The organism is Pseudoalteromonas sp. SR44-5, assembly GCF_014163675.1.
In the GTDB taxonomy this organism is placed as follows: Bacteria; Pseudomonadota; Gammaproteobacteria; order Enterobacterales; family Alteromonadaceae; genus Pseudoalteromonas; species Pseudoalteromonas rhizosphaerae.
In genome coordinates, this window is record NZ_JACJDT010000023.1 from 1 (window position 1) to 57,671 (window position 57,671).

Genomic DNA, 57,671 nt, shown 5'->3' on the forward strand with positions numbered 1-57,671 from the left:
CGAGCTAAATAAAGCGCTAACTGCGTTATAATTTTTTCAAGTAGAACAACTACATGTCAAAATTTACGCCTTGTTATCACTGTATTTATCTGTCGCTATAAATGGTCAGTAACTTAACACGATTGATATAAAAGGAATTACTAATGAAAAATACTCTAAAAACTCACCTGTTTCGTACTAACCACCTACAAATAGGTGAAGGTAATATTAGCGGTTATATCGGCTGCTTTTTAGCTATGCTGTCTTGTTTAGGCGTGCTCGCCTTTCATTTTCCAGAATATTTAACCACACCGGAATTGAGAAAGAGCTACAGTGTCGAATTTTTACGTCAACTGATGTTTGGTGCGCTTATCGTGGCCGGTAGTTTGGGGTTACTTAACTTTGTACGTAACAAAAATAAACGTTTAGGTGCAACTGCGTGGTTTTTTATTGTGCTGGCCATTGCGTTTGGCGGCCCTAATGTTGAGGTGAATGATTTTGCTGATAACACCCCCTATATAGGCCTAGACTGGTTTATATTAGATTTATTGGGCTCAACCTTAATATTTATTCTCATTGAAAAGCTGTTACCGCACCGCAAAGAACAAAAGATATTACGCAGTGAATGGCGCGGTGATCTAAACCACTTTTTTGTTAACCATTTGATTATTGGGTTTGTGTTATTAGTGACTAATCACTTTGTGCACTATGGTTTTGGTTGGGCAGTGTCAAGCACTGTGCAGGGCTACATCAGTCAATTACCTTTTATATTGCAAGTGCTGTTAATTATTTTAGTCGCTGATTTGATGCAGTACTTTGTACACCGCGCTTATCATGAAGTGCCTTATTTATGGCGTTTTCATGGTATTCATCACAGTGCAAAAGAAATGGACTGGCTTGCAGGCTCTCGCCAGCACATTTTAGAGATTTTAGTGACGCGCAGTTTAGTACTTACGCCTATTTTCGTGCTGGGTTTTTCGCAGCAAGTGATCAGCTTATATGTGATAATCGTGGGTTTTCAGGCGGTATTTAACCATGCCAATGTACGGGTGAAATTTGGTTGGTTGAAATATTTATTGGTTACGCCACAGTTTCATCATTGGCATCACTCTTCAGATAAAGCGGCCATTGACCGTAATTATGCTGCGCACTTTTCATTCTTAGATTATGTTTTTGGCACGGCCGTAAAAGGCCAACAAGAATGGCCAGAAGCTTATGGCGTAGTCGGGGACTATGTACCAACTGGGATGTTAAAACAGCAGCTGTTTCCGTTTAAAAAGCAAAAATAGTCGCGATATGGGAATCCTTTCAATTTAGTGTTTTCGATAGTGATCATATTTTATCGAGTATTGGTATGGACAGATAATAACCAAAAATATATTGCTAAAAAAGGTACTAGTAGTAATAATTGATAACTGAAGGAATATGTATTAGTAGCGACTTTTTTGAAACTAATTAAACACAAGGATTCTATTTTGCAATTTAAATCATTTTTAGTGAGCTTATCTATTTTAGCCGCAAGTGGATGCGGTGGCTCTTCTGGAGACAGTCAAGATACAAAGCCACCTGCTATTTCAGAGCAAACGTTTACGCTCAAAATAACAGCCAATGGTGTTGCCGCAGGACTTGAAGTGTCATGGATGGATAACAAAGCGAAGCTTACTGCAGACAAGGCTATTGAACTGAGCGCAACGTCAAAAACATTTGTGAAACCAACCTTATTAGCTATACCAGAAAGTATCACATGCGACACACAGCTGAGCAATACAACAACGTTGAATTATAGCCTTGCTGTTAAATGCGTATCTTCTCAGGCGAGTTTTGCACAAACAACTCTTTATTCATATCCTGTAACTATTCGTTATGGCGAGCAAAGTATTCAGTTAAAAGACTCTCCAGTCTCGGTTCCACCACTTACAATGATTGAGCCTGAAATTACAGCGCTTGGCGGGCCACAGATTTGTGAAGTTGATGACTCCTCTAATCTTAAGTTTAAAGTAGCTTGCCGTCCTTATACTGTGGTGTATGAAAAACGTAAATTGTATTTGGTGTTTAGTGAACAAGAACAGCAATTATTGTTTGATAACCCCTACAAAGAGCGGTTAATTGAATCTGAATATTTATGGTTTGATGAGCAAGTTTGGTTTATTACTGAAGGCGCCTCTACGCAATACAAATTACACTCAGCCTCTTTTAATAATGGCCAATTAGGTAATTATAAAGTCCATGATATTAACGCTTCAAGTTTAGCTATTTCAGGCGGTAAACTATTTGCATTAACGTCTTTTCCTGATGGTGTTTATAGTTGGCAAAGTGGTAAATGGAAAGCTGTATCTAACCTAATCAACAATGGGGTTTTGAAAAGTGAATTTATTGCGAATAATCAAGACCTTTATCTAGCGCTTGAAGATAATAATGAGGTTTCATCAAAATCGTATATACAGATCATAAATGCTCAGATCCGAGGGAGAACTGTATTGAGTAAGCAGATCAGTACATTTAGTCATACACCATTTTTTGAATATGATGACATCACTTTTGGTCTAGGTTTTGGTACTGATGAGCAGTTGCTTATAAATGTAATGGACGTCATACCAAGTGCGCGCGATGACGCTGTGTTTTCATTGAATAATGTACGCAATGCTACTATTTGGCAAAATGGTAATAACCAGTTCTTATTTACAAACCAAGACAGTGGTATTGAACAGTTTAAATTCACACGAGAACAAGTAGAGACAAGTACTGCATTCGATTTAACCGCGTTAAGACAAACAACTCCTGATTGGATTGGCGGCGACTTAGATACTTTACTAGCGGGTGATTTTGTAGAGACAGCATCGATAAAATATGCCGTGCTTAAATATTTACGTAAGGCTGATACAGAGCAGTCTGAATTGCAGTTGCAATCACGGCTAAATACCACTCAACCGATCAGAGTTTATAATGAAACATGGCGCACAATTGCGAGTTATGCACGAAGTAATACTAAAAAAATAACTCCTATTGTGAGTGAACAAGGCTATATATTGGTTTATGTAGGTGATGCGTCATCTAATCAATCAACGGGGCAGCTGTGGGCCCTATCAGCGGATAAAGAGTATTTGCTCAAAGATGATGTGTCATGGGAAAGTTATTCAATGAAAGACTTTCATTTTGAGACTATTTCTGAAAAACACCTTGTGGTGTATAGCGAATTTGCCAACGAAGTCATTACAATAACGCTTGATTAACGCTATTTTATTAACCAACTGAGCTTTGGGTGAATTAGTTTGACCAAAGCTCAGTAAAGTTACTGATAGTATAAAAGCATACCAGACACGAAAGCCATATAAGTAGACCAAGGCTTATTTATATTCAGTTTTATTTTATAGCTATGTAGCAAAGCAAGGCGGTAAAGCACGACTCAGAGGTAGAGTCGCGCATAAAAGTTATAGTTTTTCTATTAGTGCTTTAAGAGTTGGTCGTTGGCTCATATCTTCATTCATACATTGTTGAGCAAGTGTTGTTAACTGTGTTGCATCGCTCGTAACTTCAGAACACACGCTCAGTAAATCATCAATTAAGCAGCCAATCGCTCTGACTTCAATACGCTGCATTTGTTGGCGCTGATAGTCGGTCAGAGAGTCTAAGTTAGTTGCTGCGCCAAAGTCACCAAACAATACTGTGTATTCATCGTTTATCATGGTGTTGTGCGCATATACATCGCCATGACTTACGTTATTGATATGTAAGTGGGCAAGGGTGCTGACCATTTGCTTAGCTATGTGTTTAATGGCGTGAGCAGTAAACTGTGTATGCTCAAAAAAGGTATCGCGGGTGCAAGTATCAAGTGACGGCGGTAAGCCGAGGTTTTGATAGTCCTTGCTGATAAGCTCCATAACCAGACCAAGTTGCTCTGGGTTATCGATATAGGCGAGAACGTTTATTAGGTTTTTATGTTCGCCCGCTTGCAAGCAACAGTTTACTTCATCAAGTGGATAGCCATCACTGGTGATCGCGCCTTTAAACAGTTTTAACGCCACATTATTGTGCTGCCACTGTGCTAAGTGAATAATCCCAGACGCACCTTCACCAATTTTTTCAACAAGTGAAAACTCGTTTAGTTGTACGGCTGCTAATTGAACTTGTTGTAAACTTTGTGCTTTATTAAAGTCATTGCCTGCAAAAGCCAGCCAACTGAGTTTTGGTAATTCAAACAGCCAGTCATTAACATCAGTTAAGTTATTCGCAGATAAACGCACGAGTTCAAGCGCTTGGCACTGCTGCATGCTGTGTGGCAAAGTCGTTAGTCGATTACCAGCAAGGGCAAGTTTACGCAGTTGCGTAAGTTCACCAAAAGAGTCTGGCAATTGTTCAATATGGTTGTCAGTTAAAATTAACCATTGTGTCGAAAGCGGCAAACTATGCTCGGCAAATTCACTGATTTTATTGCCTTTAAATGCAATCATAATAAGGGAAGGGCATTTTGCCAATACAGCAGGAATATGCTGGAACTGATTGAATGATAAAAACACCCGCTTTAATTTAGTTAAACTAGCAAATTCGTCGGGCAAATCAGATAAATTATTATTTGATAAATCGAGTACTTCGAGGGTATCTGCAAGGGTAAAAATTTCGTCTGGGAATGTGGTTAGCTCTTCAACTAGTTGTAAACGTTTAGTGCCAGCTAATTTACCACTACGAAGCTGTTCAACGGTATTCAAAATACAAATCCATTTATTTAGGGGTTTAACAATAAGAAAATAAAAAGGCCAATCAAGTTGGCCTTAGTCATAATTTTAGTCAATAAAATTAAAATTGTGCGTTGTGGTACACGTTTTGTACGTCGTCACAATCTTCAAGCATCGCTAAAAAGCGTTCCATTACTTCTACGTCTTCGCCTGCAATGGGTGCTTCAACTTGCGGCACAAAAGAGATCAAATCTTCATCAAACTCAGTAACGCCCATTTCTTCAAGTGCGGTACGGGTGTTGTTGTACTCAGTATGCGGAGCAAAAACAGTGACTTTGCCGGCTTCAACTTCTACGTCAGTAACATCAACGTCAGCCATCATTAGTGCTTCAAGCACGGCTTCGTCATCATCGCCATCAAATACAAAAATAGCTAAATGATCAAATAAGTGAGATACCGAGTTTTGTGCACCAATTTTAGCGTTTGCTTTAGTAAAACATACACGTACATCAGCAAAGGTACGTTTGTTGTTGTCAGTTAAGCAATCAACAATGATCATGCAGTTACCAGGGCCATAGCCTTCGTAACGAGTTGCTGAGTAGTCTTCACCGCCGCCGCCTTTGGCTTTATCAATTGCGCGGTCAATTACGTGTGCTGGTACTTGATCTTTTTTAGCGCGTTCAATTAAACGACGTAGCGATAGGTTGCCATCGGGATCAATACCACCATTTTTTGCGCAAATATAAATTTCTTTACCGTACTTTGAGTAAACTTTAGTTTTAGCACCCGCAGTCTTAGCCATTGAATCTTTTTTGTTTTGGTAAGCTCTTCCCATCTGCGTTTCGCCTTAAATATGTTTTTAAAAGTATAAATTTTGTAGTGCCGTATTCTATACCCAACTCGCTTGGAAATACAGAATTCAGTGGGAATTAAAGTTGCTTTGAGTGAGCAAGCAGCACAAAAAATATAACCCGCAGTTGCGGGTTATATTTTCAATCGAAATGTATCGGGTTATTACCAAATACGTACGCGTTGATCTTCTGGTAAATACAAGGCATCACCCGGTTGTACATTGAATGCTTTGTACCATGCATCGTGGTTACGTGGTGCTTGTGCTCTAAAGCGACCGGGTGCATGTGTGCCACCACGAAGCTGGTTTAACATGCTTTGCTCAGTGCGTTTTTCTTTCCATACTTGTGCCCAGGCTAGGAAGAACCGTTGATCGCCCGTAAGGCCGTCAATAATAGGCGCTTCTTTACCGTTTAGGCTGAGTTTGTAAGCGTGATAAGCCATTGCTAACCCACCCACGTCACCGATGTTTTCACCTAAGCTATTACGACCATTAACGAAGTTACCAGGGATTGGCTCGTATTGACTGTATTGTGCAGCAAGTTGGTCGGCTTTGGCATCAAATGCAGCACGATCGGCATCTGTCCACCAGTTACGTTGTACGCCGTTAGCATCTGACTTAGAGCCTTGATCGTCAAAACCATGGCCCATTTCATGACCAATCACGGCACCAATGCCACCATAGTTTACTGCCGGATCGGCATTAGGATCGAAAAATGGTGGTTGTAGAATTGCTGCAGGGAATACAATTTCGTTAAACGAACTGTTGTAGTAAGCGTTAACACGTTGTGGTGTCATGCCCCAGCGGTTACGGTCGGTTTTTTGCAATTCTTTTGCAGCGCTTTCAGCTCGGAAAAACTCGCGGGTATTTTTGATGTTGCCCATCAAATCATTGCTACTTATGCTTAAACCATCAAATGATTGCCATACATCGGGATAGCCAATTTTAGGCACAAACGCAGCGAGTTTAGCGCGGGCATTTACTTTCGTTTCTGCTCCCATCCAGTCTAGGTTGTCAATACGTTCGCCCAGAGCTGTTCGCAGGTTTTCTACCAATGCTGACATTTGTTGTTTTGATGATTCAGGGAAGTAGCGTGCTACATACACTTTACCAATGGCAAAACCTAATGAATCAGTGCTCGACATTTGGCTGATAGCGCGTTTCCAGCGTGGGCGAGGCTCTTGCTGGCCATTTAGCTCTTTTCCGTAAAATGCGAAGTTAGTATTGAATACATCTTCAGACAGTAGCTCTGCATTAGAGCTTAGTGCGTGATAGGTTAAGTAATCTTTCCATACAGTAACATCTTCTTGATTGATCAATGCAATCATGGCTTTGATCGGCTCTGGTTGCGATACATTTAACTGTGGTACTTGGTATCCTGTTTGTTCAAAATACAGATCCCAATTAAAATCAGGATAGCTAGAGCTCAGCTCGCTGCGTTCGATTTGATTTAGGGTAAGGTCGCGGTTACGACGTTTTTCTCGTGGCCACTGGCCTTGTGCTATTTTGGTTTCAAGGGCTAAAATTGCCTCAGCACGTTCAGTTGTATTGTCAACACCTGCAAATTTAAGCATGTCGGCAATATGGGCTACATAAGCAGTACGAGTTTTAACAAAACGTTCTGAATCTTCAAGGTAGTAAGAACGATCTGGTAAACCTAAGCCGCCAGCACCTAATGACATTTCATATTTATTTGGGTCTAAGCGGTTAAACCACATGCCACCACCAATAGGCGAGTTAACGCCCGTTAACCACGATTGGCCAAACAATTTGGTTAGATCATCGGTTGATGAAACGTTACTAATTTCCGTTAGTAGTGGTTTAATTGGCGACACACCAAGCTTATTAAGGGTATCGGTATCCATATACGCGTTATAGAAATCGGCAACTAACTTTTCTTCAGTATTTAAATCTTTTCGGGCTGCGATCTCTTCAATAATTGCCTTAACACGCTCTTCGCTGCGCTCTGCCAATCCTGCAAATGCACCGTAGCGAGTTTTATCGGCAGGCATAACGTAGTTGTCATACCATGTGCCACTGGCGTACATGAAAAAGTCATCACCTGGTTTTATGGCTTCATTGCGGGCTGTTAAATCTACCCCAAAGCTACCTAATTCAGCTTTTGCTGTCTGGGTTTCGGCACTAGGCTGCTGTTGCGCTTGTGTTGTTTTAGGCTCTGAACAGCCGGTCAGAAATGTGGCAGCAAGTGTTGCTGCAATAAGTGTTTTCTTCATTGGATTTCCCTGAATGTAATTTAATTATTTTTATCTCACGTTTTTCTAACTCGGATTGTTATTGATAACCTAAAAACAGACAAACTTTTGAGGTGAATTACTTCTCAGTTAGGTGAAACAACAAGCAACGCGACATACAGTGTGTATCCCGCGCCGAAGATGAGTCTCCATGTTTATGCTGTTTTTTGTTGAAGTTCCCACATGCGCGCGTATTCACCATTGAGGGTAAGTAACTCATCATGTTTGCCTTGCTCGATCAGCTGACCCTCTTTGAGCACAATAATCGTGTCTGCATCTGTTATTGTTGATAAGCGATGGGCAATAACTAAACTGGTATGATTAGAGGCCAGTGCAGACATGGCTTTTAATATTGCTTGCTCGGAATGAGAGTCTAGCGCTGATGTTGCTTCGTCAAAAATGATAATAGGGGAGCGTTTTAAAATGGTTCGGGCTATGGCAATGCGTTGTTTTTCACCGCCTGAAACTTTTAAACCTCGTTCACCAACGAGGGTTTGATCACCTTTATCTAAACTATCAATAAAGCTGCGTAAATGCGCCATATTAATAGCGTTATCAATGTCTTGTGCTGTAGCATCTGGACGGCCATAAGCAATGTTGTCGCGAATGCTGGTATTAAATAACACAGTATCTTGTGGCACAATGGCAATCGCTTGTCGCAAGCTGTTGAGTGTGACGCTAGTAAGTTGTTGACCATCAATATGTATTTCACCGCTGTCAATATCATAAAAGCGATACAGTAAACGGGCTAGGGTGCTTTTTCCTGCACCGCTGGCGCCCACCACCGCGATTTTACTACCTGCTTTTATAGAAAAACTAAGCTGCTTAATGATAGGCCTTGATGGGTGGTAGCCAAAGTTAACGTTTTTAAATTCTATATCAGCGTGTTGTATATTGAGCTGTTGTGCATTTGCTTTATCTGAAATGAGTGGTTTACGGGTTAATAGTCCGAGCATATTTTCAAGGTCGGTTAAGGCGCGGCGAATTTCTCGATAAACAAAGCCTAAAAAATTGAGCGGTAAAAATAATTGGATCATATAGGCGTTGATCATTACCAACTCACCAATAGAGAGTGTGCCTTTAACCACTTCAATACTAGCAAGCCACATTAAAGCGGTGATCGCTGCTGCTATGATCAAGGCTTGACCTGAATTAAGGGCAAGCAACGATAAGCGGTTTTTAAGCCGGGCTTGCTCCCAACTAGCTAAAAAGCCATCATAAGTTTGTGCTTCATGCTTTTCATTATTAAAATATTTAACGGTTTCATAATTAAGTAAGCTGTCAATAGCACGGCTATTACTATTATTGTCGGCTTGGTTTGCTTCGCGAATAAAGCGGTTGCGCCACTGTGTTACAACAACCGTGAAGGTAATATATAAAGCCACTGCAAGCAGGGTAACTACGGCAAACCACGGCGAAAATAAAGTTGCAAAAATAATCGCAACTACGGCTATTTCAAATAAAGTTGGCACAATATTGAACATTAAAAAGCGCATTAAGAAGCTTAAGCCACTGGTGCCACGCTCTATATCACGGCTAATGCCGCCAGTTTGCCTATCAAGATGAAACGACAACTCAAGGCTGTGTAGGTGATTAAATACTTTTAGGCCAATATGGCGCATAGCATGTTCAGTTACACGACCAAACAACGCATCACGTACTTCACCAAAAAACACACTCGCAAAACGTAGTCCGCCATACAGTAACAGTAAAGCTATGGGTACGATGACTATATTTTGTAAACTTGGATCAACACTGTCGATTATTTCTTTCAGCGCCCATGGCATCAATAAAGTGGCACCCTTTGCGGCGATCAATGCCAGTGTTGCAAGTGTTACACGGCCTTTAAAAGCAACTAAGTAAGGCCACAAGGTGACAATGCTTTGCTTTAAATTCATCGCATCATGATGTTTTATTGCTTCTTGTTTACCCATTCCGCGCATATTTTCTCTAACTCTATTAAGTCTGCATTAAACTTTTTCTAGTAGCCTAGAGTATAAACTTTAACAGTTTGTATCTAGGGCTATACTACTAACAGCACATAGTACAGTTTAGGCAGCTTAAGACAATGTTTTAGAGTGGTTAATTAAACTCAGTTTTTAACAAAGAAGGGAAAGCAGATGAAAACTATCGGATACGCAGCAAATCAAGCTAATACGCCATTAGAGCCATTTCATTTTGAAAGACGCGATTTGCGCGATGAAGATGTTGCGATTGAAATCTTATATTGCGGGGTGTGCCATTCAGATCTACATACCGTAAATAATGATTGGGGTGGTACTAGTTACCCAATTATACCAGGACATGAGATTGTCGGTCGTGTCGATGAGGTTGGCAGCAAAGTGACTAAATACAAAGTTGGCGATAATGTAGCAGTTGGTTGTATGGTTGATAGCTGCCTTGAGTGTGACCAATGCCACAAAGGCGAAGAGCAATTTTGTCGCGAAGGTATGGTCGGAACTTATTCAGGAAAAGATCGTATCACTGGTGAATCAACCAAAGGTGGTTACGCCAAACACATTGTAGTGCGCGAAGAGTTTGTTTTAAACGTTCCAGAATCACTTGATCTTGCTAAGTGTGCGCCAATTTTATGCGCGGGTATTACCACGTATTCGCCGCTACGTACTTTTAATGTCGGGCCTGGTAGCCGAGTTGGCGTTATTGGCTTAGGTGGGTTAGGCCATATGGCAATTAAAATCGCAGCGGCAATGGGTGCCCATGTGACAGCTATTAGTCGATCAGATGATAAAAAACAGCAAGCGTTGGAATATGGCGCTGAAGGTTTACTGGTATCTAAAGACGAACAAGCCATGAAAGCATACGCTAATCAGTTTGATGTGATCATTAATACTATTCCAGTTAAGCATGACTTTACCCCTTATATGCCCCTATTAGATATTGATGGTACTCAAGTATTAGTCGGACAAGTGGGTGAGATGGCTGAATCAAACTCGGTGCCATTATTATTGGGGCGTCGCCGCGTGGCTGGCTCTTTGATTGGTGGTATTGCACAAACTCAAGAAATTCTTAATTTCTGTGCGCTGCATAATATTTTACCGGAAGTAGAGATGATCAATATGGCAGATATTAATCAGGCTTTTGAACGCTTAAAAGAAGGTGATTTGTCTCATCGTTATGTCATTGACATGTCCTCACTTGAAGTCGCTTAATTATCGACTGTGATTTTTGGCCGTAAGTAGTTTTACTTGCGGTTTTTTTTGTTCAATTGCAAATTAGCTATTGAAATAGGGCAATTACTCCCCATTTATAATACCAGCTTACTATTTAGATAATAAAATGATCCGTTTTCGCTTAGTCCTTACTGTATTACTGCTGTTTACTGCACTTTTTAGTGTGCAGGCTAATGCTGTGAGCAACGCTGAGACTAATGTGAGCCAGCCTACCGCTTTTTTTCAGTCGGCGATGTTATCTGATTTGAGTGTTTTAGAGGTTAAGGTATTTGATACTTCAGTATCAGATAGCACCCCTTTTACCAAGAAGATACCAATTGCGGCGGCTGATCAACAAACAGAAGGCGCGGGGTTTGAGTCTTTACAGCCACGCTTTTCAGCGAGTAATTCATCGTTATTTCTGTATCAAAGCCAAGTTGAGCCAAGTTATGTGGCAATATTTGAGTTTTTTGTACCTAGCCTTGCGCGCCAACTTTACTTACAACCCCTTGAACCGCCAATAACATTACCTTGGTTTGTAGCCTACGAAGGTAAAAAATCACGGATTAGTGGTTGGAAAGACGCCAACTTACAATACCGTGCAGTACTTACTTACTTCAGTTAACTCTTCCTACTAATTTTTTCGATGTTTTAGTCATTCAACTAAAGCAAATAAATTACTGCGCCTATGAGGCGAGAAACCGATGCTTGCATTGGTTTAAAGGAAGCAATATGTTAAAAAATTCATCAAAAAAACCGCAGCTACAGCGTTTTAAAATAAGCTATATGGCGATGTTTTTGGCGCTGGTATTATTAGCTATCAGTGCCTTACCAAATTTATATCCAGCAAAATCGTGGCTGCATCTGAGTACAACGCAGAGCCAGCCACATTCACAGCAGTTACTAGCGAATACTCCTTCGCAAAAATCTGTTATTGATTTTTTAAATCAACATGGGTTTCTGGTTGAGCAATCAATTCAAGTGGCGCAAAACAGCCTTTCATTAAATGTGTTACTACAAGAGCCAACCAAAAGTGCCGCAGCGCAACAAGCGTTAAAAAGTGAATTTACGCAGTTGAATGCAAAAATAGTCACGCATCAAACAAGTCCCGATTGGTTACAAAGCTTAGGATTAGCACCTATAAAATTAGGTCTTGATCTTAATGGTGGTGTGTTATTTGTATTAGATGTTGATTTAGTGAAAGCGCAACAAGAGCAACTTGATAGTGCGTATGAACAAACTAAAACAATTATTCGTGATGAAAAAGCCAGAGGTGTTCGTGTACAAAAAAATGCCCATGGTTTTGAATTACACGCGTTGCCTGCTGCTAAAAGTGACTTAGCCGCAGTACAGGCGAATGTTCTAAAGCGTTTTGAGCGTTTAATGGCAACTGCGCATTCACAGGGTAATCTAACAACGGTTGCATTTAGTTTTAGTGAACAAGGTAGTAATGCGTTTGATAAAGAAGTAATGAGTCAAACCTTAACCACTTTAAGAGGCCGTATTGAAGAATTAGGCATTACTGAAGCAGTTACCCAGCGCCAAGGTAAACAACGTATTCGTATTGAGTTACCCGGTGTACAAGATCCAAGTGAAGCAAAACGTATTATAGGTGCAACAGCGTCGCTTGATTTTTATCAGCTTAAAGAAATCGGCGGAAAAACCTTTAACCTGCAAAATGGTGGCTCGATCAATTTAGACCCAATTGCTATTTTTTCGGGACAACACATCAATAATGCCCATGCAGGGCGCGATGAATGGGGCAAGCCGCTAGTGCAACTTAGCCTTGATAGCCAAGGTGGCGAGGCGATGTCAGCATTTTCAAAACGTAATATCGGTAAACCAATGGCAACGGTGTATTCTGAATATTATAAAAATGTCAAAGGTGAAGTAGTTAAAAAAAGTGAAGTGATTAATGTTGCCAATATAGCTCAACATTTGAGTAGCCAATTTAGTATTACTAATATGCAAAGTCCACAAGCGGCGCAGGATTTAGCATTGCTATTACGTGCAGGTTCATTAACTGCGCCGGTGACAATCGTACAAGAACAAACCATTGGGCCAAGCTTGGGCGCAGATAACATACATAATGGGCTCGCGGCCTTAATGTTGGGAATGGGTATTACATTAGCCTTTATGGCGCTGTGGTATCGCCGTTTAGGGCTGGTGGCAAATATTGCCTTATTATTGAATTTAACAGCTTTAGCAGGATTAATGTCACTGCTGCCTGGCGTGGTGCTAACTTTACCGGGCATCGCCGGGCTGGTACTGACAATCGGTATGGCTGTTGATACTAATGTTATTATTTTTGAGCGGATCAAAGAAGAGCGCCGTAAAGGCCGAGCACCATATCAAGCGATAGAGCAGGGCTACCAACAAGCATTTGCGACAATTTTTGATGCTAATATTACCACTATGATCACGGCAATTATTTTATATGGTATTGGCTATGGGCCAATCAAAGGCTTTGCAATTACGCTGGCGTTAGGGCTAATAACTAGCGTATTTACCGGGGTGTATGTTTCTAAGGCGTTGAGTCAGACTTTGTATTTAAAATTGGCAAATAAGCGAGGAGCTCGCGCATGAGCAATTCAAATGAAAAAATGAGCACCACAACCCGCTTACGTTTATCGGGGTTGGTTTTATCTATCCTACTAGTGCTGCTCTCTGTAATAGGGGTTGCTACAAAAGGATTGAATTTCGGCCTTGATTTTACTGGTGGCTATTTAACTGAGTTTACCACTGCAGTGCCAATTAGTGAGGCTGAGCTGGCGAAAAAAATTAGTTATTATCACCATGATGACTTTACCTTAAGCGCTCAATCTAGCCAGCACTTTCAGTTAAGAGAGGCAGAGCAAGCCAGTACATCGCCTTGGTTAGCAACGCTTACGCAAGATGAGACATTGGGTGCTGAAGTGTTGTCATCTTCTTACTTAGGCTCTCAAGTTGGCGATGAATTATTTGAACAAGGCTGTTTGGCATTATTTGCGGCAATGGTTGCCGTGATGATTTATTTAGCGCTACGCTTTGAGTGGCGTTTAGCGTTGGGATCGGTTGTGGCTTTAATGCATGACGTGGTGGTGGTAGTTGGTTTATTTGCATGGTTACAGCTTGATTTTAACTTAACCGTGTTAGCGAGTTTACTGGCAATCATTGGTTATTCATTAAATGATTCAATTATTGTCGGGGACAGGGTACGCGAGCTACTGCGCTTAGATTCCACAACACAACAAGCTAGCGTGAATACGGTGATCAATGAATCAATTAAGAGCACTTTGACCCGTACTTTGATCACCTCAGGCACTACTCTTGCAACAGTGGCGAGTGTGTGGTTATTGGCTGGTGCGCCGTTACAGGGGTTTTCTATCGCACTATTTGTAGGAATTGTTGTGGGAACATTATCGTCAATTTGTATTGCTGCAACGTTACCGCAGTTACTTGGTTTAAGACATGAAAACTATCAAGTTAAGGTCGATGAGCAAAGCCAAGCGTTGATGGATATGCCGTAACTGACTTTATCAACGAAAAACAAAAATGCCGCGATATACGCGGCATTGTTATTCTTTAAGTTAATTTGTTAACTTAAATTAATTGTCACAACATCAGCTGTTTCATCATCGTTAAGTACAGATTGTTTTGGTATGTCTGGTTTATCAAGCGCTATATCGCCGCCATCAATTACTTCACCGGTTTTTAAGTTGGTGAAATCAAATAACTCATTATCTGCTAGATGCGAAGGCACAACATTTTGCATTGCAGTAAAAATACTCTCAATACGACCAGGGTGCTCAATATCCCACTGTGCAAGCATCGCTTTGGTATGTTTGCGTTGCAGATTTTCTTGTGAGCCACACAGATTACATGGAATGATAGGGTATGCTTGGCTGATAGCATATTGTTCAATATCTGTTTCTTTACAGTAGGCTAATGGACGAATTACCATGTGCTCGCCGTTATCGCTCATTAATTTAGCTGGCATGCTTTTCAGTTTGCCACCATAAAACATATTTAAGAATAGGGTTTCGATCATATCGTCGCGATGATGACCTAAGGCGATTTTAGTGGCCCCCATTTCATTTGCGGTACGATATAAAATGCCGCGACGTAAGCGTGAGCATAGCGAACAGGTTGTTTTACCTTCAGGAATAATATCAGTCACTATACTGTAGGTGTCTTCTTCAACAATTTTGTATTCAATATTCTGAGTGTCTAAATATGCTGGCAATACATGTTCAGGAAAGCCTGGTTGCTTTTGATCAAGGTTAACAACAAACAAATCAAATTTAATAGGTGCAACACGCTGTAAATGCTGCAGCATGTCAAGTAGAGTATAACTGTCTTTTCCACCAGAGAGGCACACCATGATACGGTCGCCTTCTTCAATCATATTGAAGTCCATCACCGCTTGACCGGTTTGACGACGTAAGCGTTTTTGTAACTTAGATAAGCTATGTTGAGCTTTGGCTTGAACAGAATGCGACATTACGCCCCCTTTAGAACTATGGGTAAAATAAAGGGGCGTATTATATGCCTAAAGTTTCAATCAACAAAATTTATTTAATCTTTTGCCAGCGGGCTCACATAGCCATCGGGTTTTAAGGCTAATACGTCACAATCAAGGCTGTCAATGACATGCTCTGCGGTGTTACCTACTAAGGCTGCACTTAATCCAGTGCGGCCAACCGTACCAATTACCACTAATTCACTATTAAGGCGCTTTGCTACATCCGGGATCACGTCCTCTGGTAAACCTTCTTCTATGACACAGTTTTGCTGGGCGATTTGATGACTAGCTGCTAACTCATGGGTTGATTCTATATGGTGTTTTTTAACCGACTCGTTATAAATACTGGGGTTAAACTCAGGGATTTCAATTGCAATGTTTACCGGTGTCGCAGGATAGGCGTTAACGATACTAAGGCTTGCGTTAGCCAGTTCACATAAAAACTGCGCATCTTGAATAATACGATGGTTTAAATCAAGGTGCTGTTGGTTTTCACTTACAGCGTTAACAGCAGCTAAAATATTACCCTGCGAAGGCCAAGCGTGCTCTTTTACCAATAATACCGGGGCTGGGCATTTACGAATTAAATGCCAATCGGTTGGAGTAAAAATTACTGACTTAAGTGTATCGTGCTCGTGAGTTCCTTTTACAACCAAATCAAACTGTTGGTCTATTACCGTATCGATGATCGCTTCATAAGTGCGATTATGCCAAACCACTTGGCTGTTAATATCGACGTCTGGGTAATGTTGCAAAATTTCATCCAGCCATAACTGACGGTCTTTAACGACGGCATTGCGCATTGCCTCGCGCTCATCGCCAGAGAGCATGGTCGTCATCTCATAGGAAAAATCATAAATGCTCATAAAAGCGGTGATACTGGCACCGGACTTTTTGGCTAATTCGATAGAGCGAGATAAACCATGCTGAGACTCAGCGGTTGGATCAATAATGGCGAGTATTTGTTTGATGGTGTTCATAAGCTGCTCCTTTAACTACTTTATAGCTAGAGTGTAACGTATAACGCGAGTAGTTAAAGTAACAGCTAACAACTTGTTGCGCTAGATCAAGTTTATTTTGGGTGAATTGCTGCAGCTGCGGATAACCCATCACTATCTAGAATAGTGATAAATTTACCTTCCACTTTTATTAAAGCAGCTTTTTGAAAACGACTCAGTAAACGACTAATCGTTTCAACGGTTAAACCAAGGTAATTACCAATTTCACCCCGGGTCATGGTAAAGCGAAACTCTTTACGAGAAAACCCGCGTTCGCCAAAGCGATTTGACAAGTTGTAGATAAAACTAGCTAAGCGCTCTTCGGCTGATTTTTTATTCAGTGACAAAAACATTTCTTGGTCGTAGTTAATTTCACTGCTCATCAGGCGCATAATCTGCTGGCGTAGTTTTGGTAATTTACCCGCTAGGTCATCGAGTGTTTCAAATGGAATTTCGCATACCATTGAGGTTTCGAGCGCTTGAGAAAAGCTTTGGTGTGCCATTTTATTTATTGCATCAAAGCCGATTAAATCTCCTGCGAGATGAAAGCCAGTAATTTGCTCGTCACCTTGCTCTGAAAGGGTGTAGGACTTAAATGAACCAGAGCGAACAGCAAAAATAGCGTTCAGTGGCGCTCCTGATTCAAAAAGAAAATCCCCTTTATGTAATGGTTTTTTACGCTCAATGATTTCATCAAGTTTATCCATTTCTTGCCCATTGAGGGTAAAAGGTAAGCACAGTTGACTAATACTGCAGTCATTGCAGCTGATTGTGCAATTATTTTTGGCTTTGTTTTGATATAAATCCATTAGTTCAGTCCATTAAATGTTGTCACATTAATTTGTTAAGGTTAATGCAGCAGCTTGTCAGTTGCAATGATAAGTAAATAAATCCCGTACCAAATAAGTACACTGCCCAGTGCTATTCGTGCCCATGGGTGATTTAATACTTTATGTAATACTTGTGCGCCCATGCCGATACTTAACATCGCGGGAAACGTACCAAGCGCGAAAAATAGCATGACTAGAGCGCCATCAAGGGCTGTGTTGCTGGTCATCGCCCAGGTTAGCGCTGAATAAACTAAACCACAGGGTAACCAACCCCATAATGCGCCATAAGCCATTGCTTTAGGTAATGAGTTGATTGGCATTATAAAACGATTTAGTTTTACCAAGTGCTGCCACACCAAGGTTTTCCCTAGCGATTCCAGCCATTGTAAGCTTGCGCCTAACCGCATGATATACAAGCCAACCAAAATCATAAACAGGCCACTTAAAAACGCTAAAATTAACGCGAACCAATGACTTTGGGTGGCAAAATGGCTGCTGATCCCAGCAACGAGCGCCCCTGCGAGCATATAACTGCCGGCACGACCGATGTTATACGCAATGGAGTACTGCAATGGCCGGGTTTTATCTGTGGCTAATTGTAAGGAGCTGGCAATACCACCACACATTGCGATGCAATGTCCGCTGCCAATAAGGCCCATGATAAAAGCGCTGAAAAATAAGGGGTCAATCATTACTTTTTTTGTGCTGCTCTTTATCATCTTCAAACAAAATGCTGTGACCTTGTTTGTTTAAATCTGAAAATTGTTCACCGCGAACGGCCCAAAAAAACACCCCAATCGCGATCAGTACAAATAAAATAGCAATTGGAACTAGAATATAAATTATACTCATAATTTTAATAACCTTAGTGAGTTACTGATCACTATGATGGAACTGGCAGACATCCCAATCACAGCCATCCAAGGTGCAACTAGGCCTAATGCCGCAAGCGGTAAGATTGAACCATTATAGAGCAATGAAAGCGCTAAATTTTGCTTTATTATTCGGCGTGTTTTTTTCGATACCGTCAATAAATGCTCTATAGCGGCTAAATCACTATTGAGTAATACCACATCAGCGGTGTTTTTGGAAATATCAGCGCCAGTTTCCATTGCGATAGATAAATGCGCGCTATTAAACACTGGACTGTCGTTGACACCATCTCCTACCATAGCAACAATTTCACCTTGGCTTGACCACAGCTTCACTTCGCTTTGTTTATCCTCTGGTAGACAGCCTACTTTAAAGCTATCAAGTTTGAGCTTCTTAGCAATTTGTTGCCCTGCATTTGAGGCGTCCCCAGTTAGCATGTGGCAGGTTAAGCCTTGCTGTTGTAAAGAGGTAATTAAGTTTGCAGCATTACTTTTTACTTCATCTACAAAGTAAAAATTAGCAACCGGTTGTTGATCAATGTAGAACGTTGCTTGAGCATTACTTTTTTTACTGTTGAACCAACCACTTTTACCAATTGCATAGTTATGATTGTCATCTTCACCGGTGATGCCACAGCCAGGATGAATTTTAATATTCGTTAAGTCGCGCTGTGTGGGTGTGAACTCATTAAATGCAGTCGCAATAGGGTGTTCGGAGTAACTTTCAAGTTGTGCTGCAAGAGCCAAAATCTGTTTTTTAGATAAAGAATTTGCTAATAAGTCCACAGCATCTAGGCTAAAACGCCCCTGTGTTAACGTGCCTGTTTTATCAAAAGCAACGCGCGTTAATTGTGGTAGTGTTTCTAGCACATGAGACTGCTTAATGAGTATTCCTTTGCGGGTTAAGGTAGCCACCGCGCAGGTTAAGGCGGTTGGAATTGCTAAACTTAGCGCACATGGGCAAGTTGCAACAAGGACCGCAATGGTGATCCAAAAGGCATGTTCAGGGTCAACTTGATACCAGCCGATGGCGGTAAGTGAGGCAAATACCAGCAAGCAGGCAACAAACCACTGTGCCACTTTGTCGGTGATTTCCACCAGTTTAGGACGGGTGGCAAGCGCACTGTGCTGCAATTTAATTATTTGGTTTAAAAGAGTATTTTGACCAATTTTATTGATAAGGATTTCAATTACACCATCATGATTCACGGTACCGGCAAAAACTTGATGATCAATGTACTTACTAACTGGTAAATGCTCACCTGTCATCATTGCTTCATCAACGGTGGTGCTGCCAGAGAAAATAACACCATCTGCAGGAATTGTTTCTCCGGCTTTAATTAAGACTCGGTCACCGAGTTTTAATTTTTTAGCTGCAATAATATGTTCGTGGCCGTTTTCATCCAAAGTACGGGCTGTAAGTGGTAATAACTTTTGTAAGTTAGCAGTAAACTCACTGGCTTTCAGTCGAGCCCTAAACTCTAAATATTTACCTAGCAATAATAAGAAGGTGAACATACAAATTGATTCAAAATACACTTCGCCCACGGCCATCACGGTGGCGTAACTACTTGCGCCATATGCGCCAAAAATAGCCAGGGATACAGGAAGATCCATGTTTAACTGCTTGGCTTTTAAGCCATTAATTGCATTAGTTAAAAAGGGCATAGCACTGTATAAAATAACCGGTGAAGCGAGTATTAAGCTGATCCATCGAAAATACTGTTCAAAGTTTTCTTCCATACCAGAAAACATGCCAAAGTACATGGCGAAAGCAAACATCATCACCTGCATGGTCATTAAGCCTGCTACGCCGAGCCTGCGTATATACGCTTTGGCAACTAGCTGCTTTTGACTTGCTTCAACATCGACTTGAAACGGGTAGGCCTTGTAGCCAATTTCTAATAACGATTTGATAATGTCGCTTAATGGTGTCTGATCTTTATGCCATTGGATCATCGCGCGGTTTGTTGATGTATTTACGTCAACGCGTTTGATTGCGGGTATGTTTAACAGTTGCCTTTCAATCAACCATGCACAGGCAGCGCAAGTGATCCCTTCAACGGTCAATAACACTTCACTGATATCGTTAGTTTGAGAAATAAACTCGTCTTGAATATCTGGGTTATCGTAACTACTAATAAATGCTAATTGCTCAGGAACTAGCTGTTCTACTTTACCAGCGCGCACGGTTCTGAATTTATAATAATCGGTCATGCCTTGAGCAACAATCGTCTCGGCAACGGTTTGACAGCCTATGCAACACATCGGTTGCGCGCTACCGTCTATAACAACAGTAGCGTTAAAACCCGATGGTACACTTTCAAGGCAATGAAAGCAGTTATTAGACATGATGGGGTGACTACTTATATTCAGGACTTATGGCAATACTTTGCTCACTTGGCAAAGTGATGTTTTCTTTTAATTTCCAGCTACCGTCTATCGGCTCAATAAATACAGTATAAGCACCATCAGTATATGGTTCGACAATTGCTGTAAATTCACCATTCGCATTTGGGGTTAAATGAGTACTAAAGTCATGAGCCTGAATCGTTCGGTGATAAAACGATAGTTTTAATGAGTGGATATTACTGGTGTCCCCCTTATTGAATTTAAAGCTGACTTTATCAGCTTCGATTAGCAAGTCACCATGTAAATATAACGCTTTAGCTTTCTCGAATTTGCTCAGTTCTAAGTTAATTGCTTTGCCTTTTTTATAGTAATCATCAACCACCATATCAGGACCATTGCCGATCGCAGTTATAAAAAGGGAAATACAACCAATGATGGCAACTAGCGGAAAAAAGATTAAGAACCACGGCCAGAAATTTTTATACCAAGGAGTAGGGGTCATAAATACACTTAATTAGTTTACGATAAGGGCATTTTATAGGATTTAAGTTGAAAAAACTAAAAAAAAGCCTCCAGATGGAGGCTTTTTTGATCTGAATTAATCTATTGAATTAAAACATTAAAATATAAACATTCTATTAACGTTTTAGTTATTTATCTTGCGATAAACTATAAACGTATGCAGTTAATAGATGAATTTTTTCTTCACCTAAAATGTCTTTCCAAGCTGGCATAACACCGGCACGACCGTTGTTAAGTGTTTCTTCAACAGCACGTTGAGAACCACCATATAGCCAGATGTTATCAGTTAAGTTAGGTGCACCAAACGGTAAATTATGTGCAACTGAACCTTTACCATCAGCACCATGACACGCGGCACACATTGCAAACTTAGCTGCACCTGCGGCTGCGTCTTTTTGGTTAACGGTACGACCTGATAAACTTAGTACATGAGCAGTCATTTCTTTAACGCCTTGCTCACCCAATGCAGCACCCCAAGGTGGCATTGCAGCAATACGACCATGTAACAGTGTTTCTTTGATTTTATCTGGCGTGCCACCGTACAACCAATCTTTATCAGTTAGGTTAGGGAAGCCTTGACCACCACGGGCATCAGAACCATGACACTGCGAACAGTTTTGTGCGAATAAACGCTGGCCAATTTCCAGTGCTTTTTCATCAGTAACAAGCGTTTCGATATCTTGCTGAGCATAAGCGGCAAAAATAGGACCAAAACGCTCATCTGCAGCTTCATATTCTTTATCAAGCTTTACAAATTCACCATTCGCTTTGGCTTCTTCAACTGCTTTTTTAGATTCAGCTAAAGAGGTAATACCTTGGTTAGAGCTACTCCATTTAGCAATACCTTCCCAATTACCTAAACCTGGGTATGCTGCTAAGTAGTAAACTGACCATACAAATGTTGCAAAGAACATGTAAGTCCACCACTTAGGTAGCGGATTATTTAGTTCTTCAATACCATCAAATTCGTGCCCGCAGCTTTCACCTTCTTTAACACCAGTGTAGTTTGTTAAATTCCACACTAGTAAGCCAAAAATGATAAATAAGCATGCAAGGGTTAATACAATAACCCATATACTCCAAAAGCTAGTCATTTCTCAGACCCCTTTTCCTCGTTAGAGATTGTATCGTTGTGTTTTTTCTCATCTTCAAAGATGACATTAGCGGCGTCTTTAAAACGAGTTTTACTACGCTTGCTATATGCCCACACAACAATGACAATAAATAGTACTAAAATTACCAGAGTTAAAATGCCTCTGTATGTTCCGTAATCCATAATTAATTACTTCAAGTGCGTGCCAAGTTGTTGCAAATAAGCGATAAGGGCTTGTATTTCTGTCGCACCTTTACCGTCATTCATTGCATCAACTTTAGCAACATCAGCGATTAGTTCTTCATCACTACCATATCCTAAACCAGGGTGAGCTGGGTTTTGTGGATTAATAGCAAATGTATCACGGAAAATTTTAAGCTTTTTCAGAGTAAGGCTAGTGTCAACACGATCCTCTGCTAACCAAGGGAAACCTGGCATGTTTGACTCAGGAACCACAGCACGTGGATTCACTAAGTGAGCATAATGCCAGTCATCCGAGTAACGTTTACCTACGCGTGCTAGGTCAGGACCAGTACGTTTAGAACCCCATTGAAATGGGTGATCCCATACTGATTCACCAGCAACAGAGTAGTGACCGTAACGTTCTACTTCATCACGGAAAGGGCGGATCATTTGTGAGTGACAGTTATAACAACCTTCACGTACATAGATATCGCGGCCTTCCATTTCCAGCGCGTTTAGTGGACGTAAACCATCCACTGGCTTTGTTGTATCGTCTTGGAACATCAGTGGAGTGATCTCTACTAATGCGCCGAAGCTGATAGCAAAAACAGTCAAGATAGCCATAAGGCCGATATTTTTTTCGACTATTTCATGTTTGTTTTGTGAATTTTTATTGCTCATCATCTCACTCCGTTATGCTAATTGTGCTTGCGCATCTAATTTCAACGAATCATTCTTCGCTGAAATTGTACGGTAAACGTTATAAGCCATAACCAGCATGCCTGTGACGATGAATACACCGCCTAAGAAGCGCATAACATAGAAAGGATGTGATGCTTGTAGCGACTGTACAAAGCTGTACATTAATGTACCGTCGGCATTTACTGCACGCCACATTAGACCTTGCATAACACCTGAGATCCACATTGCTACAATGTAAAGTACAACACCCACAGTGTGTAACCAGAAGTGTGTATTAACAAGTTTCACGCTATACATACGACCTTGTGAAAATAACGCAGGGATAAGGTGGTAAATAGCACCGATAGAAATCATTGCAACCCAACCAAGCGCACCAGAGTGAACGTGGCCAACAGTCCAATCAGTGTAATGAGAAAGAGCATTAACTGATTTAATTGCCATCATTGGGCCTTCGAAGGTCGACATACCATAGAAAGACAACGATACAACTAAGAAACGTAGTACTGGATCAGTACGTAGTTTATGCCATGCACCAGATAACGTCATGATACCGTTGATCATACCACCCCAAGATGGAACGAATAAGATGATTGACATCACCATACCTAAACTTTGTGTCCAATCAGGAAGTGCAGTGTAGTGTAAGTGGTGAGGACCAGCCCAGATATACAGTGATATCAATGCCCAAAAGTGAACAACTGATAAACGGTATGAATAAACTGGACGACCAGCTTGTTTAGGCACGAAATAATACATCATACCCAAGAAACCAGCTGTTAATAGGAAACCTACAGCGTTATGACCGTACCACCACTGAACCATAGCATCTACTGCACCGGCGTAGATTGAGTATGACTTAGTCAGTGATACTGGTACTGCCATGCTGTTAACAATATGAAGTACTGCAACAGTAATGATAAAGCCAGCATAGAACCAGTTAGCAACATAGATATGAGACACTTTACGTTTAGCAATGGTGCCCATAAATACAACTGCATAGGTAACCCAGACAATAGCGATTAGAATATCGATTGGCCACTCAAGCTCAGCATATTCTTTTGAACTTGTTATACCTAGAGGTAGAGTGATAACCGCAAGTACGATAACTAACTGCCAGCCCCAAAATGTAAAGGCGGCTAATTTGTCGGAAAGAAGGCGCGTTTGACAAGTACGTTGAACAACATAATAAGATGTTGCAAAAAGTGCACTGGTACCAAATGCGAAAATAACTGCGTTCGTGTGTAACGGACGTAGTCGAGAGTATGTTAACCATGGTGTATCAAAGTTAAGTGCTGGCCAAGCTAATTGGGCAGCAATCAGAACCCCAATACTCATGCCAACGATGCCCCAAATCACTGTCATAATAGCGAATTGGCGTACAACCTTATAGTTGTACTCAGTTTGTGATGCTACTGTTTGGCTCATTTTCTGGCTTCCGCTGCAATAAATGCGTTTAGAAATGAATTACCCACTTTATAAAGTGGGGCCTACTATTATTCTCAAGTATGTTATCAAAAAACCCTCAATGCCTTGACTGCTTCAGAAAACAAACTCGAGAAACCCTTATTTTTGCGGGGAAATGATAAAATTTTTGGCCTAAAAAAGATAGGTCAATTGCATAAAATTATGACATCAATCAATTTTTCACATGCAGTTGGCTATTTTTTGACACACTTTTGTACATTTGTGTAAGAATTTTGTTCAGTGGTTGTATTTTAACAGTACGCTGATTAGTATCGGCCTTTAATTTATCTAAGGAATACTATGCCAATTAAGCTTTTAGTTGTGTTTTTAAGCGCATTGCATATGTTAATGGCGTGTGGCCCACAACCGCTAAGTATAGAAGCGCAAACCCAAGATGCAAGTTGTCGGCCAAATCAGTTATGCGAGTATGATAATCAGGTGAAAATTTGGTTGAGTGAGCAACAAATAACACCAGAGACGCCTTTTGAAATACATTTATCGTTACCAAGCACATTGTTAGTTCACAGTGCTAAGCTTGAAGGTATCACTATGTATATGGGATATATTCCAGTGTTGTTTGAGCCGCGTAATGATATTTTAGTCGCGCAAGGTATGGTTGGCATTTGTTCCGAGCGTAATATGACCTGGAAGTTGACACTCGAAGTTAAAAATCCACAGGGCCAATTTAAGCAGATATTTTATTACTTTGATGCGATTTATTGATATCAGTTTAATTCATATTAAATCGGATTGTTGGTTAAGAAGTTTGCTACCCGAAGCTTAGAGTATAGAGTTACGAACGTTCGTTATCAATTATTCTACCCATCCATACACGCAATTTTTGGTACCTTCATTAGCTAAGTATTAGCTGACTTCATGCATTAATAATGCATTGGACCCATTTTTTTAATTGAACCTTTAACCCATCAAAACACTTCAAAGCAATATTTACTGAAATAAGACGCTAAATATTAAGTTGAGTATCTATTTGTAAATCAGAGTTTTCAGTTTAAGTCTCGCCTCGTTTTTATATTTTCAGTTAAATTTATAGAGTGCGCATAAAACCACCTTATTTTGACATTAAGCTGCAATGAACAAAGCTAAAAACCACTACATTGCTATCAAAAAAGTTGCATAGAGCTTAAATACGCAAAATTATTGCATAACTATGGTTAGCAGTTGTTGGTCAGTTTTGCAGTTTTAATAAAATGATGTGATTAACTTGTGAAATTTTCTGATTTAGGTATTTTTTATACGTTAATTACATATAATTACAAAATCCATTAGTTTGATTTCATACATGTTTAAAATGTTTTTGTTTGTCCTTAAGTTTATGAACTTAAAGTGTATTAACTAGTTAACAATGAAACATTCATTAACTAACGTACCTGTTGCAGGTTTATCAATAATCGCAAAGATAATTATTGACCACTCATTCAGATTTCATTCAGTTAAATCCGCCTAAGTTGCCATCGCTGACTCGATATTCTCAAATAAAACGAGCGCTACCTGAGCAAGGTATTTCTCCAACAAGTAGGGTTTCACATGAAAAAATCTATGATTGGCTTAGCTGTTGTCACAGCTATTCCTATGTTTTCAACAATGCAAGTAGCAGCAGCTGAAAATGCGGCGCAAACTATCGAAAAAATTCAAGTAACGGGTTCTCGCATTAAGCGTTCAGATATGGAAACCGCTAGCCCAGTTACATTAATTGGCGCCGATGATATTAAAGCAATGGGTGCAACAAGCATCGATAGCGTATTACAAAAGATGACCGCTACAGGCGGCGCAATGACAAACCCTGGTGTTAATAATGGATCTGGCGGTAACGCATCGATTAACCTTCGCGGTTTAGGTTCTCAACGTACTTTAGTGCTTGTTAACGGTCGTCGTATGATCAACTCAGGGACTGGTGCAGCGTCTACCGTTGATTTAAACACTATTCCAGTATCAATGATCAAGCAAATTGAAGTACTTAAAGATGGTGCTTCTGCTGTTTATGGTACTGATGCTGTGGCAGGTGTTGTAAACATCATCCTTAAAAATGACTTTGAAGGTTTAGATTTAAATGTAAACACTGCAATGACTTCAAAGCATGATGCAACTGAAAATTCAATTGATTTTACAGTTGGTACTTCTTTTGATAAAGGTAACATTGTTTTTGGTGCTCAGTACACTAATCGTGGCCAAGCAAGCCAAAGTGATCGTGACTTCTCAAGCTGCCCACTACTAGAAGGCGCAAATGGCCTATATTGTGGTGGTTCTTCATTCAGCGAAGGTGGACACATTCAAAGTAATGTGACGGCTGATATCTTAAATAAAGATGGTGAATTAGAGAAGACGGGTGTTGCTGACGACAGTGGTTTAAGTGGACTAGGCGGTACTTTACATCGCTACACAACAGCAGCTGATGCATACAACTACTCAAAAAGTAGCTATTTATATACACCAATGAATCGTTTAAATATTACGGGTCTTGGTACATATGAACTTACCGACGATACAAATTTCTTCAGTGAATTCACTTATACTAAACGTTGGTCAGAGCAGCAGTTAGCTCCACAACCAATTAACTTTGCATTTAACTACGATCCAAGCACTATGGGCAATAGCTTATTAGGCCAAACGTATGATAAACGTCAAGTTGTTAATAATGCGTTTGTAGAAGATGCAAATGGTGATTATGTTACAACGCCAACCAACTACGCTGCAGGTGACCCAATTAGCTACCGTCGTCGTATGAGCGAAAGTGGTACTCGTAACTACACCCAAACTGTAGATACTGTGCGCATAGTTGTTGGTGCTGAAGGTGTAATTAATGATTACTCTTGGGATCTTTCTGCAAATTTTGGTCGTAACGATTCAGTAAGTAAAACCAGCAATCTTCACAATGTTTCGGCGTTAAAAGCGGCCGTAGATGCTGGCACATTTAATCCTTTAAATGAAGCTGATTGGGCTCAAGCAAATGTAAATCCTTATATTTACAAAGAACAAGAATCAGGTGGCAGCCAGTTATTTATCGTTGCTGGTTCACTGTCTGGTGAGATGTTTGAACTACCTGCAGGTTATGCTGCATTTGCTGCTGGCGTAGAGCATCGTCAAGAAAAAGCATGGCAAGATCCTGACTCAATTGCTGCACAAGGTCTAGGTAATGATCCTCGTATCGATCCAACAAGTGGCGGCTTTGATGTTGATGAAGCTTATGTCGAATTTGCAATTCCATTATTAGCAGATGCACCTTTAGCGCAAAGTGTTGAATTAAGTGCGGCAATTCGTGCTTTTGATTACAGCACCTTTGGTTCAGATAATACTTGGAAGTTAGGTTTAACTTGGAGAGCAACAGACGAGCTAATGATGCGTGCTGTGCGTTCAACAGCTTTCCGTGCACCTACTGTTGATGAATTGTATTCTGGTAAAGCAATATCTTATGATGGTGTAACTTACCCTGGCGCAGACGATCAAGCTGAAGTTACTGTTGGTGGTAATACAGCTTTAACTCCAGAAGAAGCTGATACATTAACATTCGGTATTGTGTATGAGCCTGAGTGGATTAGCGGCTTTTCAATGACAGTAGATTACTACGATATTGAAATTGAAAATGCGATCAGTACTTACACTAGTCAATTCGTTGTTGATCAATGTATTAATCCTAGCGGCACAGGTACTACACTGTGTGAAAATACCGGTGCATTTATACGTCCAGATGGTCGTATAGTATTTAATAACCAGTTACGTAATATCGGTTCTGAAAAAACATCAGGTATTGATTTAAACTTAGCGTATTCATTTGATGCATTAGGTGTAGCTTGGAAAGCAGGCTTAGATACAACATATTTAGACGAGTATGTAGTAGACACTGGTGCTGTGATTGATTACCAAGGCTACGTTACAAATGGTAGCGGTGGTTTTGCAGATCTTAAGTCAAACTTCCACCTTACAGCAAGCAGTGATAGCTGGGATGCAACGTATGAAGCCCGTTATATTGCCGGAATGGATAGCTTTACATGTCGTAATGAACCGGGTAAATGTATTGCACCAACGACTCCATCTATTGTATACCACGATATAAGTGGCTCATATATGATAAATGATATCGTGAGTGTTTCAGCTGGTGTAAATAACTTATTTGATAAACAACCACCTTATTACTCAGGTAACTACGATTCAAATACTGATCCGTTCACATATGATGTATTAGGTCGTCGTTTCTTTGCTGGTGTGAATGTTAAACTTTAATCAGTAAGTAACTTTGATTTTATCTAAGGCCTAGTTTTTACTAGGCCTTTTTTTATTGAACAAATGAAAGTGTGGCAGTAAACTAGAGGCATCTTTTTACTTATTAGGAGAGCTGATTGCTAAAACAGGATGAAAACTTATCCTTTATAATTGAACCTGAATTGAGCCCGCGCTCTGAACAGCGCATTGATATGTATTTTTCTATTCCGAATGAAATGGGCATCAATCCGCAAACGTTAACAGAAGAATCGTATTTTAATAACCACTTCAAATCGTATTTAGCGTATAACGCCAATAATATCCATTTACCTTTAGTGCGCAGCCGCTTTGTTAGTAAAAATAAAGGTGAACAACAAGACTATCGGCAAAACCTCAATTTGTATTGTTATCAAGTCCGCCTAGCGATTGATACCGATATCAAAGATACATTGAAGATTGAAGAAGTTGATGAGTTTTATCAGCGCGCTATTGAATTATGTGAACAAAGTCAAAGCTTACTTAAAAAACTAAGGCGTTACACACCAGATGATGAAAAACTGATCTCGTTTTATACCAATGCAGATAACTATCTGAGTTGGCATATTGAGCAGTCGTTTTTAAAATTACTTGACGAAGGGCCTCGTAGCAGTGATTACGCGAAAGAGCGTAATGATCTGATGAATTTTTGTAAAGCCGAGCAAGATTATCGACATGAGCTGCAATATAACTCGGAATCAACCCTTCAGGATGCAAACCGGATCACCAATAAGATGCGTCTTTTACAGCGTTTGATTGAGCATGGTGTGGTGTTAAATCGTAATACTCGTTACCTTAATAGTTATTTAAAACGATTGGTTAAAGGAACCGTTACAGCGATTATAATGGCGCTTGTTATGGTTGTGGTTCTGAATGCGCGGATCTCATTTACCGAAGTGACTGCAACATTAGTGATCATTTTGGGCGCTATTTACGGGATGCGAGAAATTTTTAAAGAAGATATAACACGAGTTATTTGGCGCGCGATTGTGAAAGGGCGGCCAAAATGGCGGTTTCAATTTCGAAATAGTGTAACCAAAGATAAAATAGCTACACAATACATCTGGCTTGAATATACACGCTTTAAACATATTCCAGAGGATGTACGAAAAATATTTTCAAAACGACGTCAACAAAATAAACAAGCAGCGCAATGGCTGCACTTTGCCAGTGAAATTCGGGTTAATGCAAAAGAGTTTTTACCTGGTTATGATAGCTTGCAACAGACCTTACAATTTAGTTTAGCGGCGTTTGCGCGGAACTTAAAAAAAGGTGAAGGTAAACTGTATCATATTGATAATAATAAAATATCTAAACAGAGTGTGGAGCGGCGCTATCAACTAAATGTAGTGCTTTCATATCAAAATGACGAAGAGATAAAGTATCAGCGTTATAAAATCACTTTAAATAGAAGTAAAATTGTTAGTATTGAGCTTATTTATAGCGAAATGGAATAAAAGTTGTCGTCGATTTTCTTATCTATCAGGTATTATCTCCCTCATTTTACACAGCTTGAGGGGAAGTGATATGCGCTTTCTGATTTCCAGGATGGCCGCAACCAGTCAATGTCCACCACGTAAACCAATGAGTAAAATTATGTGGTCTTTACTTGGGTCATTTTTGGGCATTTATTTGGTTGCTATAATTGGTAAAAGTTTACAGTTTGATCCGTTAACTAATTTATTTTTAATTGGTTCTTTAGGTGCAACTGCAGTGCTTGTTTACGGTGCGCCATTAGCGGAGTTTTCTCAGCCGCGCAATCTTATTGGCGGTCATGCTCTCAGCGCGTTGGTAGGTGTGACTGTGGCAAAACTGCTAACTGCTGATTTAATGTTGGCAAGTGCTTTGGCTGTATCATTATCAGTTGCAGTTATGCACTTAACACGTACTTTGCATCCTCCCGGTGGCGCTACTGCATTGATTGCGGTTATTGGTGGTAATGGTATACAACAGCTTGGTTATTACTATGTGCTTAGCCCTGTGTTGTTTGGTACGACAATTATGCTGTTAGTTGGGTTGCTAGTTAATAATTTATCACGCAATCCTAAACGTCATTATCCTGTTTATTGGTGGTAATAACATTAAGTCAGTAGGTAGTAAGTTTGTTACTACCTACTGCAATGGTTTATTTTTCTAAACCAGTTTTACTGTACAAAGATACTTTGTTTGACACTAAGGTTATTTCAATGTTTTTACTGTCATCGCCCCATGTACAATTTGTGTGTAGGGTTTTTTCAACACAATTATCAGCACTGCCTAAAATAGCTTCTACTGCAGTTTTATCCATGCCAATTTCGATTTTTTCGTAGTTCTCTAAGCTTACTTTTGAGCAAGCTGCTAGGCTTAATGCTGCAGCAATAATTAAAAGCTTTTTCATTCGGTCATCTTCCTTTATTTAGTGTTTGAATTTTCTAATTTGTACAATCATGCCCATTTTAGGATGGTCAAAATAATGAATGTCGCCACTTATAACACGTTTGAATTGTGCGAACCGAGCGTGTTGGATTTCACCGTTGGCTTGTCTTTCATTCACATCAAAACTGGCGTTTATAAATAAATAATGGCGCAAGTAAATATTAAAGCTACCGTCTAGCTCCCATTGATCCGCAGCTTGTTCAACTACTGGGGCTATGCTCTGATTGGTGTTGACTAAACTAATAAAGTCATTATTTGTATACTGTGGCGTTTGTGTAATCACAGGTGCGCGTAATAATTTACCGCCAAACAGTTTAATGCTTTCAGAGCGAGATTGGCTCGCACCTTCAAAACGCCATCCTGTATGAAGTATAGGCTTGAGTCCTTTTCGCGCCAGCTCTTGCTGTTGTGATATAAATTGTAGCTGTTCGGGAGCAAGTAAGTAGGTTTGCTCCATATCGTCTTTAACAGGCGCTATTGGGCTAAGTGGCAGTGCTGAGTAACTGTGTAGGAAGTCAATACTGCCATCACATAAATTAGAGCGATTGGCACCAATCACAGAATCGGTTAATGACTGTGAATTAAAGCGAGTGTCGCCGTTGATACACTCCTGTTTAGCTTGCGCAGTATAAAGTGGTGTCAGTAAATCAACGCTACGCTTGGCCTTAATTTGCTCTTTGTCTAAGCTAAAATCCTCTTGCAAATAAGGGGCAGGGCGCTGTTTGAATATCAGTACTTCTACTTCAAACCAACGTTCTGCAAATGCTGTGCTACTAAATACACAACACAATAGGATAAGAGATTTTTTAAGCAACATTAATGGCTAACCTTTTTTTCGAAATCTGCAATCATTGCAGTGACCATTTTTAAGCGTTCGCGGGCATTCGCCTCATCGATCGCAAAGCGCAACTTATTTGCACCATCCATTTTATACACCTTAGGTGCACTTTGTATCAAACCTATAATGAAGCTAGGGTTAACCTTAGTATGTTGACTAAACTCAAAATAGCCACCTTTTGGATTTGCTTCAATTTTTTTAATGCCTAATTCGCTGGCTTTGAGTTTCAGTTGTTGCAAACTAAATAGGTTTTTAGTTGCATCAGGCAGCAGGCCGAAGCGATCAATCAGCTCAACTTGTAATTCGTCCATATCATCTAGGTTAGCGCAGCTGGCAACCCGTTTGTAAATACCTAGTCGCGCATTTACATCGTGAATATAATCTTCAGGCAGTAAAGCGGCTAATTTTAAGTCCACTTCACTTTGTTGTTGTAGCAAGTTATCAAGGGTAGGCTCTTTGCCTTCACGAAGAGATTTCACAGCTTGCTCAAGCATTTCCATATATAAGCTAAAGCCGATGGTCTGCATTTGTCCTGATTGATCATCACCAAGCAACTCACCAGCACCACGGATCTCTAAATCGTGGGTTGCGAGTGCAAAACCGGCACCTAAATCTTCCAGTGACTCGATGGCTTCAAGGCGTTTTACAGCATCTTTCGACAGCCCTTTAGGATTACCCGTTAATAAGTAAGCATAAGCTTGATGATGGCTGCGACCAACTCGACCCCGTAACTGATGTAACTGCGCCAAGCCTAGTTTATCGGCTCTATCCATAATAATTGTGTTGGCTGTGGGGATATCAATTCCCGTTTCAATGATGGTAGTACATACGAGTACGTTGTATTTCTGGTGGTAAAATTCGCTCATCAGTTGTTCTAAATCACGTTCGCGCATTTGGCCATGGGCAGAAGCGACGCTTGCTTCAGGTACCCATTCACTAATTTCTTCTGCCACGCGGTCAATAGTTTCAACGTTATTATGTAAAAAGTATACTTGGCCACCACGCTTTATTTCCCGCAATACCGCCTCTCTGATCAAATCTGCATCGCGTTGACGAACAAATGTTTTAACCGCTAAGCGTTTTGCAGGAGGGGTAGCGATGATTGAAAGATCACGCATACCACTCATGGCCATATTTAATGTACGTGGGATAGGTGTTGCAGTGAGTGTTAAAATGTCAACATCGGCACGCAGTGATTTTATCTTCTCTTTTTGACGTACCCCAAACCGGTGTTCTTCATCGACAATGAGCAAGCCAAGATCTTTAAATATAATATCGGCTTGGATCAATTTGTGAGTACCAATGACGATGTCCAAGGTACCTTTAGCCATTTTTTCTAGGGTGTCTTTTTGTTCTTTAGGTGAATTAAAGCGAGACAGCACACCGACTTCAATGGGTAAGTCGGCAAATCGATCTTTAAAGTTTTCAAAGTGTTGTTGTGCAAGCAAGGTAGTTGGTACTAAAACGGCTACTTGTTTATTGTCGTTTACAGCAACAAAGGCGGCGCGCATCGCAACTTCAGTTTTGCCAAAACCTACATCACCACAGACTAACCTATCCATTGCTTGTTTACTTTGCATATCACCTAGCACAGCTTCGATAGCGTTACGCTGATCGTCAGTTTCCTCAAATGGAAACCCATCGCTAAAGACGCGATAAGCAGCACCATCAAGTTTAAAGGCATTCCCCGGTTTTGCTTGGCGCTGGGCGTAAATATCGAGTAATTCAGCGGCCACATCACGTACCTTTTCCGCCGCGCGTTTTTTCGCTTTTTCCCAAGCATCAGATCCCAGTTTATGCAGCGGTGCACTGGCTTCTTCGCCACCAGAATAACGACTGAGCATATGCAGGGCTGACACTGGCACATACAACTTTGCTTCATTGGCATAGGTAATGGTTACAAACTCAGTGATCAGTCCCGCCGCATCAATCGTTTGCAGACCTTGGTAGCGGCCTACACCATGATCCAAGTGTACAATCGGTTGGCCAACTTTAAGTTCAGCTAAGTTACGGATGAGCGCATCTTGGCTAGCTTCGTATTTATGTTTACGACGGCGACGCTGCGATACTTTAATGCCAAGTAATTCTTGTTCAGTAACAATGGATAATGCGGGCTTTGTACCAAGTACCACACTTTGTTCTAGTGGGCTGACAATTAAGCCAACATCGCTACTACTATTTACAAATTCATCGAATGATGAAAACTCTTTAAACTTTAAGCCACTGGGTTTAAGTATAGCGAGCAGAGATTCACGGCGACCATCGGATTCTACTGACAGTAAGATACGGCCTTTTTGTTTCTTTTGCGCTGCTACATAATTTATAAATGCTTGATAGGGTTCATGTAGTTTATGATCAATGCGTATTGCGGGTAACTCGCTGGTGACTAGATTTTTATTGCCTGCTTTTGTCGCGAGTTTTGCTTGCGATAACCGAATGCGAGCAAAGTTGCCTAAATTTTCAAACAGTTCATTAATGGGTTGATAAAGTGCAACTGGCTCAAGTAACGGGCGCAGTGGATCGACTCGACGGTTTTCATAACGCACATTAATATCATGCCAAAAATGCTCCGCAGCATCTTCTAAATCTCCCAGTTGCATCACTGTTGCAGTATCTGGCAGGTAATCAAAGATAGTGGCTAATTGCTCAAAAAACAGCGGCATATAATATTCGATACCAGCAGGCCAATTGCCTTTGGTCACTTGCATATACACGGAATCTTGCGATGAGCTGGCACCAAATTTTTCACGGTAGTTTATTCTAAATCGTTCAACATCGGCTTCGTTGGTAGGGAACTCATGAGCAGGTAGTAATTCAATTTTATCGACTTTTTCATCCGAGCGTTGGCTTTCAACATCAAATAAACGAATGGTATCAAGTTCGTCATCAAGAAAATCGAGTCTAAATGGATGCGGACTGCCCATTGGGTATAAATCAACAATCGAGCCACGAATGGCGTATTCACCATGCTCCATGACTTGTTGCACATGTAAATAGCCTGCTTGCTCTAAGTTACTGCGAAGTTTGTGGGTATCGAGAATATCACCGACTTTAAAATTAATGGTTGAACCATAAATAAACGAAGCAGGGGCGGTACGTAGCATCAAGGTAGACACAGGCACAATTAATACACTTTGTTGTTCTTTTTTTAAAGTATTTAAGGTGGCTAAGCGCGATGAAATTATATCTTGATGGGGTGAGAAATGATCGTAAGGCAACGTTTCCCAATCAGGGAATATCATTACTGGATGCTCGGGGAGCAAGCACTCCAACTCTGTTTCAAGGCGCAATGCACTGGGTGTATCAGGGGTAACAATAAGCACTAAGCCAGCTTGTTGTTTAACTCCTTGTGCAATGGCAATACTTAAACCACTGCCAGTGAGTTGCCCCCATTGAATTTTATCTTTTTGAGATTTTACCCAAGGCAAGGCTGCCCATTGCGCAAACGCCATTTACTACTCCTTTAATGCGCCTCAACTGAGGCGCTAATTTATTCTTAATCGCGATATATTTTGGTTAAATCGTGGTAATGATCTATACGACGGTCGCGTAGGTACGGCCAAATGCGTCTTACATTTTCAGAACGCTTTTGATCAAGTTCAACAAGTAACAGTTGCTCATCAGTGTTGTTGGCTTCTGCTAGCAGTTCACCTTGAGGACCCGCTATAAACGAGTTACCCCAAAATTGAATACCTTCACTTTGACCACTTGGATCACTTTCATGACCGACACGATTACAACTAATCACGGGTACGCCATTGGCAACCGCATGTGCGCGTTGCGATATTACCCACGCATCTTTTTGACGTGTTTTCTCGCCTTCGTCATCACGTGGATCCCAGCCAATTGCGGTTGGGTAAATTAATAGTTCAGCACCGGCCATTGCCATTAAACGCGCAGCCTCTGGAAACCATTGATCCCAACACACTAAGACACCAAGTTTGCCGACAGAAGTTTGAATTGGTTCGAAACCTAAATCACCCGGAGTGAAATAAAACTTTTCGTAAAAGCCTGGATCGTCAGGGATATGCATTTTACGGTATTTACCCGCAATTGTGCCGTCTTTTTCAAGCACTACCGCAGTATTGTGATAAAGCCCTGTGGCACGTTTTTCAAATAAAGAGGCAACAATAACAATGCTTAATTCTTTTGCAAGCTCAGCTAAAGTGTCGCTACTTGGGCCAGGAATAGTCTCTGCCAAATCAAATACATCAACATCTTCGGTTTGACAAAAGTACAGACTGCGATGTAATTCTTGTAACACCACCAGTTGTGCGCCTTGGCTTGCGGCATCGCGAATACCGGCAATTGATTTTGCCATGTTTTGTGCGGCATTATCACTGTTACTTTGCTGCACTAAGGCAACGGTTAAATTTGCAGGGCTGCTCATAATGATGCTCCAGCTAAAAATCCACGGGGTAATTGCATAGTAATGCAGTGTAAACTACCAAATTGATGAATAATTGGTAAGCAGTTTACGCCTATTATTTGATGCTCAGGGTAGGCCGTTTGAATTTGTGCTAAGGCTAATTCGTCATTGGCATCAGCATAAATAGGCACAAGTACAGCTCCATTAATGATTAAATAATTTGCGTAGGTGGCAGGTAACCTGTCGCCATCATCATTAAATACGGCTTTTGGCCATGGTAAATCAATTAAGGTATAAGGTTTACCTGTTGTTGTTTTAAAACCTTGTAACTGCTTTTCCATGGCATCAAGAGCGCTGAAGTGTTGGTCATTTTTATCATCACACTTTACATACACTAAGGTATCATTAGGCGCAAAACGCACTAAAGTGTCGATATGACTGTCGGTATCGTCACCGGCTAAATAGCCATGATCAACCCATAAAAAGTCGGTGGCGCCAAGTTGTTCACGCAAGCACTGTTCAATGTCTTGTTGGGTTAGATTTGGATTACGATTTGGATTAAGCAAACATTCACTGGTGGTCAATAGTACACCGTGTTGATCAATCTCTACACCGCCACCTTCAAGAACTAAATCAAGCGCTTGGTATTGATTGCGCGTATCGGCAAGTTGTTTAACCAGTACCGCATTAATTTTATTATCTAATTCACTGGTAAATTTATTACCCCAGCCATTAAAGATAAAATCAACAATTTTTAGTTGGCTATTATCAGCAACTGCGGCGCAGGTTAATGGGCCATGATCACGTGCCCACGTATCGTTACAGGGAGTAACAACAAAATGCACGCGGCTCAAATCAACAGCGTTGTTGCGCAATAATTGGCTAATGTGTGTTTTTAAGGCTTCATCATGAGCGATGATCACTAATTGCTCTGCATTACAAATATGCTGACATAATTGCACGTATACAGGCTCTACAGCGGTTAAATTGTCGCACCAATCAGTGGCTTGGTGTGGCCAAGTGAGCATAACGGCGTCTTGCTCAGCCCATTCGGGTAAAAGTCTAAAGTTCATGAATTTAATAAACAAACAAAGGTGCTATTAGTTTAGCATTTCAACTATAGCCAAGCCACTTCAAAATGAGGGTTGCTAGTATCTATATTATTCTGGTTTTGTTGGCTCTGTTGTGTCTTGGTTATCAAAGTTATCGCTTTCATGTTGCAGCAGCTGACGCTTTTTCAGTTGTCTGGTTTGTGCATGTAAACTAGCACGTACCACAAGTTCTTGATCAGTATCGCGGATGGCTTTAAAAAGTAGGGTGTATTGGTAGTGTTCATCGTCAATCTTATTAACCGCAACTACCTCGGTGTAACAATAAATAGCAGAGGCTTCATGCTGTAAAAATAATTTAGTGCGAAATGCTTGGCCAATAGAGTAGACTTTTGTATCGGTTAGTTTGACACCGCCACCGCCGTAGCTATCACAATAAATAGCGTTATCTTCGGGCTGCTCTGAGGCCAATATATGGCTCATGATCAAGTCGATTTTACGCGATTGTGCTTGTAAAAATACGGCAAGTTCTTGTGCCAAATCACCAAGGCTACGCAATGGTCTTAACGAGCTTTGCTCTAATTCACTAACCTCATTGGCCAATTTAAATAACGGTGGGATATCTGCTTCTAGTTGCGCTAAAGTAGTAGGCACTTTGCTATCGTCAACAGCAAATAAATTTACTCGATTACTTTCATCAATCTGAAAGTACTGCTCAAACTCGGTTAATTTTTCACTATTCATCATAAGGCTCCTCGACGCAATAGTTTAATAGTAGCGCCGACAGTATAAAATTGCTAGTTATCAAATTACCATAAAAAAGGGCAAACCACTGTTTGCCCTTATATTTTTGTAGCTGAGCTTAAATCATAAATTACCCTCTTGGGTGTCGACATGTTCACGCTTGTGGTGGCTTGCAATTTCATCGGATAAATCTGCTCGCGAGCGTTTTTCAGTAAGTTTGCGCTCAGTTAACCAATAAAAGAACAGTGGTACAAAGAACACGGCAAGGAAGGTTGCTGCCATCATGCCGCCCATAACGCCAGTACCAACGCTATGACGTGCACCTGCACCGGCGCCTGAGCTCAATACTAATGGCACTACACCTAAAATAAAGGCCATCGAAGTCATGATGATGGGTCTAAATCGAAGGCGGGCAGCTTCAAGTGCTGCAGCGCTTGCGCTCCAACCTTGTTGATGTTTCATCAATGCGTATTCGACAATCAAAATGGCATTTTTACTGGCTAAACCAAGTAAGGTCACTAAGCCGATTTGGAAGTACACATCGTTAGTCATGCCTACTAACCAGATTGATATCAATGCGCCAAAGGTTCCAAATGGCAATGCTAGCATCACCGATAGTGGCAATGACCAACGCTCATATAGTGCTGCAAGGATTAAGAAAACCATGATCACCGCAAGGCCTAAAGCAATTCCTGTGGTACCTGAGCTGCGTTTTTCTTGATACGCAGAGCCGGTCCAGTCGTAGGTCATATCCGGTGGTAATACTGCTTTTGCAATACGTTCAACTTCAGCAATTGCTTGGCCAGAGCTGTAACCGGGTGCAGCATTACCGAGCAGTTTTACCGCAGGCAAGTTATTATAACGATTTAGATTTTCTGGTCCGCGGCTATATTCAATATTCGTAAACGCAGACATAGGGACCATAGTACCTTGACTGTTTTTTACATAAATTCGTCCAATGTCATCAGGCTTCATTCTAAATTCAGCTTCTGCTGACATGAGTACTTGCCAAGCTCGGCCAAACTTATTGAAGTCGTTCACATAATAAGTACCCAGTGTACCGGCAAGGGCTGTAAATGCATCGTCAATTTCAATGCCCATTGCGCGGGCTTGTTCACGATCTACATCAACTTTAAGTTGCGGTGCATTTGGTCGCCACAACGTTTGTAGGCCACTTAAAATAGGGCTTTTTTGTGCTTCAGCCATCATTAAACCCATGGCTTGTTGCAGTTTTTCTGGGCCACCTGCGCCTTTGTTTTGAATATAAAATTCAAATCCGCCAGTGCTCCCTAAACCAAAAATAGCAGGGGGGTTAAACGCTAAAACAAGTGCTTCGTTGATATGCGCAGTTTTCATAAACAGCTCATTAACCAAACTTTTAGTATCAACCTCTCGTTCATCCCAATGTTTTTGGGTGACGAATAAGGTGGCTGCACTGTTTTTATAACCGCCGCCAATAAAATCAAAGCCTGTAAATGCCACCACATTTTCATTGGCAGGATTAGATTGTACGGCGCTAATAACTTCAGCCACTACTTTTTCTGTACGCTCAAGGGATGAGCCGTCAGGTAAGAAAATAGCTGAAATATAGTAGCCTTGGTCTTCATCAGGCACTAATGAACCTGGAGTGCTTTTCCAAAGGCCAATGGTAATTGACACCATACCAATCATCAGCAATAAACCTAATGCTCCTCGGCGCACCATAAAACCAACAGCACCCACATACTTACTGGTTATTTTAGTAAATACACGGTTGAACCATAAAAAGAAGCTTGCGGTTTGTTTATGCTCTTGTTTTAAAATAAGCACACATAAAGCAGGGGTCATTGTTAGTGCAACTATGCCAGATAAGCTCACAGCAATTGAAATGGTGATCGCAAACTGACGGAATAGTTCGCCAGTTAAGCCACCTAGAAATGCAATTGGCACAAACACTGAGCAAAGTACTAGAACAATAGCAACAACAGGTCCTGATACTTCTTTCATCGCTTTTATTGCGGCTTCATGGGCGCTCACATGCTCTTCGTGCATGATACGCTCTACGTTTTCAAGTACCACTATGGCGTCATCCACTACGATACCAATAGACAGTACCATACCAAATAAAGTCAATGAGTTAATAGAATAACCAAGCATATACATGCCAGCAAACGTACCAAGTAATGACACCGGTACGGCAAGAGTTGGGATCAGTGTGGCGCGCCAATTTTGTAAAAATAAGAACACCACTAAGAAAACCAGTACCATTGCTTCAAGTAGTGTTTTCACTACTTCGCGGATCGAGACTTCAACAAAACGGGTGGTATCGTACGAATTTAAGTGAGCAAGTCCAGTGGGAAATTGCTGAGTTAACTCTGCTAATACGCCATTAACTTCTGCTGCTACATCAAGTGCATTGGCACCAGGTTGTAGGAAAATACCTAATAGTACAGCTTCTTTGCCGTTGATAGTGCCTCTGAAGTTATAATCTTTTGCACCAAGTTCAACACGGGCAATGTCTTTTAAACGTAAGCTACTGCCATCAAGGTTTGAACGAATAATGATTTCTTCAAATTGTTCAGGCTCTGATAAACGCCCTTGAGCGGTAACACTGTAAACCAGCTCTTGCGCTGATTGTGAAGTGGGGGTTGCACCAATCGAACCGGCTGCATATTGAGAGTTTTGGCTGCGAACTGCCCCTGCGACTTCTTCAACAGTAACACCGAGCTGACTCATTACATCAGGGCGCAGCCAAATACGCATGGCGTAATCTTTCGCACCAAAAATTTGTACACTCGTTGTACCAGGAACACGTTTAATACGGTCTAAAATATTCAGGGTGACATAGTTTGAAGTCCATAGACTATCACGAGTGCCGTCCGGTGAATAAAACGCATGAACTTGCAAAAAACTCGATGAACCTTTTTGCACCACCACGCCTTGGCGCCGTGTTTCTTCAGGTAAACGAGCTTCAACTTGCTTTACACGGTTATTGACGTTAACTGCTGCTTGGTCAATATCGGTGCCAATTTCAAACGTTATTTCAATGGTTGTTGCACCAGAGCTGGTCGAGGTTGAAGACATATACATCATGCCTTCAACACCGGTAATCGCATTTTCAATCGGCGCGGCTACGGTTTGTTCGAGTACTTCAGCCGACGCACCCGGATAGGCTGCTGTCACTTGCACAACGGGTGGGGCAATTTCAGGGTATTGGGCGATCGGCAAGCTGCGCATGGCAGCCAGGCCCGCCAGCACAATAACAATTGAGATCACAAACGCAAAAATAGGTCTGTCGATAAAATAACGAGAAAACATAAAACTCCCTGCGCCTATTCTGCGCTTACGTTGTTTGTTGCATTGTTAACGGCCACTGGCATGCCTGGAAAGAAAATCTTTGCCATACCATCGATGATCACTTCATCGCCTTGCTGTATGCCTGATTTAATCAACCAAAAGTTTTTATCACCTTGATTATCTGGCTTTTGGATCCACTCACCTACTTCAACGGGAGCTGGGCGCGCAATCGTGCCGCCTTGTTCATTTTTAGCGACTACATAAACAAATTTACCAGTGCCATTATCAAGTACCGCACGTTGCGGTATTACAAATGCATTTTTGCGTACCGCACCACTTAACATCACTCGCACAAATTGACCTGGACGAAGTTCAAAATCAGTGTTGGGGATAATTGCTTGTAGTTCGCTGGTGCCGGTATTTGGATTAATACGTACATCGGAGAAGTTAACTTTGCCACTTTTATTGGAGAGTGAACCGTCTTGCAATTTAATGCTCGTGTGCCACTGACCTTTTTCTGGCAGCGATAATGAGCCATTTGCAACATCTTGACGCATTTGTAATTGTTCACGCTCAGAAATACCAAATCGTAAACGAATAGGATCAAACTGGGTAATTTGCGTTAATAATAGATCGGGACCTGATACAAAAGTACCTACCGACACAAATTCACGGCCCACCACTCCAGCGACAGGTGCTTTTACTTGCGCATATTCTAAATTCAGTTGGGCTTCTTTTAATGCAACTTTCGCGGCCTCTAACGTCGTGTTAGCAATATCTTGGGTGGAGCTGGCGTTATCATAATCCCGTTGTGAGACTGATTTTTCAGCACGTAGTTTGGCTAATCGTTTCACTTCACGTTCGGCTTGCACTAAAGATGCTTTTGCACCATTAAGAGCTGCTTGCGCGCTTTCAACCGCCAATTGATAGGGGGCTAAATCCACAGTGAAAAGTGACTGACCTTGCTTAACTGTCTGGCCTTCATCAAAGTTACGAGATTCTAGGATCCCCGTTACTCTGGCACGTACTTGAACTTCTTTAGAACCTGATAAGGTTGCCGGTAGTTCAATAGTGAATGGGGCATCTTCATAGGTTGCTATGGTTGTTGCCACAGCTGCTGGATGCATTGCTGCTTGTTCGGCTTTAGGTGCTTCACTACAACCTTGTAGAAACAACGAAGCCGAGGTAAATAAGAATAAAGATAATTTTGATGGTGCGAAAGACAGACGCATGGTTACTCCACAGTTCCAATTGTTAAGTATAAATAATATGTAACATTTTATAAGCTAATAGCATGACATTCTGTTGATTTTATCATCAGCTTGACTTACGTGGTGCTTAATCCATTTAGCTTAGTTAAATACGAGTGTATACCTTAAATTTTTACAGGTATATGCTGGTGTTTATTTTTTTCATTGCATTTTAAAGAGTGTAGAACATATTAGGGCTATATGAACCAAGTCGCAGCAACCGTGGTTTTTAAAGCGTAATTTAGTTTAATAACTAAATAATTGAGCGCTTTTATGCGCCCCGCAATAAAGCTGTTTATAAAATAATGAAGTCATTGTTTTGTATGACAATAGCTTAATTATGACGTGCTGTAAGTGCTTTGTTAGCGAAACTGCTTTAATAACCACAAAATTAACAAATTGCCTTGTAATTGGCGCTAAAACTCGTACCCTAGGCGTAATAATAATAGCAAGGGTAAAGTTAATAATGACGCGCAAGCCGACATTATCTACAACATTTATTGATCTGTCTTCACAGTTGCGACGTTTTGTTTCGCGGATTGTACAACCAGATGACGTGGAAGATATAGTACAAGAAACCTTTGTTAAGAGCTATCAGGCTGATTTAAAACAAGATATTAAATATACGCGCAGTTATATGCTAAAGACTGCCAAGCATTTGGCGCTTAACCATATTGCTAAATGGGATAATCAGCATTGCGATTCATTAGATACCTCTGATGATTATCAGCAGTCGTTGCGATCTATGCAGCTTGAGGATGAAGTGACCTCAAAAGAGCGCTTTTTACTGTTTTGCCGTGCTACTGAGCAACTAAGCCAGCCAGTGCGAAAATGTTTTATTTTAAAGAAAGTATATGGCATGAGCCAAAAAGAAATCGCAGCGCAAATGAAGTTAAGTGAAAGTACGGTTGAAAAACATATTGCCAAAGGTCTGTTACAATCTATGCGCTACATGCAGCAACATGAGCAGTTAGGTGAGCACAGCAGTGCCACTATTGAACCTGCCAGGAGGGTGGGAAAATGAGTAATATTCATCAATTTTCGTCTAAAGATGCTATTCAAGCAGATGCCAGTCGTTGGATAAGTGCTATGGATAGGGGCTTATCAAAGCAAGAACGTATGCAATTTCAGCACTGGGTGCAACAAAATAAAGCTCATCAAGATGCGGTATTTGAGTTAGCCCAGTTATGGGATGAACTGAGCGTATTAAATGAGTTGAGTAGCTTATTTCCCAATAAAAATAGCATCAATAAGCCTGCCCGCAGAGAAATTAATTTTTCGATTGCGGCAAGTGTCTTTGCCGCATTGCTAGTTGCCAGCTTTATATTTGTTGGTATTGAACAGTGGCCAACAACACCACAAGAACAAGCCAAGTACAGTAAAATTTACCGTACTAAAGTCGGTGAGCAAGCAACGTTTGTGCTACCAGATAGTACGATAGTGCAATTAAATACCAATAGCTTATTAGAAGTTGCGTATACAAAAAACCGCCGACAACTGATTTTAAGTCGAGGCGAAGGGCGTTTTAATGTTGCTAAAGATGCCGCACGTCCATTTACGGTGATGGCGGGCGATAAGTCATTTACCGCACTGGGGACTGTTTTTAATGTCCAACGTAATGCAGCATCGGATCTTGAGTTGGTTGTTACTGAGGGTAAAGTGATGATCACGGATCCTTCGGTTGCAGTAAATGCTGATGATTTTGTTCAATTGCAAAGTGCTAGTAATGATACCGACAGTGTGAAAAAAATTAATGCTAGTATTGTTATCTCTGGCGAAAAAGCATTAATTAAAGAAAGCATTACTAAGCCAATCAAACGGTTAACACAAGATGATGTACAACGGGATCTGGCATGGCAACAAGGTATGCTAATTTTTAATGGCGAGTCGTTAAGCGAAGCACTGCAAGAAGTGAGTCGCTATACCGCAACGCGTTTTGAACTTGCTGATCCTGCATTAGCTTCTTTAAAAGTGGCTGGGGTGTTTAAAGCCGGTGATATTATCGGTTTACTTGATAGCCTGCGCATCAATTTAGCCATTGAGCATGAACGTTTAGGTGAACATATCGTAAGCCTAAAACACGGTGATCACAGCTAAGCTTATGCTTGCTCTTTGATTTAAAGTGTCAGAAGTTACAATGGTAAATATAAAAAGTAAAAAAATAATTAATAAAAAAATAGGATTGCATAGCGGATTATTCTTTCTCAACTGTTTGTATAAGTTGCGCAGTAACCAAACGTATCCAATTTGTGGGTTAATTGTATTAGCACCTTTAGTATTTAGCCTAAATGTTCAGGCTGAGGCTGCAAATCCACAGATGGTACAATTTGATATAAAAGCGCAGCGAGCAGATCAAGCATTGATAGAGTTTGCAAAACAAACAGAACAAACCGTGGTTTTTTCGTTTGACTTAGCAAAACAATACCAAGCTCAATCAGTGTATGGTTATTACACTCAGTTAGAAGCGCTTAGTACAATGCTGAAAAATACTGAACTCGATGCGGTTGTTGATCAAAATGGTTTACTGAGTATAAAACTCAAACAAATCAATAGGAATGATAACAACATGAGAAAGCTTTCAGGGGTCAGTGCTGCTGTAATACCACTTTTAATGGCAACCAATAGCCAAGTTGCTAATGCACAAGAACAAGCCGCTCAAGAAAATATTGAAAAAATCGCCATCGTTGGTAGCCGTGTAGCAGGGCGTTCGGTCGAAGACTTACCAGTACCCGTTGATATTTTAAGTGCTGAAGCACTTGAGAATACAGGGCAAACAGAAGTTGGCCGGATGTTGCAATCAATTGCCCCTTCATTTAACTTTTCCAGTTCTTCAATCAGTGATGGTACTGATGCTTTGCGTCCTGCAACATTACGTGGTTTAGGACCAGATCAGACATTAGTGTTGATCAATGGCAAACGTCGTCATCAAGCCAGTATCATCCATATAAATACCTCTGTAGGGCGTGGAACAGCGGGTACTGATATGAATGCAATCCCTGCGGCATCAATTAAACGTATTGAAGTGTTACGTGATGGTGCGGCTGCACAATATGGCTCTGATGCAATCGCAGGTGTTATCAACATTGTACTCAAAGATGCCGATGAGGGCGGTAAAGCAGCGATTAACTATGGTCAATATTCTGAAGGTGATGGTGAAACTGTCAATATTGATTTTAACAAAGGCTTTGCTTTAGGCGATGACGGCTACTTAAATACTACGTTGAATTATCGTGATAGAGCCCCAACGAATCGTGCCGGTTTACATGGCTCGTGTCAGTTTTATGGATGTACAGAGCTTGCTGATGGTACATATTTAGCAGGCGACCCTCGCGAACTCACCGCACCTCGAAATACGTTTAGAATTGGTGATGCGGACTCACAACAGTTTGCACTGACAGTAAATACAGGTTATGAACTTGCTGGTGGTGAGCTTTATGGTTTTATTACTTATTCAAGTCGCGATAACGAGTCAGCAGCGTTTTTCCGTCATAATGCCAATGCTGATGGCAACCCTGTTTTACAAGATGGTGATGCGGTGATCCCGATGGGCTTCTTGCCAATGATCAACACCACCATTGATGATATATCGTATAACTTTGGCTTTAAAAAAGAGTTTGATAATAGCTCTAGTCTTGACCTGTCATACACCTATGGTGAAAACAGCATCGATTATACCACTAGTGACACTATCAATGGTTCATACGCTAATTTATTACGTTATGATCAAGGTTTAAGTGCTGATGATATTCGTGCCACTATTCCTCGCCAAGCGTATGCGTATGGCATGGAGTTATCACTGCAAACAATCAATCTTGATTTTACACAAGACTATGATAATTTTTCACTGGCAATGGGTGCCGAGCTTCGCACCGATGAATACCGCATTTTAGAAGGTAGTGAATACGCTTATCGTGATTATGATACAAATAACGGTGTTAATATTTACGATGGTATGAGCGGTGGTATTGGCAGTGAAAATGCTGCCGGTGGGACTCAAGGTTTTGGTGGCTCTTCGCCTGATTCATCGGTTGATGAATCACGTGATGTGATTTCATTTTACGTAGATGCTGAAACTTATATTATTGATGATGTTATTCTCTCAGGCGCGCTACGTTACGATAACTATAAAGGTTTTGGTGATACAGTTAATTTTAAACTTGCGGGTAATTGGTCTGTAACTGATGATGTATCGTTACGTGGTGCGGTGAGTACCGGCTTTAGAGCGCCATCGATGCAACAACTGTACTTTAATAATATCAGCACGCAATTTGTGGTGGGCCCGAACGGCGATCTAATTGCAGAAGAAGTTGGTACTTTTAGAAACGACAGCACACTTGCACAGAGTATTGGTATTCCAAAACTTAAAGAAGAAAAGTCACAAAACATGAGCTTAGGTATTGTGTATAACGTGACGGATAATATTAATGTTACCGTTGATTATTATTCAATTGATATTGACGACCGTATTGTGATCAGTAACCGTTTAGGTAAAGGGTTGTCATCAACGCTAGATGCTGCATTGGTTAGTTCTGGCGCAGGTGCAGGGCAGTTTTTCTTAAATGGTGCAGATACCGAAACGCAAGGTGTGGATTTCGTTGCAACCTGGAATACTGAAGGGTTAGGTGGCACGCTTGATTTTACCCTTGCTGCTAACTTTACAGAAACCGATGTGGTTGATTTATTCACTCCTGCAGGCAGTGGTTTAGAAACTATTCCTGTTGAAGATGTTTTTTCATCGCAAGAGACATCAATTATCGAAGAGTGGCAACCTCAAGACAGGGTTAATTTAAGTGCTCTTTATCGCCTTGAAGACTGGACGGTTAATTTATCGCTGAATCGTTACGGTGAATACACTGTCGAAGATGGTGGCCGCCAAACGTACGGTGCTGAAATTCTGACAGATGTAAAAATTAACTACTTTGTTACCGATAACCTATCGATAAATATTGGCGCCAATAATTTGTTTGATGTTTATCCTGATAAGAATGAAATAGGTAACTCACGCTCAGGCACAATTGTAGACGCGTCAGGCAATACAATCGTCAGTTCAACAGGTGTATTTGAATATTCACGTCGTTCTGCACCATTTGGTTTTAACGGTGCTTATTATTATTTAGGCGCCGAATACCGTTTTTAAATAACTTCTCCTACGTTATTTATCTTTTGAAGGGCCGCAAGGCCCTTTTTTTGATAGTGAACACAGTTACAGCTTTCAGTTAGTCATCGGAACGTCATCAAAGTAACCTCAAACTTTCATATTTTATATCAATAATCTATCTGGACTAGACCAGTTGAATTAACCTAAATTAAGGATATGTATGAATTTTAGAATTGCTCCATTTAACCTTAAAGTGATAAGCCTTTGTAGTATTGCGGTATTTTCATTAGTTGGTTGTAACGATAACAATACGACTAAAGAGGAAGTAACAACTATTGAAACCGTTGAACCTGTAAAAAAAGTTCTGGTTTTAGGTATCGATGGATTGATGTTCGATTATGTTGACGACATAGATAATGAGGAAATAAATGAACCGATACTAGAAAATTTTTCTAGATTAACGATCAGCAAAGCGTTCAATGGAGGTTACCTTGGTAGCCACAGCCATCAAGCTACTTCCTCTGGCCCTTCTTGGTCATCAATCTTGACAGGGCAATGGGTAGATGGGCATGGTGTTGCGTCCAATAACAATCAACCTACGTTATCAGCTAGTATTTTTGAACACCTCTATAATGAAGATAACACTATTGACATGGCAAGTTATGTTGCATGGACTCCTATTAACCAAGGGCATGCCAAAAATGCTATGCCCTACGTAAAACAACAAATCGAAGGGGTACAACGCCCTGAAGATACCCCTTTAGATACATTTATCACAACAAAGTTAGTAGCTGAGTTAACTGATCCTGATTCTAATTTAGATTTTATTTTCACACATTTAGATGAAATCGATGGTGCTGGCCATGCTTGTGGTTGGTGTGAAGCGTATGAGCAATCCTTAAAAGATACAGATTTACACCTTGGGCGTATCCTAGATGCAATTGAATATCGAGAAGTTAACCTTAACGAAAATTGGTTGGTGATGGTTGTTTCCGACCATGGTCATGTAAAAAGTGGTGGGCATGGTGGTGATAGTGTTGAAGAAAGAACATCACTTATAGGCACAAACAAGCCGGAGATAATGAATGAGTTATTTGCTAACAACGATACACAGTTTAGTCTCGCTAGTGAGGGACAAAATGCATTAATGGGTTACCCCGGTATTACTGCTATTGCTCCAACAGCTCTGAGCTTTTTAGGGTATCAAATTAAGCCTGAGCAACAGTTTTCTAGTCCGTCGTTAATTGGCAAAGTGGGTGTAAAAAATACCTTTATACAAATAAAGCAACATCGTTCAGATGAGGCTGTGATTACACTTAATTGGCGAGTAGCAAAAGAGGTTGAAACCGTGACCTTATATCGTGATGATGTAAAAATTGCGGAAGTGGCTGCCTCTGATCATTTTTACGATGATTTGCTTTCTATTGATACATTAGGTGAAGGCACTAAGCGCATTATGTATAAAGTAGTACCAAACACAGGCAATAGCTTAACTACATTAGCTAATTTTAGCTTGGGCGAACTTGTGCCAATTAGTTTGATTCTAAAAAAAGTACTGTTACACGCTTCATTTGATTCAGAAATAACACCTTTTGACTATATCGCCGGCAATGAACCGCTAGTCACATTTGAATTAGGCCCTCTTAATAGTGGTCAGGCTATTAATATCAATAGACAAAATGGCTATCTATCAGCGCCTACTAATTTAGAGAGTAATTTGCAGGGTTCTGTTGGTTTTTGGTTAAAAGTAAATGGCGATATAAGTAGTGATCCAAATATTATCTCTAATAAAGATTGGCAGAGTGGTTTAAACCCAGGTTTTACACTTTCAGCAACTAATAGCACTATGAAATTTAACATTGGAGATGGGTCAAATAGAGCTGATATTAGTTTGCCTTATGTTCATAACCAATGGATGTATGTAATAGCCACCTACGATCTAGTCACCGCTGAGATTAGTTTGTACATAAATGACGAAACGCTTGGTTTTCAGGTGGCACATGTTGCTGCGCCAAATGTGAAGTCAATAGCTTCAGAATTCCCTATTAATATTGGTGAGGGGGGAGAGGGTAATTATAATTTATTAAACACTGAGATAGATATTTCAGTTGCTGATTTATTATTTTTTAATCATGCGCTTTCGGTCAATGAGGCTCGATCACTTGCAGATATACAACAAAGGGTTACTTTATAGTTGAAATGTTTGTGGCGGTTGAAGAAGAGTTTAATCGCTGTTTAGTTTTTTACGTTTTAAGCTTGCAACTGCTGTTTATTGTAATAGGAAGGTCGCTACCAAAATCAGCGTGAGCTGACTTAATGGAATAGCAGTTGCCGCTTTAATAATAGAATAAGAGGATGTCATAAAAGTTTCACTGTTTTTTGTCCATGAAATCTTTAATAATTACTGGACTAGACCAGACCAGATTGTATGGATGATTCATGAATAACTACTTATTATTAACACCAGGGCCACTAACCACGTCTCAAACGGTGAAACAAGCAATGCTTAAAGATTGGTGCACGTGGGATGATGATTATAATCGTGACATAGTGCAGACCATTCGCAGAAAATTAGTGTCATTAGCAACATCAAAACCTGGCTATACCAGTGTATTAATGCAAGGCAGTGGCACGGCAAGTGTAGAGTCTGCAATAGGGAGTATTATCCCACAAGCAGGCAAGCTACTTGTAATTAATAATGGTGCGTACGGTGAACGTATCGCAGAAATCGCAGATTATCTAGCAATTGAGTACCATGTTTTAAATTACCCTGAAACTGTACTTCCGAATATTGAGGAAATTGACACTGTTTTAAATAACGACCCTGATATCACCCATGTTGTAATGGTTCATTGTGAAACAACCACAGGTATGCTTAATCCTATTCAAGAAGTCGGATTACTTACTAAAAAATATCAAAAAGTCTTTATTGTTGATGCCATGAGCAGCTTTGGCGGGATCCCGTTTGATTTAGCTGATTGGCATATTGATGTGATGATTAGCTCATCAAACAAATGCATACAGGGAGTCCCAGGCTTTGGCTTTGTAGTGTGTAAGTATAGCACTATTGAGCATAGTGAGGGGATAGCTCGTTCATTGTCTTTAGATTTATATCAGCAATGGTTGTGTATGGAAAAAAACGGCGGCAAATGGCGCTTTACCTCACCTACTCATGTTGTTCGCGCATTTTACCAAGCGCTACTCGAACTCGAAGAAGAAGGTGGTATCACAGCCCGTTTTAACCGATATACTCGCAGCCAAAAATCCTTAGTGGCAGGTATGGAAAAACTAGGCTTTGAGCCACTATTAAATGAGCAAAAACATTCCCCAATCATTACCTCATTTATTTCACCTACATCTGAGCGTTATGATTTTAAATTATTTTACACTGCCTTAAAGCAAGAGGGTTTTGTTATTTATCCTGGCAAAGTCTCCAATGCTGATTGTTTCCGAATAGGGAATATCGGCGAAGTAAGTGAAATAGACATACTTCGTTTACTCGAGGCAATAGAAAAAAATCAATATTGGAAAAATTAGGCTTAATGTGTTCACCCGTGAAAGCGGTGTTTAATTGGTTTTAAACACCGCTTTTTTATTGCCCTTCAACTACCATTTCAATTGCATTATGTAGCCAATATTCAATATTATAATCGACGAGCACTTGGCTTTCATCGAAGCGTTGACGGATGACTTTTAAACAGGGGGTACCGCTGTTTTTTTCAAGAAGGTTACTTATTTCATCGGGCAGCACTGTGATACTAATAACGCTCTGCTCTTTAACTACATTAGTGGCGTATTGTTTGGACATGATATCGGTTATAGATGTATCAAGAGGATGAAATTCGAGCTCAGAAAAGCGTTCAGCATCACAGTATATATGCTCAAACATAACAGCACGGTTGTCTAAGCTACGCACCCGCTGAAGATGGTGCAAAGTAGGGGCATTCACTAAATTTTTTAAATCAATATTGGTTATTTTTTTCGATTCAATAAGTTCGGTTTTTGCTGCAAATCCTTGTTGTTTTGCAAGCTCGTAAAAGTTAACTTTTGTTGCTGGGTGCCACATTAGTTTTTTAGGAGTGACAAACCATCCTTTACGTTTTTGACTAAATATTAAACCTTCTGCTTCCAGCCTGAGCAAAGCTTCACGGACAGTAATTCGAGTGGAGTTAAATTGATGTTGTAACTCCCGCTCTGAAGGTAATTTATGACCTGCTGAAATTGCATCTTTTTGCAGCAGCGTATGAATGTAATTGCGGATCTCTTGATATAAAAGCATCGTGTAATTATTTACCACTTAATAGTAATCAACCTAGCTGAGTATAATGGTTATTTTTACCTAAGGGTATTACTATGATGCTGTTTTGGTATCTACTTTACCTGCGCTGCCGCTAAAGCGGGCCAAAAACTTATCGATGCTTCGCACTGTTGCATTACAATCTTCAGCAAATTCTTTACGTCTGATTGCGTTTCTGACTAGGTAAGCACCAGCGGTTCTAATTGGCTCTTGAGGGAATTGCTTTAACTGCTGATTAACTAAGCCACAGTTTTGCCATTGCAGATTATTTTTAAGTGCCATAGCGCTTAGAATTTTCGCTCCTAAAAAAGACTGCACAATACCATTTCCAGAATAGCCACCAGAATAAAGTACATTTCGTTGTCCGTTTAAATGGCCGAAGAATGGAAAACCGGTCACGCTACGATCCGAAGGACCAGTCCAGGTACGCTCTATGGGGAAATCGCAACCTTTAAAAAAATGACTGAGCGATGATTGCAAAATATTATCGTACTTACTTGGCATGTCAAATCTAGCATGCATATGGTTATTAAAACTAAAAAAGTTCCCGCCTTTACCTAACATTAAGCGTCCGTCGCTTGTAGTGCGGTAGTAATTAACAAAAATGCGTGAATCTATTACAGCGCTTCCGTGGTTTAAATTAAGTTGCTCTAATAAGCTAGGAATTGGTTTAGTGATTATCATATCACTGGAAACAAGCACTACTGAGCGTGAAAAGGCTTTATGCAGACTAGGTAGCCATGCATTAACACCAAAAATAAGCGTGCTACATAATAGGGGGCCTTGGCTGGTTTGTACTGTTAATGGTTGATTCCCACCATGGCTTTCGTACTTGCATTGCTCAATCACATTAACCCCTAGTTTTTGAGCTACTTTTTTCAACCCTCTGACCAATTTTGCTGGCTGTATACTGCCTCCATGAATGCTGTAATATGCGGCTAAGTTTTGTATTGAGCCTGTGCTTTTTAGCTCTTGAGAGCTACATTGGTGCCAAGCATTGAGATTGTATTTATCTAGCGTGGTTAATGCATTACTTAAAAGGCCAACTTGGTTCTGGTTTGATGCCGTATAAAAGCAGCCGTCAATTCTACAATCACAGTCTATCGCATTTTGTTCGGCAAATTGTTTAATACTGTGAACAGCACGTTCTGACTCTTTAACTAAAAATAAAGCGTTCTCAATGCCGACTAAATTTATTAGGCTTGGTAGTTTGGTAGACCATGTAAGCATGGCACCTCCATTGCGACCAGAGGCACCTTGACCGCATAGTCCTTGCTCAATGACAGTCACTTTTTTGGTTGGTTGTTGCTGTTTGATTTGGATAGCAGTCCATAAACCAGTATAGCCGCCGCCGATGATGCATATATCCGTGTGGTGGTTTTGCGATAGTTTTGGAGAAAGCACAGTGGCTTTCTCCTCATCCAGTGCCTTATCAAACCAAAAGGGTTGGTAGGACATTAAGGACGTTCTCCTCTTGCAACCTTAGCTTCAATTTGCATCAGAACAGGCTCAATATCAGCTAAAGAATTAATCACGTAATGGGCACCTGCTTGATGTAATTGTTGGTATGCTTGACGAGTTAGCTGCAATTTCTCATCATTTGAGCATGCAGCCCACTCTTGTTCAGTTAGGCCGACTGCATTACCACTGAGTGCAACTCCCACTGTCCACATGCCTGCATTTAAGCCTTCAGCGATACCTGGGGCAGAGTCATCCACTTTTACACAGTGAGCAACACGTTTGATACCCAGAGCATTAACGTTTTCTAATGCCATCCATGGGCCTGGGCGAGAGCCTGCAGATAACTCATCACTACCTACACTGTGGTCGGGTTTATAGCCATATTCTGCGGCAGCAACTTCAAGTACGTCCATTACTTGGCGAGGATAGCCTGAGCAACTCCCAATTTTAATACCTTGCGCTTTTAAACGCTCTATGACGGGTAACACACCAGCAATAGGCATAGCACGATCTGCTACTTTAGCTTTTTGTAATGGCATAAAGGTATTATAAATATGATCAATTTGCTCATCGCTCATTGGCGCGCCAAATTGTGCTTGCCACCGTGTGTCTATCTCTGGCAGCTTGCCTAATGTAGCGATATGGTCCCACTTGCCCATTCCCATAGGAATACGTGCTTGAGCGAGTGTAATGTCAAAATTAAATGCGTTTTTAAACGCCTCAACAAAAATAGTGGTTGGTGCAACAGAGCCGTGATCAACAACGGTACCAGCCCAATCTAAGATTAGTGCTTCTAAATGTTTCATATTATTCTCTTATTAAGATGATGGTGATACAGGCAATAGCCTGCGAGATTGATTAAAAGGGGATAAACGCGTTACAAAATAGCCAAGGGACAACATAACGAGCATTGCTGCGACACTCCCTACCCAATAACAAGCATTGATAAAAAAGCTGAGCCAGCTGATCTCTGGCATTACAAAGGTTCGATAAAGTAAAATACCAACCGAGCCTAAATACCCAGCTGAATCGGCTAAATAAATCAAAAAACCAGCATTGGCTGTAGAGCCTACAGCAGAGATCATTCTGTCAAATAAAAAGCAATTGTAGGGGATGTAACTGATGTAGAGACCCGCACCTAGTAGTACCATCCATGCTTTCGGGGTGAGTAGTTGACTTTCAAATGCGAATGTACTGCCGACGAATAAGCATGCGCCAAATAAAATAAAACCATGATTAACATAAAAAGCAGTTTTATTATTTTTGACTAATACCATGGCGCCAAGCGCTATTAATACGATGAGTGCCATGCGTATACCAGCGTATGCAAATATGGCAGGCTCTTGCCCATAGCCGAGGGCTTGCCAAATTTCTGCAGCAAAATTGTCGCGAAAATCGCGAAAGCCAGTAAACAGTAAAAAACTCAAAATTAAACAGCTAATACCGAACCAGTACTGTTTGAAAAATATCCAGCGGGCTTTCGCGTCCATGGGTAAACGCTTTTGACGAGCTTGCTGATCTGCTTGCGTTGGTTCAGGTAGCATGGTGATACATTTTACACTAAGCAATAAAAGTGGTAAGAATAGTGCGCCTGTTGCAGCTGGCATCCACAACTCAGCCACATTGAGGTTGTCTATTAACCATTTACCAACACTACGTACTAAGCCAGACGCTAAGATAAATGTAACACTTAGAATTGCACCAAGAATTTCAGATGTTCGTCTACCTTCTAAAAAGCTAAATACAATGCCCCAAATCATGCCAAGTGATAAGCCGTTAAAAAAAAGCCAGACTACATTCAAACCAACTGGGGTGATGGCAAACAAGATAAGTGACAACTCAGCCGCAGCAATCATGCTTATAATAGCTAAACCACGTTGTTGGTGGCGCATTTCAGCAATCACTTTCACACCGATAAATTTAGCGCAGAGGTAGCCAAATACTTGTGCCAGAATCAGAGCAATTTTAAAACTGACTTGCCAACTAGGATCATCAAACTCAGAATAGCTATTTATAGTAAAAGGCTTGCGAAATGCGTACATGCAAAAATAAGTCATAAACGCAGAGCTTGCTGCAAATAATACAAACCCTAATCCATGTGCACGTTGTAGCCATTGATGTTGCGAAAACATAGTTTATCCTTTTGCGAGACTAGCGCCTCGCATAATACTAAAGGGATCAGAATTGGTAATTAACACCAATCATGCCTCGAACACCGTAATACTCCACTTGTAAGGGGCGACTTTCATCACCTAAGTAATACTTGAGTGGTTCGTTAGTGAGGTTGTTTAATTCAATGTAAATTAGCGCATTTTCGTTAAGCTGATATGACGTAGTAAAATCAACACTGGTGTTATCGCCATAATAGCTATCTGATTTCGGATTGTTGCCATGCTCTTCTATATATTCACCTTTGTAATTAACAGCAATTCGGGCAGCAAAGAAGGTATCGTCGTAATACAAAGTAAAGTTGTATAGGCTGTCAGCTTGGCGTGGAATAGCAACTTTATCGGCACGATTGGGAATGCTCATTTGTGAATCCATAAATGTTGCATTGGCCATCATGCCAAAATTTTCGAGGGTTTTTGTCACAAAACCTAAATCCCGGTTGAATGCCATTTCAATACCTGCTAGCCAAGCACTGTCACCATTCTCCGGGCGGATGATATTTACCCCACTGTTACTGCCAAAGTCGCCAATAGTGCTGCTTTGGAAAATGGGATCGCTTATATCTTTATAGAATAATCCAGCTGAGACTAATCCAACGCGTTCAAAAAAGTGTTCAGCCATAAAATCGATATTATTAGAGTATGTGGGTTCAAGCTCAGGGTTGCCGGTGATTAACTCATTATCGGCTTCTAAATAGGTTGCCCCTGGGGTTAATGAACCAAAGTCAGGACGAGAAAACGAGCGCGTTAACGCAAGACGATAGTTTGTCTGCTCAGTGCTGTGATAGGTTACATGTAGGGCTGGGAGCACTGATAAATAGTCATTTTTAGCACTTGTTGGCACGACACGACTTTCATCTGCAAGATAGATATAACCATCCACGTTAGTGTTTGTTTTCGTAAGGCGTAAGCCGCCAACCATCTCCCATTGCGAGTTTATTATATAGTTTGCCATACCATAGAGTGAAGTATGTTGCTCATTCACATCAAAGTTGCGCCCTAGAGCTCCTCCGTTTTCAATTAATGCTGATTCAGTCTTATCAAGTACAAATTTGCTTTTATTCGTATTCCAAAACTGAGCTAAGTCATCCGTAGAGGCAACTTGAGAGAACTGATTTTGATAGTCGATTGAAAGTTCATTTAAATAATCACTGCGCCCAGGTTGATCTGATAAAGCAAAGTCATTTAAAGTTGGCGCAGGGCCATGGTTGGCTTCATCCCATGCATAAAACTCATCACTGAATCGCGCAACTCGTTCTTTATCGCGATATTTAGCACCCACTTTTACGGTAATATCGGTATCTATTTGCCATTCAAAATCAGTACTTGCAACTATTTTATCTTTTTCTTTTACATATACTTTATACAGCTCTACCCATGAAAGTTTTGTTTGAGCAGGGTTAAATGAAAAGTCGGTGGGCAGGTGGGTACTAATAGCATTCCAGGGATCATTGCCACCATCAATTGTGTTGTAGGCGTAATTTTTACCAGTGTTTCTATCCTCTAAACCCTGATAACCGACATTTTTTTGATCAAAGCGAACAACAAAATAACTGTTATCTTCACCGTTTGGTGTATTGCCATAGCGAAATTCATTTTCGTAACTAGAAAGCTTCCAGTTAAGCGTTTTATCGTAGCCAAAATAATGTTCTCCAGCTAGCTCAAAACCGGTCATTTCGGTGATTAATTCATTGCGAATATGTTGTACTTCAGCGCGGTCTTTATCGAAGCGCATACGGTGTTTATAGTGAGTTTCATCATCAATTAAAGTGCCATACATTGCGGTTGCACTGAGTGTGCCCTGATCTAATTGATATTCAACAGCGCCATTTAGACCATATGTTTCACGGGTGCCTGTATAATCGCGCAGTTCAAGACGATAGATCCCGATGCCATCATTACCTCGGCGAGGCTCAAAGTTATCTGTTGCCCAATCACGTTGCCACGCGGTGGCATTGATTAAAAAGCCTAATTTATTGTCAAGTAAACGATCGCCATAAAGCACGTTAGCTGA

At 40.7% G+C, this 57,671-nt stretch carries 43 protein-coding genes (1 of these 43 running past the window's edge); 15 read left to right on the top strand and 28 right to left on the bottom strand.

What is annotated here, in order from left to right; genetic code table 11:
* Positions 1 to 143 precede the first annotated feature (143 nt).
* Together H5154_RS13215 and H5154_RS13220 are read left to right on the top strand one after the other, a co-directional pair.
* Positions 144 to 1,268 carry a sterol desaturase family protein gene (locus tag H5154_RS13215; protein WP_149982407.1) on the top strand — a complete coding sequence of 375 codons (1,125 nt, stop codon included), beginning with the start codon at positions 144 to 146 and terminating at the stop codon, positions 1,266 to 1,268.
* Positions 1,269 to 1,454: 186 nt separating this feature from the next.
* The gene (locus tag H5154_RS13220; RefSeq protein WP_182718564.1) at positions 1,455 to 3,209 is read left to right on the top strand and encodes a hypothetical protein; all 1,755 of its coding nucleotides are present in this window, start codon (positions 1,455 to 1,457) and stop codon (positions 3,207 to 3,209) included.
* A 198-nt stretch (positions 3,210 to 3,407) separates the two neighbouring features.
* Here the strand turns inward: H5154_RS13220 and H5154_RS13225 are convergent, their stop codons facing one another.
* From H5154_RS13225 to H5154_RS13240, 4 genes are all read right to left on the bottom strand, one after another.
* Positions 3,408 to 4,682 (bottom strand): leucine-rich repeat-containing protein kinase family protein, encoded by a 1,275-nt coding sequence (locus H5154_RS13225; protein WP_182718565.1) that lies wholly within the window; start codon positions 4,680 to 4,682, stop codon positions 3,408 to 3,410.
* An 88-nt stretch (positions 4,683 to 4,770) separates the two neighbouring features.
* On the bottom strand, positions 4,771 to 5,484 hold the full coding sequence (locus H5154_RS13230) for a YebC/PmpR family DNA-binding transcriptional regulator (protein WP_145233481.1): 714 nt from the start codon (positions 5,482 to 5,484) through the stop codon (positions 4,771 to 4,773).
* Between the two features lie 179 nt (positions 5,485 to 5,663).
* Entirely contained in the window at positions 5,664 to 7,733 is a 2,070-nt protein-coding gene (locus tag H5154_RS13235) for a M13 family metallopeptidase (protein ID WP_182718566.1), read from the bottom strand.
* 173 nt (positions 7,734 to 7,906) lie between these two features.
* Complete coding sequence (locus H5154_RS13240; RefSeq protein WP_182718598.1) at positions 7,907 to 9,649, bottom strand: ABC transporter ATP-binding protein/permease; 1,743 nt, start codon at positions 9,647 to 9,649, stop codon at positions 7,907 to 7,909.
* A gap of 222 nt (positions 9,650 to 9,871) precedes the next feature.
* Here H5154_RS13240 and H5154_RS13245 point away from each other — a divergent pair, with 222 nt between their 5' ends.
* The 4 genes from H5154_RS13245 to secF all read left to right on the top strand — a co-directional run bounded on the left by H5154_RS13245 (position 9,872) and on the right by secF (position 14,430).
* Positions 9,872 to 10,921, top strand: coding sequence for an NAD(P)-dependent alcohol dehydrogenase (locus H5154_RS13245; RefSeq protein ID WP_182718567.1), 1,050 nt, complete (start codon positions 9,872 to 9,874; stop codon positions 10,919 to 10,921).
* Positions 10,922 to 11,048: 127 nt separating this feature from the next.
* The gene (locus H5154_RS13250) at positions 11,049 to 11,546 is read left to right on the top strand and encodes a hypothetical protein (RefSeq protein ID WP_182718568.1); all 498 of its coding nucleotides are present in this window, start codon (positions 11,049 to 11,051) and stop codon (positions 11,544 to 11,546) included.
* A 107-nt stretch (positions 11,547 to 11,653) separates the two neighbouring features.
* Positions 11,654 to 13,507, top strand: coding sequence for a protein translocase subunit SecD (secD, locus tag H5154_RS13255; RefSeq protein ID WP_182718569.1), 1,854 nt, complete (start codon positions 11,654 to 11,656; stop codon positions 13,505 to 13,507).
* Positions 13,504 to 14,430, top strand: a complete 927-nt coding sequence (secF, locus tag H5154_RS13260) for a protein translocase subunit SecF (RefSeq protein WP_149982401.1) — start codon at positions 13,504 to 13,506, stop codon at positions 14,428 to 14,430. Before secD ends, secF begins: the two co-directional genes overlap by 4 nt.
* A gap of 68 nt (positions 14,431 to 14,498) precedes the next feature.
* Here secF and ttcA read toward each other — a convergent pair whose 3' ends face one another.
* From ttcA to ccoN, 11 genes are all read right to left on the bottom strand, one after another.
* Positions 14,499 to 15,404 (bottom strand): tRNA 2-thiocytidine(32) synthetase TtcA, encoded by a 906-nt coding sequence (gene ttcA, locus H5154_RS13265; protein WP_182718570.1) that lies wholly within the window; start codon positions 15,402 to 15,404, stop codon positions 14,499 to 14,501.
* A 74-nt stretch (positions 15,405 to 15,478) separates the two neighbouring features.
* Positions 15,479 to 16,405, bottom strand: a complete 927-nt coding sequence (gene uspE, locus H5154_RS13270; RefSeq protein WP_182718571.1) for a universal stress protein UspE — start codon at positions 16,403 to 16,405, stop codon at positions 15,479 to 15,481.
* A 92-nt stretch (positions 16,406 to 16,497) separates the two neighbouring features.
* Entirely contained in the window at positions 16,498 to 17,232 is a 735-nt protein-coding gene (locus H5154_RS13275; protein ID WP_145233499.1) for an FNR family transcription factor, read from the bottom strand.
* Between the two features lie 41 nt (positions 17,233 to 17,273).
* Positions 17,274 to 17,945: a sulfite exporter TauE/SafE family protein gene (locus tag H5154_RS13280; RefSeq protein ID WP_182718572.1), complete on the bottom strand. Its 672-nt coding sequence runs from the start codon at positions 17,943 to 17,945 to the stop codon at positions 17,274 to 17,276.
* Entirely contained in the window at positions 17,938 to 18,105 is a 168-nt protein-coding gene (gene ccoS, locus H5154_RS13285; protein WP_145233504.1) for a cbb3-type cytochrome oxidase assembly protein CcoS, read from the bottom strand. The genes H5154_RS13280 and ccoS overlap by 8 nt, the downstream gene beginning before the upstream one ends.
* The gene (locus tag H5154_RS13290) at positions 18,102 to 20,477 is read right to left on the bottom strand and encodes a heavy metal translocating P-type ATPase (protein WP_182718573.1); all 2,376 of its coding nucleotides are present in this window, start codon (positions 20,475 to 20,477) and stop codon (positions 18,102 to 18,104) included. The genes ccoS and H5154_RS13290 overlap by 4 nt, the downstream gene beginning before the upstream one ends.
* A 10-nt stretch (positions 20,478 to 20,487) precedes the next feature.
* On the bottom strand, positions 20,488 to 20,979 hold the full coding sequence (locus tag H5154_RS13295; protein ID WP_182718574.1) for a FixH family protein: 492 nt from the start codon (positions 20,977 to 20,979) through the stop codon (positions 20,488 to 20,490).
* Between the two features lie 148 nt (positions 20,980 to 21,127).
* A complete protein-coding gene (ccoP, locus tag H5154_RS13300; protein ID WP_182718575.1) occupies positions 21,128 to 22,093 on the bottom strand; it encodes a cytochrome-c oxidase, cbb3-type subunit III in 966 nt (321 codons plus the stop codon).
* On the bottom strand, positions 22,090 to 22,275 hold the full coding sequence (locus H5154_RS13305) for a cbb3-type cytochrome c oxidase subunit 3 (RefSeq protein WP_064667100.1): 186 nt from the start codon (positions 22,273 to 22,275) through the stop codon (positions 22,090 to 22,092). The genes ccoP and H5154_RS13305 overlap by 4 nt, the downstream gene beginning before the upstream one ends.
* A 6-nt stretch (positions 22,276 to 22,281) precedes the next feature.
* Entirely contained in the window at positions 22,282 to 22,956 is a 675-nt protein-coding gene (ccoO, locus tag H5154_RS13310; RefSeq protein ID WP_149982438.1) for a cytochrome-c oxidase, cbb3-type subunit II, read from the bottom strand.
* Between the two features lie 12 nt (positions 22,957 to 22,968).
* Positions 22,969 to 24,402 (bottom strand): cytochrome-c oxidase, cbb3-type subunit I, encoded by a 1,434-nt coding sequence (gene ccoN / locus H5154_RS13315; RefSeq protein WP_149982386.1) that lies wholly within the window; start codon positions 24,400 to 24,402, stop codon positions 22,969 to 22,971.
* A gap of 339 nt (positions 24,403 to 24,741) precedes the next feature.
* On the opposite strand from ccoN, the gene H5154_RS13320 reads away from it, so the two are divergent.
* The 4 genes from H5154_RS13320 (at position 24,742) to H5154_RS13335 (ending at position 30,768) form a co-directional block, all read left to right on the top strand.
* On the top strand, positions 24,742 to 25,164 hold the full coding sequence (locus H5154_RS13320; RefSeq protein WP_259398507.1) for a hypothetical protein: 423 nt from the start codon (positions 24,742 to 24,744) through the stop codon (positions 25,162 to 25,164).
* A gap of 822 nt (positions 25,165 to 25,986) precedes the next feature.
* Positions 25,987 to 28,677, top strand: a complete 2,691-nt coding sequence (locus H5154_RS13325) for a TonB-dependent receptor (RefSeq protein WP_182718576.1) — start codon at positions 25,987 to 25,989, stop codon at positions 28,675 to 28,677.
* 116 nt (positions 28,678 to 28,793) lie between these two features.
* On the top strand, positions 28,794 to 30,149 hold the full coding sequence (locus tag H5154_RS13330; protein ID WP_182718577.1) for a hypothetical protein: 1,356 nt from the start codon (positions 28,794 to 28,796) through the stop codon (positions 30,147 to 30,149).
* A 70-nt stretch (positions 30,150 to 30,219) separates the two neighbouring features.
* Positions 30,220 to 30,768 carry an HPP family protein gene (locus tag H5154_RS13335; protein ID WP_149982382.1) on the top strand — a complete coding sequence of 183 codons (549 nt, stop codon included), beginning with the start codon at positions 30,220 to 30,222 and terminating at the stop codon, positions 30,766 to 30,768.
* 49 nt (positions 30,769 to 30,817) lie between these two features.
* Here the strand turns inward: H5154_RS13335 and H5154_RS13340 are convergent, their stop codons facing one another.
* The 8 genes from H5154_RS13340 to H5154_RS13375 form a co-directional block, all read right to left on the bottom strand.
* Entirely contained in the window at positions 30,818 to 31,069 is a 252-nt protein-coding gene (locus H5154_RS13340) for a DUF3862 domain-containing protein (RefSeq protein WP_149982381.1), read from the bottom strand.
* An 18-nt stretch (positions 31,070 to 31,087) separates the two neighbouring features.
* Positions 31,088 to 31,924, bottom strand: a complete 837-nt coding sequence (locus H5154_RS13345) for a peptidoglycan binding protein CsiV (RefSeq protein ID WP_182718578.1) — start codon at positions 31,922 to 31,924, stop codon at positions 31,088 to 31,090.
* Positions 31,924 to 35,397, bottom strand: a complete 3,474-nt coding sequence (gene mfd / locus H5154_RS13350; protein ID WP_182718579.1) for a transcription-repair coupling factor — start codon at positions 35,395 to 35,397, stop codon at positions 31,924 to 31,926. Before mfd ends, H5154_RS13345 begins: the two co-directional genes overlap by 1 nt.
* A 44-nt stretch (positions 35,398 to 35,441) precedes the next feature.
* Positions 35,442 to 36,335 (bottom strand): carbon-nitrogen hydrolase, encoded by an 894-nt coding sequence (locus H5154_RS13355; RefSeq protein WP_145233544.1) that lies wholly within the window; start codon positions 36,333 to 36,335, stop codon positions 35,442 to 35,444.
* A complete protein-coding gene (locus tag H5154_RS13360; RefSeq protein ID WP_182718580.1) occupies positions 36,332 to 37,387 on the bottom strand; it encodes an agmatine/peptidylarginine deiminase in 1,056 nt (351 codons plus the stop codon). Before H5154_RS13360 ends, H5154_RS13355 begins: the two co-directional genes overlap by 4 nt.
* Before the next feature lie 87 nt (positions 37,388 to 37,474).
* A complete protein-coding gene (locus H5154_RS13365) occupies positions 37,475 to 38,107 on the bottom strand; it encodes a PilZ domain-containing protein (protein WP_149982437.1) in 633 nt (210 codons plus the stop codon).
* A 123-nt stretch (positions 38,108 to 38,230) separates the two neighbouring features.
* Positions 38,231 to 41,404: an efflux RND transporter permease subunit gene (locus H5154_RS13370; RefSeq protein ID WP_182718581.1), complete on the bottom strand. Its 3,174-nt coding sequence runs from the start codon at positions 41,402 to 41,404 to the stop codon at positions 38,231 to 38,233.
* A 14-nt stretch (positions 41,405 to 41,418) separates the two neighbouring features.
* Positions 41,419 to 42,615: an efflux RND transporter periplasmic adaptor subunit gene (locus H5154_RS13375; RefSeq protein WP_182718582.1), complete on the bottom strand. Its 1,197-nt coding sequence runs from the start codon at positions 42,613 to 42,615 to the stop codon at positions 41,419 to 41,421.
* A gap of 484 nt (positions 42,616 to 43,099) precedes the next feature.
* On the opposite strand from H5154_RS13375, the gene H5154_RS13380 reads away from it, so the two are divergent.
* The 5 genes from H5154_RS13380 (at position 43,100) to phnW (ending at position 51,268) form a co-directional block, all read left to right on the top strand.
* Entirely contained in the window at positions 43,100 to 43,657 is a 558-nt protein-coding gene (locus H5154_RS13380) for an RNA polymerase sigma factor (RefSeq protein ID WP_145233553.1), read from the top strand.
* Entirely contained in the window at positions 43,654 to 44,730 is a 1,077-nt protein-coding gene (locus tag H5154_RS13385; protein WP_145233555.1) for a FecR family protein, read from the top strand. The genes H5154_RS13380 and H5154_RS13385 overlap by 4 nt, the downstream gene beginning before the upstream one ends.
* 40 nt (positions 44,731 to 44,770) lie before the next feature.
* A complete protein-coding gene (locus H5154_RS13390; protein ID WP_404936141.1) occupies positions 44,771 to 47,770 on the top strand; it encodes a TonB-dependent receptor plug domain-containing protein in 3,000 nt (999 codons plus the stop codon).
* A gap of 181 nt (positions 47,771 to 47,951) precedes the next feature.
* Positions 47,952 to 49,925 (top strand): alkaline phosphatase family protein, encoded by a 1,974-nt coding sequence (locus tag H5154_RS13395; RefSeq protein ID WP_182718583.1) that lies wholly within the window; start codon positions 47,952 to 47,954, stop codon positions 49,923 to 49,925.
* Between the two features lie 245 nt (positions 49,926 to 50,170).
* Positions 50,171 to 51,268 (top strand): 2-aminoethylphosphonate--pyruvate transaminase, encoded by a 1,098-nt coding sequence (phnW, locus tag H5154_RS13400; RefSeq protein WP_182718584.1) that lies wholly within the window; start codon positions 50,171 to 50,173, stop codon positions 51,266 to 51,268.
* Between the two features lie 55 nt (positions 51,269 to 51,323).
* On the opposite strand, the gene H5154_RS13405 is transcribed toward phnW, so the two are convergent.
* The 5 genes from H5154_RS13405 to H5154_RS13425 all read right to left on the bottom strand — a co-directional run.
* Positions 51,324 to 52,010, bottom strand: coding sequence for a GntR family transcriptional regulator (locus tag H5154_RS13405; protein WP_182718585.1), 687 nt, complete (start codon positions 52,008 to 52,010; stop codon positions 51,324 to 51,326).
* A 72-nt stretch (positions 52,011 to 52,082) separates the two neighbouring features.
* Entirely contained in the window at positions 52,083 to 53,486 is a 1,404-nt protein-coding gene (locus H5154_RS13410; RefSeq protein WP_182718586.1) for an FAD-dependent oxidoreductase, read from the bottom strand.
* Positions 53,486 to 54,295: a phosphonoacetaldehyde hydrolase gene (phnX, locus tag H5154_RS13415; protein ID WP_182718587.1), complete on the bottom strand. Its 810-nt coding sequence runs from the start codon at positions 54,293 to 54,295 to the stop codon at positions 53,486 to 53,488. Before phnX ends, H5154_RS13410 begins: the two co-directional genes overlap by 1 nt.
* A gap of 12 nt (positions 54,296 to 54,307) precedes the next feature.
* Positions 54,308 to 55,621 (bottom strand): DUF5690 family protein, encoded by a 1,314-nt coding sequence (locus tag H5154_RS13420; protein ID WP_182718588.1) that lies wholly within the window; start codon positions 55,619 to 55,621, stop codon positions 54,308 to 54,310.
* 46 nt (positions 55,622 to 55,667) lie between these two features.
* Positions 55,668 to 57,671: the 3' portion of a TonB-dependent receptor gene (locus H5154_RS13425; RefSeq protein ID WP_182718589.1), read on the bottom strand. The gene runs 813 nt beyond the window's last position; the window shows 2,004 of its 2,817 coding nt (coding positions 814-2,817); its start codon lies off the right edge, out of view; the stop codon is at positions 55,668 to 55,670.

Excerpts from the sequence above, each read along its gene's own strand:
- ccoS (WP_145233504.1), bottom strand. The coding sequence starts at position 18,105 with ATGAGTATAATTTATATTCTAGTTCCAATTGCTATTTTATTTGTACTG.
- H5154_RS13215 (WP_149982407.1), top strand. The coding sequence starts at position 144 with ATGAAAAATACTCTAAAAACTCACCTGTTTCGTACTAACCACCTACAA.
- H5154_RS13370 (WP_182718581.1), bottom strand. The coding sequence starts at position 41,404 with ATGTTTTCTCGTTATTTTATCGACAGACCTATTTTTGCGTTTGTGATC.
- H5154_RS13340 (WP_149982381.1), bottom strand. The coding sequence starts at position 31,069 with ATGAAAAAGCTTTTAATTATTGCTGCAGCATTAAGCCTAGCAGCTTGC.
- uspE (WP_182718571.1), bottom strand. The coding sequence starts at position 16,405 with ATGAACACCATCAAACAAATACTCGCCATTATTGATCCAACCGCTGAG.
- ttcA (WP_182718570.1), bottom strand. The coding sequence starts at position 15,404 with ATGTCGCATTCTGTTCAAGCCAAAGCTCAACATAGCTTATCTAAGTTA.
- H5154_RS13405 (WP_182718585.1), bottom strand. The coding sequence starts at position 52,010 with ATGCTTTTATATCAAGAGATCCGCAATTACATTCATACGCTGCTGCAA.
- secF (WP_149982401.1), top strand. The coding sequence starts at position 13,504 with ATGAGCAATTCAAATGAAAAAATGAGCACCACAACCCGCTTACGTTTA.
- H5154_RS13420 (WP_182718588.1), bottom strand. The coding sequence starts at position 55,621 with ATGTTTTCGCAACATCAATGGCTACAACGTGCACATGGATTAGGGTTT.
- H5154_RS13365 (WP_149982437.1), bottom strand. The coding sequence starts at position 38,107 with ATGAATAGTGAAAAATTAACCGAGTTTGAGCAGTACTTTCAGATTGAT.
- H5154_RS13250 (WP_182718568.1), top strand. The coding sequence starts at position 11,049 with ATGATCCGTTTTCGCTTAGTCCTTACTGTATTACTGCTGTTTACTGCA.
- H5154_RS13325 (WP_182718576.1), top strand. The coding sequence starts at position 25,987 with ATGAAAAAATCTATGATTGGCTTAGCTGTTGTCACAGCTATTCCTATG.
- H5154_RS13410 (WP_182718586.1), bottom strand. The coding sequence starts at position 53,486 with ATGTCCTACCAACCCTTTTGGTTTGATAAGGCACTGGATGAGGAGAAA.
- H5154_RS13380 (WP_145233553.1), top strand. The coding sequence starts at position 43,100 with ATGACGCGCAAGCCGACATTATCTACAACATTTATTGATCTGTCTTCA.
- H5154_RS13345 (WP_182718578.1), bottom strand. The coding sequence starts at position 31,924 with ATGTTGCTTAAAAAATCTCTTATCCTATTGTGTTGTGTATTTAGTAGC.
- mfd (WP_182718579.1), bottom strand. The coding sequence starts at position 35,397 with ATGGCGTTTGCGCAATGGGCAGCCTTGCCTTGGGTAAAATCTCAAAAA.
- ccoN (WP_149982386.1), bottom strand. The coding sequence starts at position 24,402 with ATGAGCCAAACAGTAGCATCACAAACTGAGTACAACTATAAGGTTGTA.
- H5154_RS13335 (WP_149982382.1), top strand. The coding sequence starts at position 30,220 with ATGCGCTTTCTGATTTCCAGGATGGCCGCAACCAGTCAATGTCCACCA.
- secD (WP_182718569.1), top strand. The coding sequence starts at position 11,654 with ATGTTAAAAAATTCATCAAAAAAACCGCAGCTACAGCGTTTTAAAATA.
- phnW (WP_182718584.1), top strand. The coding sequence starts at position 50,171 with ATGAATAACTACTTATTATTAACACCAGGGCCACTAACCACGTCTCAA.
- H5154_RS13320 (WP_259398507.1), top strand. The coding sequence starts at position 24,742 with ATGCCAATTAAGCTTTTAGTTGTGTTTTTAAGCGCATTGCATATGTTA.
- H5154_RS13385 (WP_145233555.1), top strand. The coding sequence starts at position 43,654 with ATGAGTAATATTCATCAATTTTCGTCTAAAGATGCTATTCAAGCAGAT.
- H5154_RS13295 (WP_182718574.1), bottom strand. The coding sequence starts at position 20,979 with ATGACCCCTACTCCTTGGTATAAAAATTTCTGGCCGTGGTTCTTAATC.
- ccoO (WP_149982438.1), bottom strand. The coding sequence starts at position 22,956 with ATGAGCAATAAAAATTCACAAAACAAACATGAAATAGTCGAAAAAAAT.
- H5154_RS13280 (WP_182718572.1), bottom strand. The coding sequence starts at position 17,945 with ATGATTGACCCCTTATTTTTCAGCGCTTTTATCATGGGCCTTATTGGC.
- H5154_RS13395 (WP_182718583.1), top strand. The coding sequence starts at position 47,952 with ATGAATTTTAGAATTGCTCCATTTAACCTTAAAGTGATAAGCCTTTGT.
- H5154_RS13360 (WP_182718580.1), bottom strand. The coding sequence starts at position 37,387 with ATGAACTTTAGACTTTTACCCGAATGGGCTGAGCAAGACGCCGTTATG.
- H5154_RS13245 (WP_182718567.1), top strand. The coding sequence starts at position 9,872 with ATGAAAACTATCGGATACGCAGCAAATCAAGCTAATACGCCATTAGAG.
- H5154_RS13235 (WP_182718566.1), bottom strand. The coding sequence starts at position 7,733 with ATGAAGAAAACACTTATTGCAGCAACACTTGCTGCCACATTTCTGACC.
- H5154_RS13305 (WP_064667100.1), bottom strand. The coding sequence starts at position 22,275 with ATGGATTACGGAACATACAGAGGCATTTTAACTCTGGTAATTTTAGTA.
- H5154_RS13375 (WP_182718582.1), bottom strand. The coding sequence starts at position 42,615 with ATGCGTCTGTCTTTCGCACCATCAAAATTATCTTTATTCTTATTTACC.
- H5154_RS13390 (WP_404936141.1), top strand. The coding sequence starts at position 44,771 with ATGGTAAATATAAAAAGTAAAAAAATAATTAATAAAAAAATAGGATTG.
- phnX (WP_182718587.1), bottom strand. The coding sequence starts at position 54,295 with ATGAAACATTTAGAAGCACTAATCTTAGATTGGGCTGGTACCGTTGTT.
- H5154_RS13240 (WP_182718598.1), bottom strand. The coding sequence starts at position 9,649 with ATGAATTTAAAGCAAAGCATTGTCACCTTGTGGCCTTACTTAGTTGCT.
- H5154_RS13230 (WP_145233481.1), bottom strand. The coding sequence starts at position 5,484 with ATGGGAAGAGCTTACCAAAACAAAAAAGATTCAATGGCTAAGACTGCG.
- H5154_RS13275 (WP_145233499.1), bottom strand. The coding sequence starts at position 17,232 with ATGGATTTATATCAAAACAAAGCCAAAAATAATTGCACAATCAGCTGC.
- H5154_RS13290 (WP_182718573.1), bottom strand. The coding sequence starts at position 20,477 with ATGTCTAATAACTGCTTTCATTGCCTTGAAAGTGTACCATCGGGTTTT.
- H5154_RS13355 (WP_145233544.1), bottom strand. The coding sequence starts at position 36,335 with ATGAGCAGCCCTGCAAATTTAACCGTTGCCTTAGTGCAGCAAAGTAAC.
- ccoP (WP_182718575.1), bottom strand. The coding sequence starts at position 22,093 with ATGACTAGCTTTTGGAGTATATGGGTTATTGTATTAACCCTTGCATGC.